Source organism: Methanopyrus sp. SNP6 (assembly GCF_002201895.1).
GTDB lineage: Archaea > JAADCQ01 > Methanopyri > Methanopyrales > Methanopyraceae > Methanopyrus.
Map to the genome: position 1 here is coordinate 977,527 of NZ_CP019436.1, position 57,671 is coordinate 1,035,197.

Below are 57,671 nucleotides of genomic sequence, written 5' to 3' on the forward strand. Positions count from 1 at the left end.
GATGGCATTCGGGTCCTCTTCGAGTATCCTCTTGAGATCACGCTTCGCTTTCTCCGTGGCTACACGCGCTTCCTCACCCGGTTGCAGTATTAGTCTTCCCAGCTCGATCGGCCGATTCGAGACGTTCCGCACGACCTTTTGGAACTCCTCCACCCGCAATCCGAGCAGGTCGTCCACTATTCCCAGCACCATCATGGGGAGCGCTGAAGCTATAGGAGGGAGCGCCTGGATGGAAGCTAGGAGGGGACCGGACGCCGTCCCCAGTAAGATACCTAAACCTCCCATGATGGGCGTGCCGGACTTATGCGCGTGTTCCGTTACGATCGGGCGGTCTACTACGCTAGCTTCTCGCATGTACCTTCGGAGTAATCCAACCGTTACTGCCGAGGTTACTACGGAAAGTGTGAATGTCTCGATGATCATCGTCCGATCCCCACGGTCACAAGTACTCCTCGATCTCCCTAAGCCTCCGCCGATACTCGCGCTCGGCCCGCTTCACGTCCGCTCTTGCAGCCTTGAGCGCTAAGCGGAGCCTCGTGAAGGCTCCTTTAAAAGAGTCCCCCCTCACGGTGACACGACCACCTACGTCGAATCGTCCGTAGTACTCGTAGAACACGTGGTACACTCCGCCGTCGAACATCTCACGCAGTGTATCTTTGTCCGTAGGGCGCCAAACGGGGCACTCGATGGCACACCATAGTTTCTTTACCTTCGGCGGTCTCCATCGGTCGGTCGCCATATCGACTAGCTCACGGAGCGGCCATATTCCCGTGCATCCGGACGTCATATATCTGGTGCCGCTGGGTCTCGGGTTGAACTCGAGGAACCAGAACTCGTTTTCCCGGACTATCACGTCGAAGTCCACGCTGCCTTCTAATCCCAGGCGTTTCACTACCCTTACCGCGCACCTCTTTATCCTGCGCTCTACGGACGAGTCGATCGGGGCCGGGCTCATCCGCATGCGATCGATTGGATGACGACGGTCCGTCGTGGATCCTTTGAACACCGGGACCAGCGGTACTACCTCACCGTCCCAAGATAGAACTTCGATCGAAACTTCTGCACCCTCGATGAACTCCTCCACCAGCTTACATCCCGCTACTCTCGGCTTTTGCGTCTCGTGGACCGTAACTCCGAGGCCTGCTTGCGACCGTGGATCTTTCACGACTACCGGCGGACCGATCGATGGCCTCTCGTTCTCGACTACTTCCCATTCAGGCGTCGGTACGTTCAGCTCTTCGAAGACGCGTTTCGCCTTCACTTTATCGATCCCGATCTCAACGCCCTCGCGGTCAGACGCTGTAACACGGATACCTTCGTCTTCCAATTCTTCTTTCATCCCCCCCACTTCCGGCAGCGGATCGTCCACACCGATGAGTGGCACTACACCGTCTACGCGCCGCTCGCGGGCGATTCTCGTCGGGTGTTCCATACCGCGCGGCACGAAGTGCACTTCATCCGCCAGCTCCCAGTTCTTGCTCCTCGGGTTCGACTCGGTGAGTATGCGGTACACTCCCGTAGAGCCGGCGTACTCCGCCACGTCTCGAAAGAGTCTCACGCCGACGAAGAGTACCTTCACTTTTCGCCCCCCAGCACTCGCTCGACTTCTTCCGAGATCTCCTCTCGATACTTCAGTGGAGCCTCTCCGAACAACACCACAACTTCGCAGTCCGAGCGGAGCGCCTCCTTGAGACCGTCCAACACCTGCTCTCGAGAGGCGCCGAGTGTGCCCTTCTTCTCGAACGGCTTGGTGGCGCTCTCCGCTACGATCACATTGTCGGTGTCTATGCGGTCCGTGACTTCGTACGCCGCGTACGACGCCACAATTACTAGATCGGCGAGGTCCGCGGCTCTTCTGAGGATCTCTTCGTCTCCTTCCGGTCCCAGCTCCGAAGCTACGGCGATTACCGCGCAGACGTGCTGCTCCCGGTAAGCCTCCTTCACGCATCTCAACGTCGCGTCCACGCCGGCGGGATTATGTCCGTAGTCCAATATCACGACTCGCTCATCATTGTCCCAAAGTACTTCCAACCTACCCTCGACTCCTTCGAAGGACTGTAGTGCCTCTATCACATCCTCCACATCAAGTCCCAAGAACTCGGAGCAGACGGCTATCGCCGCGAGGGCGTTGTAAGCGTTGTGGAGCCCCATTACGGGTAGTCGAACCTCGTACTCCCCGTCGGGACAGATCAGTCGGAACCCGGACAGGTCAACGTCCGTAGCTAGGTAGTCCGGTTCGGGAGATCGCAGGCCACACTTTCGGCATTTGAACGGACCAACCCAGGGGAGGATCTCATGGACTTCAACGTGTCCGCCGCACCAGCACTCTTTTTCCGAGGTACCGAACGGTTCCGCGTCCAACCCGTAGTATACAATATCACCGTTGAAATCCGCCACCTCGGGAGCACCAACTACCAGTGGGTCTTGAGCGTTCAGCACGGCTAGCTCGACGGTGTCCGGTTCCAACAGTTCTACTTCACATCTGGCGTACGTCAGGAAATCGCCCGCTTCGTTCAGATGGTCTGGAGTGATGTTGGTAACGCAGACGCACTCCACTTGGGATAACTCCGCGGCTTCCAGGATCTCCCCTCTCCTCCCGAAAGTCGCTATCTCTAAGACGCTGACGTCTCCTGGGAGACGCGCCTGAAGTGGGGGGAGTAATCCGACGTTCCCTTGCATACCAGGCAGACCGTGGTGCGGGACCTCGAGCCCGAGCTGCTCGCACACGTGCCTGATCATCTCCACAGTAGTGGTCTTCCCGTTGGTACCACCGACTCCTACCACCGGTCGTGTGGGCGGTAATATGCTGAGAAGCTCCTTCACTTCCACGATCTCGCAGCCGTGATCCTCGGCAAGTCGATACGGCTTAGCGTCGCGTGATAGGCTCGGAGGAGGTACCACGACTTCGGCCCGCTCGAAGACTTCTGGCGGATGATCACCCAACACGAGCTCCACATTGCTGTATTCTAGAAGCATCTCGGCGAATTCGCACTCATCCCGAAGATCCGACGCGATCACATCGTATCCGCGCTCCGCGAGGACTCGGGCCGCTAGATTGCATACGGGCCCACAGACCCCGATCACGAGAACGGTCGACCAGGGAAGCTCGGCCAACCGCGCACCCCACCGAGGGGCTGGGGACGCGGTGAGTTGAACCTGTCGGGGATCACGGTCGCGCTCCCGGTATCGTTCGACCGTACTCGGCTAGTATCGACCTCATGAGCTTTTTAACGTCGTGAAGAAGTCGCTCGGCTTCCTTCCCGTCGCCGGTCGCTAACCGTACGAACGCTTCGATATCGATGTTTTCCAATCTGTCGTCGATTTTCCCGTACTCCGACATTACGAAGTACAGTTGCGCGAACCTCTCCCTCCGCTCGACCCTGTTAAGGGTTCCGTGTACCAGCGACTTCAGGGCTTGACGTGCGTACATGAGTAGCCGGTATGTGAGGTCTCGGACGATTTCGTCTTCATCTCTAGGTCCGTCCGGGATACCGTTTGGGAACGCTGCTTTCTCTTCCAACCCCAGGATCTCCAGCACACGTTCCGGGTCCTTCTCTGGAGTTTCCGTCTCCCGGAGGTACGCTAGGGCTTCCTTAGGTGTCGCCACACCTTCCAGCATGATAGTACATGCGCGACCAGTCAGGGGATTGTACCCGACCTCCTCTATGAACCTGTGCACGCCGTACGGACGGATCGGACACGTGTACTCGGGGTTGAACCAGCTCAAACCGCTCACGATATCGCGGATGTCCTCCCATGTCCACCGACGGAGTGCCGGGTACCGGACCACGGTGATCCCCGGAGGGTAGGGATGGGTCGTACGCCTCCCGAATTTCCCGCGGAGCTCGTGACCGGTGAGGACAGTTGCGTATCCTAGTTCACGGGCGCGAAGGCACGCGGCGGTCAGGACGCTTCTACCACACTTCGTACATATAGGGTGTCCTTCCTTCAGAGCTCGCGCGAACCATTCTCGAAGTCGTAGCTTGACCACCTCGTGATCCACTCCGACGTGTTCCGCAGCTCTTCGGGCGTTCTCTAAACACGTCTTATCGGTAAACTCGTGGACTACTGTTATGGCTGCCTTAACGTTCCACCTGTCGGCGGCGTCTATCAGCGTTGCCACACTGTCCTTGCCGCCGGAAAGTGCTATGCTGGAGGGGTGGCTAGTCATGTGCGTATACGGCCCTAACTCCACCGCTGGAGACTTCTTCGAGTCGGACGAAGTACAGCCGTTCGAACTGGACGGTGTTGCCGGCCTGTTCGCGCTCAACGTTAATTTCTGCGTATCCCCTCTCGACGCTACCGTCCGGGCGTACGACTTCGCACCGTACTGCCTGGTCGGGCGGTACCCAGTGGACGATTTGAGCACCTGCCTCTCTCGCGGTCCGGTAATCATCGCTGTGATACCTACCTCGCAGCCATCCGTCTCCGACTTCCTCAATCTCGACGTTGATTGCGTTCATCAGCCGAACTACGTCTCCTTCCCACAGATCTTCTGCGTCTTCACTATCCAACAGTGCTCGGGCCACGCCGTTCTCAGGATGTAGAATTAACACCCTTTCCCCTTCATCCCGATCTGGGTGTAGAGGCAGTTGGGCCAGGACCGACTCCTTCATCCCTTCGATCCGTAGTTCGACCGGGTCACGAACGAAGAAGTACCGGTGAGACTCAGGGTCGATCATCTTACGGTTCCGAGCGTAGAGATGTTCCCAGCTGAACGTCGCGTCCACGTCGGTTAAGCCGATCTCGAGGATGGTCTTACGTATTGCTTCCGGCCTGATACCTCGACGTCGGAGGGCGCGTAAGGTAGCCACTCGGACGTCATCCCACCCGGTGTACTTCCCTGAATCGATCCCACGACGGATCTCGGAGGTGCTTAGCACAGCACCTTCAACCTTCAGAATCCCGTAGTGAACGTATTCCGGAGTCTCCCACCCCAGGTGCTCGAATACGTACTTCTGACGTCGTGTGTTGGATTCGTGATCCTTCCCGCGAAGTACATGCGTGATGTTCATGATATGATCGTCCACAGCGACGGCGAAGTTCATCGTCGGCCACACGAGGTAACGAGAACCTGTCATCGGGTGCTCTTTTTCGACGATCCTGAACGCTACCCACTCCCTCACCGCAGGATCCGGGTGATCAACTTCAGTTTTAACCCGTACGACGGCTTCTCCTTCCGAGAAAGCACCGTCTAACATTTCTTCCCAGAGCTCAAGGTTTTCCCTCCTATCCCGAGAGCGGCACGGGCAAGCTTGTCCCGCGTCGCGGAGCCTCCGAAACTCGTCTGGATCACAGGTACAAACGTACGCCCCTCCCCGCTCTAGTAGATCCTCGCAGACCATGTAATACAGTTCTATTCTGTTAGATTGAATGTACCGTTCGTCGATGTTAACTCCGAGCCAATCCAGATCCTCCTCGATCATGTCGTAGGCTTCAGGATCCACGCGACGCGGGTCGGTGTCTTCAATCCGGAGGACTAACGTACCGTCGTACCTTCTAGCGTACTCGTCGTTAAGCACTGCGGCACGGGCGTGACCCATGTGGAGTGGACCTGAAGGATTCGGCGCGAACCGGAGGCGGACGTTCCCCGGTTCAGCTCCGGGAAGAGGTTTGAGTCCTTCCTTGCCCCGGACTTCGTCTTCGCGCGGTCCTCCGAGTTCTTCCAGCTCGCGTCTGATTTCTTCCTCGGACATTCGGTTGATTTCGCGGATCACTTCTTTGACGGTCTTCAGGACATCTTTCGCCCTAGGACGTAGCTCTTCGTGCTCTTTCATGATCTTCTTCATCACCGCGTTTGGATTCGCCTTTCCACCGTACCGGGCCGCGTTTTCCAGAGCGTACCTACGGACGAGATCTCGAAGTTCCCTCTCCTCCACGGTTCATTCTCCCCGAAGATAACCAGTGAGGGGGGTGTCCCCCGTCCTCCGGCCCCGGGATCATCGACAGGCGACGGCCTTCTCCCCCCGGGGGACCCAGACGGGAGTCATCTTTTGTGAAGTCTGGCCCCCGAGCACCGCCGACTCATTAGCTCCTTAATTACGTTCTCCCCGTGACGGAGAGTCGCGGTACCGGGCTCGATCCAGACCCGAAATTTCTATATAGGTCCTTGAGGGTGACTCGGTTCGGGACGGGCCGGCAGCTCAGTCTGGCTAGAGCGCGGGACTTTTAATCCCGTGGTCCCGGGTTCAAATCCCGGCCGGCCCACCAAACGATTCAATTGTTATAAAAACCATAACATTTGAACAGAGATCGGCAATGCTCCGTGGTGAATTTCATGCCATGGGGGTACAATCGTCACGATTTCCATAACAACTGGATTGGGGGGAGGAGTCACATTACATCCGCTCCAGCGTCGGGATTCCGAGCAGATTCATCAGATTCTCCGCCACGATCGTGAATGCCTCTACGAGCTTCAGTCGCGCCTTCCGGATCTCGTCTTCTTCGACGTGTAGCACGGGAACCTCCTCGTAGAACGTGTGAAACGCCTTCGCTAGATCGTACGCGTACTCGGCGAGGATGTCCGGACGCCGCTTGCGCACGCACTGGACTACGTGTCGTGGGAACTTTGACATCTTGAGGATCAACTCGAACGAGTGATCGTCGTCCAAGTACGCTGCATCGAAGCGGTTCACCTCCTCGTCTGCCTTTCGGAGGATCGACTTGGCCCTCGCGTAAGCGTACTGGATAAACGGTCCACCACGACGGAAGTCGAGGGCTTCATCCCAGTCGAACTCGATCGGTTTGTTGGGACTCACTCTGGCGATAGCGAAGCGTACGGCCCCTATGGCGATTTCCTCCGCGATCTTCTCTCGCTCCTCGTCGCTAAGTTCCTCCGCCACACCTGCTGCCTTCATCTTCTCGAGTGCGCGCTCCTTGGCCTCCTCCAGGAACTCGTCGAGCGTCACGTATCTACCCTTTCTAGTAGACATCGATCCTTCCGGCAGACGAATGAACTCGTAAAACACCACGTCGATACGGTCGGGGTTTTCCTCGAGCATGTCCAGTACGGCCCGTAGCTGTTCGACTGCTAACTTGTGATCCGCTCCTAACACGTCCACCACGAACGTGGCTCGTCCGAGCTTCCAGAGGTGGTAGGCGATGTCACGGGTGGTGTACAGTGTAGTGCCATCGCTGCGCGTGAGTACGAGCTCCTTGTCAATTCCGTAGTCTTCCAGGTCGACTACCACGGCTCCATCCTCGCGCTCCTCCGCGACTCCCATATCCAGCAGCTTCTCCACGATCTCCAGTGCATCACGTGCGAACTCGCTTTCGTACACGAATCGGTCATGTGCTACCCGGAGGCGCTCCAGCGTTTGGATGTGCCCTCTCAGACACTCCTCTACTACGGTCTGGAACGCGTCGGCGATGCGCTCCGCCCGAGATTCTTCTTCCACCAGGTAACGTTCATACGATCTCAGGAACCTCTCAACTACTTCCTCCAGTTCGGGATCTTCCTCGATCTCACGTGCGGCTTCGGTGTACAGTTTACCGAAGAACTCATCGGGTTTTTCGCTCTCAGGTACTTCGGGTCGCCCTTCCTTTATGTACTTCCACGCGAGCATCGCGATCTGCTTACCCATATCGTTCACGTAATACTGCACTTCCACTCCGTAGTTCGTGAAGACCATGCACCTCGCTAGGATGTCCCCGATGACGGCGTTTCTACCGTGTCCAATGTGCAAAGGACCGTTGGGGTTCGCGCTAGTGTGCTCCAAGATTACGGGGCGACCCATACCGAGGTCGAGTGATCCGTATTCTTCTCCGTAGTAGAATATTGACCTGAGCGTCAGCGCCGCGTACTGGGACCTGTCGAACTTCAAATTGATGAAGCCTGGGCCTTCCACCCATGCCTTCTCCACGAACACCACGTCGTCTAGGTCAGACTCCTCGACGATCGTTTCGGCCAGCTCTCTGGGATTCTCGTCAAGCTCTTTGGCTAGGGAGAGTGCCACCGGAGTGGCCAGATCGGCATCCTCGACGGGTGGGGCTTCGTCAATAGGGACTTCTATCAGCTCGTCTACTTCGTACACGGACGAGATCGCGTCCCGGATCGACGTTCTTATGGTGCGAATTGTAACCGAAAACGGGTCACGAGGTGTGGTTTCCTCGGCCAACGTGGGGCGAACCCCTTCACTTGGGTCGGAACCTGAGCAGGGCTCCGAGTCCCCTGAACGCGTTATAAAACTGAGCGCCCTCTTCGGTCTCGGTTGAGATGATCTCGACGTTGGATCCCATCTGTTCGGCCAGTTCCACGTAGTAATCTACTATATCTCTGATTTCTTCCACGTTGAGCTCTGCTTCCCCACACTTCGGACACTCTTCCACGTATTTCTTCGTCTCGCCTTTCTCCTTCACCGTAACGATGTTCTTGTGCCCGCACTCCGGACATCGTAGGGTTGCCTTGTACCCCTCGAGACCCTCGGAAACCAGCAGTACCTCTACGGCGCCCATTTTGAGGAGTTCGTCAACTTCCTCTCCATACGCCGCGAGCTCACCGTTCACAGCCTCATCCATGAATTTTCGCACGAGGCGCTTCTCCCGGACTAGCTCGGCCTCCTTAAGCGCTTCTTCTGCTTTGTTCAGGGCCTCCCGGAGCCCGGACTCGTCAGTGTTGCCGACGTCCACTACGGTGAGTACCTTTTCCTTCAGGTCCTTGGGGAGGTAGTCACCGTCCAGGAACTCCTCCTTCGTGGGACCCGGACCTCCGACGATGATCCCCTTCAGATCTTTCACGTCTTCGAAAGCCTCGCGGGCGGCTTCTCCCACCTTCTGGTAAAACTCGTGGGCGGCGTGCTCGATCAGCCGGTCGAACCTACGCTGAGATTGACCTCCGGCCTTGTGCTTGCCAGGTACGTCGGACGTTAGCCTCTTCACGGGTTCGATTCTCTTACCCTTCACGAGACCTATTGTGGCTTCCCGGCGATCCATTACCAGAATTCCGTAGACGTCCTTCTCTTCGAGGTATTCCTTGAGGGGTTCCAGGTAGAATTTCGAGTCACACCAGTAGATGAACCGGTCCACGGGCTCGGGCGGTTCGATCAGCTCAGCGACCATCTTCTCTTTGGTACCATCCTGGACGACACCAGCGAGAACTACGAGTCCGTTTTCCGGGGTTTCTCCGACCATCTTGAGACGCTGCATCACGACCTCGATAGCTGATTGGACGTTCTTTCGGGTGCGCTTGCTCTTGATGTTGCTGGCTTGGGAGTACTCCTCCCGCATCTGAGCGATGACGTCGCTCAGACGTTTCTCCGGTGGAATGTAAATCGTGATGAGTTCGGTGCCTTGTCCGCGCAGGTTTTCCAGTTTCTCTATCATCTTCCTGAACCTATATCTTTCGACCGTGGACGATTCGGCCAGCGTGAACACCCCCAGGGGTGAGATAGCATGTATTCGGTCGTAGCGCTGGGGGGCTCGGTTGTAAACGTGGATAAACCTGAACGCATCAAGGAAACCGCCGAAATCTTGCGAAATGGGCTCAATTCCGGACTGAAGATATGCGTCGTCGTCGGTGGTGGGCCAACCGCTCGTCGGTACATAAACGTAGCGCGAAATCTCGGGACACCGGAAACTCTACTTGACGAGATGGGTATCGCCGTTACCCGGCTGAACGCGATGCTTCTAGGGGCAGCGTTGGGTCTGCACGATCTGCACGTGCCTGAGACCCCAGCAGAAGCCGCGAGAGTAGTCCAGCAAAACGGTGTGGCAGTCTGCGGTGGTACACATCCCGGTCATACAACCGACGCCGTAGCGGCCATGATCGCGGAGCTGCTCGAGAGTCCTCTCGTCATCGTCACTAACGTTGACGGAGTGTACGATAAAGACCCCAGCGAACCAGATGCACGCAAGCTTCGGGAGCTGAAGCCTGAGGAGCTGGAAGAACTGGCAGTTCGCGCTGAGCTTAAGGCTGGTGGAAGCTTCGTGGTGGATCCCCTCGCCGCCAAGATGATAAGAAGGGGTCAAATCGTCACGCACGTGGTCTCGTGGGAGGACTTCCGGTCCCGCGGGTTGGAGAACGTGGTTCGAGGTTGTCATAACGGGACGATAATCGAGGGGTGAAGGGTTTTGGCGGAGCACGTACCTCCACATTCCCACTGTATCGTTTGTGGTGCTGCAATCCCTGAAGGGGAGCGATTTTGCAGCGAGAAGTGCCGAAGGGAATACGAACGTAGGAGAAAGAGGGCGGCGACGATTCAGTGGGTGATTGCAGGAATTCTCATAGCTCTAGGTGTGGTCCTGATGCTTAGGGGTGTGTGAGCGGAGTGAAGTCAACCCAGCTCCGCGAACGCCGATCAACACGTCACCGGGTGTTGGGAGCTCGAGGACGGGACAGAACACATCGCTGCCACCCGCGATTGTCCCTCCGTATTCCACCCAAGTAAAGAACTCGTATCCCGGCTCCGGAGTTTCGTACTCGAACTTTTCTGGGATGGACTTATCGGTCCGGATTACCTCTAGTGGTTCGATATCTTCCGGGAGACCAGACCGATATCTCAGCGTCCTAGGCGGCCGGCCGATGGGATTCGCCCCAATCCGCACTTCCTGTGGTACGATATTCGGTTCATATTTTTCGAGAACGGTGTTGATGACGGGTACGAACTTTTCCTCTAGGAGCAGAGTGTCGATCATCTCGCATGCTACCACATCGGCGTTCACGTCCACCTCCTGCGCGTCTCCTATCACTACCTCCCATTCCACGTCGCGTGGGACGTGTTTCCTGAGGTTCTTCTCGAGAAGTCTGGCTCGTTTGGGGTTCTTCTCCACGGCGATAACGCGCTCGGCGCCAGCGTGGGCTGCGACCACCGATAATGGTCCTGTACCAGCTCCAAGGTCCGCGAAGGTGTCCTCTACGACTTCCACCACCATCGAGGTGAAGACAGAAACGCGTCTTACGTCACGGAGCAGGTCGAGCTGGTAGGAATCTACCAACAGCTCGAACTCGCCTACCGGAGTTCTTATGGTTTTAATCATTCATTACTCACCGCGGCCTCAGCTTCTTCAGGGCTTTCTTCTTTCTCTTCTGCTTCCCTCTCCTTGCGCGGTTTAAGCTTAATTACATAATCTGCCGCATTTTGTAGTGCTGTACTAAATCCTGGATCTGCTCCTATTACAATGGTGACTTTACCCTGTTCTTTTGCTTTTGCTATAATCGGAAGAAAGTCAGTATCACGCGTCATTAGTGCGATTGCGTCGACGTTATCGCTGTAGATAAGTTCCATTGCCTCGACCGCTAAGTACACATCAACGTCTCCCGGAATCACTCTAGGAACAAAACCCTGATTGGCCACAGCTTCAATAAGTTTGTCCGAAGCGTATTGGTCTAGGAACGCCAATCCTACTCTAATATTACCCAATTCTTCGACTAATTCTCTGACCTCTTTCAAACTGACATCGAACTCCTTACGGAGCATATTCGGCCCGTCAATCAGCATTGCAATGTCAAGATTGCCCCGTTTAGCTTTTCTCTTGATTACACCACTCATATAATCTTTGACCGTATCGAGCAACCCATCACCACCTCCAGTCGGTTAACGTGTTGAGTTCTCGGGTTCATAGACTCTCAATTTGCACTCTCCACCGGGAGAGAAGTGGTAGGGGAACTCTTCCACTACGGCCGCATCTACTACCCCCTGTCGCGTCAGCACGGCTGCAAGGTGGGGACACGACTGAGAGTAAAGCATTACAGGTCCTTTATGAGAAGCTAGGAACCTGCGCAGCGAACCGTTGGATAGCACCATTCCCGTAGAGAGCAGTACGGATTCACAGAACTTTATATTCCTCTCGACCCTGAGACGTGGGTCCTCGTCAACGATCTGAATGAGTATTCCGCGATCCAGTAGTTCTCGCGCTATGTGGGTGGAATATCCCACCAGAATCACCTCGTCACCGAGCTTTTCGGCGGTGTCGGCGATGATCTTCGCTCGGAGGGTGACAGCTCTGTCGTAGTCCTTGGGCAGGTTGATCTCCTCCTCAGGCTCTACGTTCTCCGCGCTCGCCACCGCATCGAGGGCTGCACTTCGGACCTGAGGCTCCTGAAACCTGCGCCACACTTCCTTCAGACTTAGCCCAAGTATCTCCCGGAGTCGGAGGCATTTCTCAGGGTGAAGTGACGCTCCTTCCAACCCTCTTTCCGTTTTGATTAGCGTAACGATATCGTCGTGGACGCGATCTCCACCGGGTGGTCTCCTGTATCCTTCCAGAGCGAGTGCCGCCGCTATTCGATCGTTCTTACCCTCCGCTATCAGCTCCCTTATTACCCTCGAATAGAGCTTCCAGCGCCTCTTCATCGCACTCACCCGATCCTGACCTGCTTCCGACATGTACTTCGACGCGACCGTAGTCCCGAAGGGCTCTCTTAACTGGAACTTCCGGGTCACCTTCACCTCGGACGTCCACTAGGATCACGTACTCCACGGCTCGGAAGGTCCCGATGATGTCGGATCCTCGGGTTGCTCGCACCGACAATACGTCGAACCCGGCACGTCTCAGAGCTTCGGATACCTCTTCCTCGAGCTTTCGCTCAGAAACTGGTTTGTGAGAAAGGAGGTGCACGTCGACCATCAGCTCGCTCAAGCCCGCTCGACCTCCAGTCCCATCCCAAGTAGTTCCTGTAGAACCTCCTCGACGTACCGCGCGTACCTGCCCCGCTGTCCCATGAACGGTCCGAAGTCCTTCTGGTCGATCCACACCTTCAGGTTCGGTCCTGCTATGTCCACGTCTACGATACGCTCTCCTATCCACGGTACCGGGTGGATATCCGCTATGAAGTCGACGAAGTCTAGGGTAAGGTGCGTCACGACGATCCTCATGTTCGTCTCCGCCTCTATCCTATCGATACGCTCACCTCCCGTCCCTACGACGCGACCTACGTGGCCTTCCTTGGTGACGATCACCGCCTGCGGAACGTTCTCGGTCTTGATCTCGAGGTCCTCCGCGATCGGTTCCACGTAGAGTACAGTCAGCACGTCGGCGTCCGGTGCCTCGACTTGGACCACGTCCATGATCTCCCGTTCCACGTCGTTCATCTCCCTGTTACGGACTCTGATCTCCAGCTGTAGGTGCACACCCCGCTCAGCACCGGGACGCACGATATCCCTCGTCCCCAGGTCCACGACTTCAGCCTTGGGTTCCTCGGCCAAGACCTCACGCATCACGGTGGCTCCGCACCGGTCGATGTCGATGTCCTTCTGGAGCACCGGATCACCTGTAATCAGGAGCCGTGAGTTGTGACCCATTCTCGCCAACACCTCACCCGCGTTCTCTGGCATCATGTTCTGGACTTCATCCAGTAGTATCACGGCGTCGTCGAACGTGCGTCCACGGACGAAGTGCGTATCCACAATCATGATCTTGCCCTCGTCCACTAACTGCTGGAGCTCGTCCCGCCCGGTGAACCGCGAAAGCACGTCCATGACCGGGGTAACTACCATCTCTTCGAACTTCTCGGGCAAGTCCGCGGAGCTCATCTCTTGCTTGGTGGCCACGTCGACGAGCGGACGAGTCACTATGAACCGGTCGTATTCACCCTCCATCACGGCCTGCACGCCATACGCCGCACAGAACAGGGTCTTACCGGTGCCCGTGGGGCCGAACACGGCCACTATCTCATTCTCCTCGTTTAGCAGCGCTTCGACTAGTCGCTCCTGTCCTTCGGTCTGCGGCTCTACACTCATCAATTCCTCCATTCCTTTCCCCCCTACCGTCCGAATCTTCTTTCACGCTTCTGGAATTCACGGATCGCGCGCAGCAGGTCAATCTTCCGAAACTCAGGCCAATAGACGTCCACAAAGTACAGCTCGGAGTACGCGGAGTACCAGAGCAGGAAGTTGCTAAGCCTTTCCTCACCACTGGTTCTTATGATCAGCTCCGGATCCGGAAGATCTCCCACGTATACGTACTTTCTGAACGTTCCTTCATCGATCTCATCGGGTTCGAGCCGGCCGACTTTCACGTCGTGCGCTATCTCGCGGACCGCGTCGACGATCTCCTGCCTACCACCGTAGGCTACGGCGACGTTCAGGAACTTGTCCTTGTACTCCTTAGTGGCGCGTTCTGCCTTTTTGATCGCTCTGCGGACACGGGTAGGGAGAAGATGGAGCCTCCCGACGGCACGGACGGCGACCTTTCGTCGATGGATCCGCTCGCTCTCCGCGAGTGCCTTAAACCGCTCTTCCATGAGGTCGAAGAGCCGCTTGAGCTCTTCCTTCGGTCGGTTCAGGTTCTCGGTAGACAGCGCATAAACGGTAACAGCCTTAACACCTAAGTCGAGGCACCACTCCAACACGTCCTCGAGCTTGTCGGCTCCGTACCGATGACCTTCCCACGGTTCCAACCCAAGCTCTCGGGCGAACCTTCTGTTTCCGTCCATAATGATGCCTACATGCTCGGGAATTCTGCCTTCCTTCACTTTCTCCTCAAGTATTCTCTCGTACATCTTATATACCGGCTTAAGCGAGACGCGAACGGCCTGCCGCAGCACGCGGCGAGGGTTCACCCTGGTGACACGTTCCAAAACTTCGGGTAACCTTCCTCACCCCCTCTAAGGGGGATTCACGATGATCGGGATCTTGTCGGACACCCACGACAACCTGAAGGCCATCGAACGGCTTGCTAGAGAGCTGAACGAGGCGAACGTTGAGGTCGTACTCCATGCGGGTGACTACGTGGCTCCCTTCACCCTCCCTGTGCTCGCGAAGGTTGAGTGTGACGAGTTTATAGGGGTTTTTGGAAACAACGACGGCGAGCGTGACTATTTACGCGAGAAGGCGGAGGAAGTGGGGTTCGAGCTGGTCGGTGAGGTCTTCACGGGTGAGATCTTGGGTTTCCGAGTGGCCATGGTCCACGGCACCGAAGAGGCCGTAGTCGAGGCCCTCGCCCACTGTGGTGAGTACGACCTGGTAGTTTACGGCCACACTCACGAACCGGATGAGCGCGTGATCGGAGACACGCTCGTGGTCAATCCCGGGGAGGTGTGTGGGTACGTCACCGGGCGTCGAACGGCCGCGCTGCTCGACCCCGATGAAAAGAAGGTAGAGTTCGTCGAGTTCTGACCCGACATGCCCGATGAAGATCACGGCCTTCACCTGAGACGTGACGAGATCCACCCGAGCTGAGGGGATACTCCTATCCTCCGAAAGGCGGAACTCGATGACCCGCGACTCGCGCACGTACTCCGTGAGCGCGTAGCCGACTACCCCTCGCTGCTAGCCGCCCTCCGAACACCGGTTCGGCGCTACACGCTCCGGGTTAACACTCTGAAAGCGGATCCGGAGGATGTCGTTGAATCCCTAGCCTCTGATCTTCCCGATCGAGAGGTTAGAAAGTCCCCTTACTCCGAGTACGCAGTCGAGGTTGAGGTGAAAGGACCGTACCCCGTAGAGAGGAACCACCACGTCGTGATCGCTGACAAATTCGCGGCTGAGAGCGTCTACATGGGGGCGGATCTCTACGCTCCTGGGGTGGTGCAAGCGGATCCCGACATCCGTAGAGGTGACCGCGTGACTGTGATCTCGGAACGCGGGCACCCGGTCGCATCCGGTGAGGCAGTACTCCAGGGACGTGAGATGGAAAAACGGGACCGAGGTACTGCCGTTCGCGTCGATCGCTCCACCTTCAGTGCCCCAAAAATCCGGAAGACCGAAGCATACCGACGTGGTTGGGTGTATTCCCAAGGTCTGCCCTCCATCTTGGCCGTAGAGGCCCTGTCTCCGGAGCCTGGCGAAACCGTGGTCGACCTCTGTGCGGCTCCGGGTGGGAAGTGTTCTCACGTGGCTCAGATTACTGGCCCGGGGTCCAAGATAATAGCTATCGACCGCTCCGCACCACGACTTGAACGGATGAAAGCTCAACTCCGTCGCCTGGGTATCGACTGGGTCGAGACCGTACACGGAGACGCCAGGAAGGTCGTCAGGAGGCTGCGGGGAACGGCAGACGTTGTCCTCGTCGACCCGCCTTGCACCGCTTTGGGTGTCAGGCCGAAACTCTGGGTCGAGGCGACCTACGAGGAGGCACTCGGGCTACCGTCTTACCAGTATTCGCTACTCAGAGCCGGATACGAGGTCCTTAAGGAGGGTGGAAGACTCCTGTACTCCACGTGCACTCTCACGACCACCGAAAACGAACTCGTGGTCGAACGCGCGATACGGGAGCTAAACCTTGAGCCCGAGACGCCGGTGCTTCGACCAGCCAGACGCTCAGGTCATGGCGCTGTCTTCCTACCCCATCGTGCGGATGTTCCTGGATTCTTCTACGCAGTACTCATTAAGGAAGGAGGGAGTCGACGTCGTGTCCGACGGTGTCATGAAGCGACGGGTAATACCGGCGATGGCGGCGGGTGTAGCCGTTGTCCTCATCATGATCTTGTCGTTCGATCCTCGTAAGATCCTCACCGTAATCGCGAGAACGGAGCCGCGGCTGTTCGCGCTCGCCGCCTGTATCCAGCTAGTTGACCTACTGCTGTGGGCGCTGCGATGGCACCTAGTGTTAGTAAGAGTCGGGGTAAAGGCACCGTTCCGCCTAGTCTTCACGGTCAATAATGTCTCGATGCTCGTGAACAACATCACCCCGAGCGCCAGGAGCGGCGGCGAGCCACTCCGTGTGTACCTGCTGGCTCGTATGGCCAGGTATCGGGCGCGTGATATCGCCTCCTCTGTCGTCATCGATAGAGTTCTAGATTACTTTCCCCTGACTTTACTACTACTGCTGAGTGCCTTCCTAATCGCGGGAAGCGGAGGAAGAGATGGAATTTTCGTCATCCTACTCGGTGGTGTGTCTTTCCTTACAGCCGCCTTGACACTGTCGCTTCGGCTCTTAGCGAGTGAGCGATACGTGCATAGGGTCGCTCGAGGGGTTCTCCAGCTCCTGTCCCGTGTATCTCGTCGCGTACGTGCACGTCGCCGGTGGGAGGAGCTTGATGAGTGGGTGGAAAGGTTCGTGAAGCAGCTTCGAGAACTCCTCCAGGATCGTCGCACGCTGATTCAAGGTACTCTGGTATCGGCTGCAGTGTGGGGTTGTGAGATCCTCAGGACATACGTCGTGTTTTTATCGTTGGGACGCGAGGTGCCTCTACCAGTTATCGTGGTATCGTTCACGGTCTCGATGTTCGCTGGTATCCTACCGTTACTTCCCGGTGGACTTGGGCTGGTAGAGATATCAACTGCTTCGGTTTACAGGCTGTGGGGGATCGACCCGGGAACCAGCGCTGCGGCTGCACTACTAGACAGGCTGATCTCGTATTGGATGGTGAACGCGATCGGCGTGATCAGTCTTTTACGTATTTCACGGCGAGAAAGGTAAGGAGGTGTGATGTCCTTGCCATACGAGCTCGGAAAAGTCGAGACAATTATAAAGCCGGACGACGGCGGAGTGATCTCAGCAGATATAAAAGTGTTGGCCACAGTAAGCTTGCATCGTGGTCCTACGATCATCGCGGAAGTCGATCCCAGGATAGCTGGAGAGATAGAGGAAGACGACCATGTCATCGTCGACTTACCCTTGATACCTTCTCCGAATGAGTCCAGACCACAACCCAAAATAGTGAAGATTATTAAGGATGAGAAGCTCGTGAACCGCGTGAAGGCGGAAATCGAGAAGGAACCCGAGACTATGGTTCCACCCGTAATTCCCGGGCAGCCGACAACACCTCCACCCGAGGATATGTTCGGCTGATAGCAGCTTGGGGAGGCAGATGATTGATTTTTAAAAAGAGAAAAGGTGGCAAGCGTGAACCGTCCGAGATAGACCTTAAGCTTAAACCCCCGGAGGAAGGTGAGGGAGCTCCGAAGCTCAAGCTCCCCAAGCCGGAGGGGAAGCCCGTCGAGTCGAAAGGTGCTGAGACTGCCCCCAAATTAAAGCTTAAACCCCCGAAACCTAGTGAAGAAGAGGAGGAAAAGGAGAAAGAAGAGAGCTCACCGGCTGAAGTTAAACCACCTAAGCCACCGGAAGAGCGTGCTGCTCCCTCGAATTTGGAAGCTGAATTAGAGCGGCTGAAAGCCGAGAATGAAAAGCTTAGAGAGGAATTAGATGAATGGCGTAACAAAGCCAAGAGTGCGATGGGAGAAAGGGACAGATTAAGGTCTGAAATTAAAAGACTTAAGGAGGAACTTGAGAAGCAAGAGAAGGAACTTGATAAGTACATCAAAATTTCGAAGCAACTGAAAGAAAAGTTAGAAAAAGCCAAAAGAGAATCGGAAGAACTCAAAGAAAAAACGGAAGAGTATCGTGAACGGTACGAGAAGATTGCTAGGAAATACAAGGAGCTTAAGTCGAAGCTAGAGGATCTCTCGGACCAAAATCGTCGTCTCGCAGAGAATCTAAAGAAACTTAAAGAGAAGTACAATGAAGTTAAGGAGGAGAGAGATAGGTTAAAGGAAGAAACGAAAGAAGTGGAGAAGTTCCGGGACCAACTAACTAAACTCCAGAGTAAACTTGAGGAGGTTAAAAGCGAGAGAGACGACTTCGCCAATGAAATTGAAGCCCTAAGGAGTGAGAACGAGAAACTTAAGAAGAAAATAGATGAACTGAAGTCCAATTTGAGCAATCTCCAGAAAAAGCTCAAAGATAGGGAGAAGAAGTTGGAAAAGGCTCGCCAGCATATTGGAAAGCTCAGGGAGGAAATTAAGAGAAGAGACGAGGAGATAAGGAAGCTTAGGAAGGTACAAAATAAGTTGAAAGATGAAATTAAGAGGTACGAGGAAGGGAAGCGACTTCTCGTTCCATCCGAGACCGAAATGGCAATAGCAAAGGTGAAGGGTAGTATTGTAATAGGAAAGAATTCAATGGTTAAGGCACTTCAAGAGGATGAGCCTATAGTAGTTAAGGAAGAAATTAGTGTCAAAGATGACTCGCGAATTTATGGGACGGTTGTGGCTAAAAACATTTCAATCGGGAATAATGTGAAGATTTATGGGAATGTAATTTGTGAAAACAAGTTGGAAATCGGAGAAGGCTCTACTGTGAAAGGTAATGTAATTTCTATTAATTCACTGAAGACGGGTGCGGACGTGATAATAGAAGGGAGTATGATCAGTGGAGACGATATCTCGCTCGCTAACAACGTTGAGGTCAAGGAGGTTCTGATCACGCCGAGGTCGGTCAAGGCCAGTCAAGGCCTCAGCGTTGCGGCGGTGCTGTGTAACGATTTCGAATCGACCGGTTCCATAGAGGCGGATTACGTTCTAGCGGATGAGAGGGTCAAGCTGGGTGACGACAGCTTCGTCAAGACAGTAGTCGTCCGAGAGGGGCCAGTGGAGCAAGGGGTGAACTCATGCGTCTACTACGGCTCGTTGTCCATCAAGAGTCGGAGTCCGAAGCTCTACATAAACACCGAACCGTTCGACGATCCAGTCGCTAACAGGGTGTTCCGCAAGACGATTTCCAACGTGGAGCGCCTCGGACCGTTTCATCTATCGAAGTCAGAGAAAGACGCTAAGTTCGTGTTGAACAGGGTCACAAAGATGGACATCGCGGAGATCGTGAAGGAACTACGAGAATCTCTGAAGGTCTAGGTCTAACCTAGTAGTCCCATCTCATGTCCCACGTACCAGTGTAGCGACGACCCTCGGACCGTACGGACAAACCCTTTTCCTCTCACTTCCCATCTGTCGTTGGTTTTCCGAACTTCGCACAGGACCCTCCCAGTAGGTATAGGACGGACTGTGATTCTATTGTCTTCATGTAGGTAACAAACGTAGTACGTCTCACCTTGTCCTGACCATATTTCGCTACCGTTCAGTTCCAGTTTGAGTCGCTTGCCAACCACCAGAGTGTAAACGTCGAGACGGTCTACGATACCGTCGTCGATAACCAGACTACGCTCGGGAACGCGCAGGTCGCTGATGTGAGCTCCCGCACCTATTACGGACCATCTCCCTATTTCACAACGCGAGAGGTATGCGTTCATTCCTACGAAACACCGTTCCTCGATTTTGCACCCGTGAATCTCTGCTCCATCTCCGACGAAAGTCACTGGGCCGAGTTCCGAGCGTTCGATTTCACAGTGTGAAGACACGGAAACCCGTTTGTGTAACACTGAGCGACGGGCCGAAGAGAAGTTCGAGATCATGACTCCTCCGTGGACGGTGACATGCTCCAGCTCTACGAACGCTGCCACTCGAGCGTTGCCGCGTATTCTGGATTCCCTCACGGACACGAGGTGTGGGTGTTTGAAGGCAGGGCACAACCAGGCTTCCGAAGGGTCTCGTACCTTGAACCACCTGTTGGTGGGCGACTTCTTCGGATCGACTACGACGGCTAGATCTAGGTAGAAAGGCTTTCCGACTCGGTTTTCTAGGAGTTCACGGGCCCGCTTGCCGATCTCTCGGATGGTGCCGCCCTCACGACCGATGATGATAGCTTTCAGCGATTCCTTATGGACTACGAGTTCTGCTCGGGCGTAGACGAGTTCAGGACGTCCGCGGCCGGGCCGGATCTCCTTCACCTTGATTCCTACTTCACGTGGGAGTGACCCGTGGAGTACTTCGCGTAAGGCCGAGCGTAGGGCTCTCTCGACGGCGCGTTCATTCGGTAGGTGCGATGTAGTACTCGTAGTTCGGTCGTCTTTGGGTTCGGATTGCGGGCTGCTCACAGACGTACACCACCAGACAGTCCTGAGGTGCCTCGACGTACCGGACGTTTCCACTGCGAGTCGTCACGGCGGCCAGTGGATCACCTTTCCTGAGCCGGTCTCCTACGTCGGCTATCGGTGTAACTACGTAACCTTCAACCGGTATCTGGTACACCCGGTCCCCGGGCTTCAAGAAGACTAGTGATCGACGATCTACTGGTTCTACGACGACGTGTCGGGTGACCTCGGCTTCCGGTACGTTGAAGACGGACCTGGCCTCCTCATACACCACCCGCTCGTAGAATATCGGCTCGTCTAACTCTTTGGCGACCTTCTCCGCTAGCTCACGCGAGCGTATGATCACCTCGAATTCTGGGTCCGTGAGCAAGATCTTGCTACTCTCCGGAACTTCGTCGGTCTCCACGTATATCCTAGGAAGTGCCAACTTCAGAACTCCCTCTCTACAACGAAATCCGCCAACTTTTCTAGGAACTCTCGATGCTCATTCTCGGGGAGCTCGTGCAGCGCAGCTTTAGCGCGATCGGCATACTCTCTGGCCCGCTTTTTAGCGTAATCTATCGCGCCGATCTCTTCTAATATCTGAATAACTTCACGAACGTCCTCGCGTGAAGCATCCTCATTCCCGAGGACCGAAAGTATGCGTTCCCGCTGCTCCTCATCGGCGAGCTCCAGGCCCTTGATTACGATCAGCGTCTTCTTCCCCTCGACGATATCGCTACCCACTGGTTTACCGAGTTCGGACTCGTCTCCGATCAGGTCGAGGACGTCGTCCTGTATCTGGAACGCGATCCCTAAGTTCTCCCCGTACTCCCGAAGCGCTCCCAATTGCTCGAGGTTCGCCCCGGCTTTAATCCCGCCCACAACACACGATGTCCGGATGAGTGCTGCCGTCTTCTTCCGGATCATTTCGAGGAACTCTTCCTCGGTGACTTCGGTCCTGTTCTCGAACCCGATGTCCATGGCTTGACCCTCGCAGATCTCAGTGCAAGCGCGGGCGAGTTCTTTAACTGCCTCTACATTTCCACCTTCCGCCGCTACTTCGAAGGCTTTGGAGAACAAGGTGTCTCCCGCCAGGATAGCTACCGGTACTCCCCACTTCACGTGTACCGACGGGACTCCGCGTCGTTCCTTGTCTTCGTCCATGATATCGTCGTGAATTAGCGTGAACGTATGAATCAGCTCGACCGCGACTGCTTCAGGGAGTACATCCTTTTCCGATCCACCTAACATGAGACACGATTTGATGGCGAGGAGGGGTCGAATTCGCTTACCTCCCGCTTCGATTAGATGCCAACACGCATCGTAGAGGTCCTCTGGTCCTCCTCTGGGCAGTACCTCCTCAATCTTGGCGTCGACGAGCTCGCGTGCGCGGTTTAACTCTTCCAGTATCTCACTCCGCATGGAATCGTCCCCTTATAACGGCAGACTTAATTTCGTGCCGTCGAACATTATGAATACATCTCGGTTCACCTCATAGCCCTCTTGAGTGGCCAGTTCGGCGTACGCGGCCAGCATATCCGGGTCACCGTGTGCCGGGACGATGAACTCCGGATGGAGCATCCTGAGCATTAGGCGGTGATCTTCACGACCCGCGTGCCCCGACACGTGCACATCCTTGAACATTTTCACGCCCTTCAGTCTGAGCTTGGTATCTAACACGTAGCGGTTAGCTCGATTTATAGGGGACGGAATCGTTGATGACGAAAACACAACGCTATCTTCTTCGGTCAGTCGGTACGGAAGCTCGCCGTCAACGATCCGCGGTAGCACGGCGCCCGGCTCTCCTTGATGTCCCGTGACGATCAGTAGGTAGTCCTCCTTCTCCTTGTTCGCCCGTTCGAGTCCCCGTCGAATAGTCTCGGGGCGATCGTAAATCCTGGCACCCGCGGGGAGGTTCAAAAGGCCGAGCTCCTCGGCGATCCTTCCGTATTTACCCATGGATCTTCCGGCGAGGATCACCTTTCTGCCTAACCTATCCGCAGTGTCTGCGATCGCCTGTATCCGTTCTATGTGTGACGAGAATGTTGTGACGATAATACCCTCACTCTCCTCGTCGGCAAATCTGAGCACGTCGTTCACCATTTCCCTAGCCACAGATTCGGAAGGTGTCTTAATTTCTTCAGCGACTCTCAAACTCTCAGTAATGAGTAGTAACACACCTTCTTTGCCCAATTGTTTGAGCCTTTTATAATCCGGTTTGTACCCTATTATTTGATTATCGTCGAACTTAAAATCACACGCGTATACTATTGTTCCGTAAGGTGTATGTAGCACTGGTAGAACACAGCACGGTATACTATGGCTTATTGGGATAAATTCAAGTCGGAGTTTCGAGGTAATCTGCACTTCATCTCCCGGCTCGACTGTGTACAAGTTAATCATAATGTCTTCGGATTCATCAGCGTACCTTATCTCATTCCTGAGGTCGGCTTTCACGAGTTCTATTGTGAACTCGGTCCCGAATACCGGACACTTGTACTTAAAGAGAAGTTTGGGTACCGCCCCAATGTGATCTAGGTGAGCGTGGGACAGGACCGCGGCAACCGTTTTGGAACGGTGTGGACGTAAGATCGAGTCATTCGGTATCGCTTTCACTTTGCGGAGTTCCCTAGTTGAGGCTTTCTGGAAATCTTTTTCGAAAACTAGCGACTTGTCCAGGGACATACCGCAGTCGAAGATCACTATCTCCTCGTCCACGCGGACCGCGGTCATGTTTCGTCCACCGGCCTCGCCGTATCCCCCTACTGCGAACACCTCGACGGTCAACGGTTCCACCCCGTTCGGCGATCACCGGTGCAGACGAGATCGAGTGGGACTCCCCGGCACTCCAACCATTCACGTAGCTTCCCGTACACTACTATGGGGACACTGCTCATTTCCTCCACGGATGAACACCCCGTCATCAACATCGCAATCTTGACCTCGCGAGCGATCGACTTTAGGAAGCGGACGCAGCCTCTGACGCCCTCAGCCAGCACTTTACGGAGCACTGGTAAGGCCATTCCAGCGCAGTCCGCACCTAGAGCCAAAACCTTCGCGACATCCATCCCCGTGCGCACGCCTCCGGTTCCAATTACCACGAGATCGTTACCGACGACGCTCCTGACCTCGAGTACTGAAGCTGCAGTGGGGACTCCCCAATCGGAAAACGCGTATCCTAGTGGTGTCTCACCGTGAGCTTTCGACCGGACGGCTTCGACCATTGCCCAGTTAGTTCCACCAGCTCCACCGACGTCGATACCCTCCACGATATTTCGAACCAACTTGGCGTCTTCGGCTGACACGCCGGCTCCGGTCTCCTTCAAGATCACCGGCACATCCACCGTTTCGCAGACTTCGGCGAGTACGTCCACGAATCCGGCAGCGTCCGCCTCACCTTCCAACTGAACCGCTTCCTGCAGCACGTTCACGTGAACGGCCAGCGCATCCGCGTCCACCATATCGACGACTTCGAGTGCAATGTCCGGACCGTTCTCGCGCAGCTGTGGGAGCCCGATATTGGCCAGTACCAGGCCGTCGGGATACTCCTCCCGTACCACTTCAAACGTCCACCGCACTTCTGGATCCTCTACGCCGGCTCGCTGGCTTCCAACTCCTATACCTATCTCAAGCTCGCGGGCTACTCGGGCGAGTTTCCGGTTGATCTCGCCGGTTTTAGGATGTCCTCCCGTCATCCCGGCGATTATCATTGGAAAAGAGAGCCGCTTCCCGAAGAGTTTGATTTCCATGTCTACGTCGTCGAAATCTAGCTCCGGGAGTGCCCGATGTACTATCTTCACGCAGTCGAACAGCGGGCTTTCCTCCGATTCGACGTCCTCCCAAACGCACGCCAGCACGTGTTCCCACTTCCGTTCTCTCGTTCCTTCAGCGCGTGATCCTCGTACCAACGTGTCCACCCCTAAGGAATCTGTCGACGTTTTCCGGGTCTCGAGCATCGAACAGGTACACTTCCACGCCGCGCTCCGCTATGCGTGCGGCCCTTCGCAGTTTCTCCGCGATGCCCCCCGTCACATCCACGCCGGCAGAACCTTCCAGCTGCCGTGCCAAATCTCGCGCTTCATCCGGGGAGAGCTCCCTTAAGGGCTCCCCCTCCTCCGGTGTTCTCGGGTAAACCCCGTCGACGCTCATTCCGAAACCGACCCGATCCGGACCCAGCCGAGACACTAGCTCGGCGATTTCGTCGCCCGACATGATCCTGAACCCGTCCCCGCCGTGGTCTGGGACGACGTCACCGTAGAGTAGGGGAACACAACCACGCTCCAGCAGGTCCACTAACACGTTGAGCGAGTACAGCACCGTTGCGGGGGTCACCGGGTACACGCGCACCCCCGAGTCCACCGCCGCCTTCTCAACGATGGAGAGTAGCTCGTGCATCGCCCGTCGAACTTCCGAAACACCCTTTTGTAGGTCGGTTACCCTCGACGCCGCGTAGTGCCCGAACGACCCTCCACCGTGAATGAGTACTAGGTCTCCCTTCCAGTCGGAGATGACTTTCATGAGCCTCCGAATACGGTCTTCCCTGGCCGTTTTCGGTTTCGATTTGTCGGTGATCACACTTCCTCCGAGCTTCAGAACCGTGAGCACAGGAGCCCCCGACGTGACCTCGACCCGCCCGTAAAACGGCCTTCGGGGGCGATGAGGACACCCGAGGCCCAGGGGAGCGATGACCGGAGCGGTGGGCGGCCGAGCTTGTAGGGGGTGGATTCCATGAAGCCGGTCACACTGATTAGGCCCTCGGGTGAGGTGACGGCTAAGAGCGCGCCCGTCCGAAAGACGTTGCTGGGCGAAATGGCGCGACGGTTAGAGCGGAGGCTCGGTGAGGTAGTTCGGGTACGTGGGATGAGGTTGATAGTCCCAGGCCATCATCCGAACGCCGCTTCGGAGTTCGGTGTCGAAGGTGCGTTACCTGGATACGAGGTAAGACCTAAACCGGCTACAATACTCAAAGCCACGCGACGCGTGTTACGGGAGTGTCCAGAGGAGATCAGGGTGGACGTCCGGTCACACCATGACGGCGTTTCGGAGTATGCGCTGTTCGAGTCCGTGAGGGAGATCGTCAAGTCTACCGGCCGTAAGACTAGCAAGCGTGGATCCCGACTGCTGGTAGAGGTTTATCCCGATGTCGCTTACGTCTGCGGGCCCGAGAAAGCTGGTCCCGGTGGTCTTCCCGTGGGTACGCAGGGAAGTGCGCTGTGCTTACTTTCTGGTGGCTTCGACAGTCCCGTAGCCACGTGGATGGTTATGCGCAGGGGACTCGAGTGCAAAGGGTTACACTTTTTGGTCACGGAGTCGGAGCTTGAGGCGGCCCGTGAGAACGAGCGAGTCCTCCGACGCTGGTGTCCGGACTTCGATCTCCTAGTGGACGAGTCGCACCGTGAGTTCCTGGAGACCGCCGAGGAGCGACTGACCGGACGACTCAAACGGTACCTATGTGTTGTATGCAAGATGAGGATGCTCGAGCGTGCCTCTCAGTGGGCCGATCGGCTCGGGTGTGATTGCATTGTCACCGGTGACTCATTGGGTCAAGTTGCGAGTCAAACTGTGTGGAACCTCGAGCTGGAGGAATCTCAAGTGGATGGTACTGTACTACGTCCGTTGATCGGTCTGAACAAACCTGAGATCATTCAATACGGGCGCAAGATAGGAGTTCCTGAACGCGATCCGGGACGGTGTCCGTTCGTTCCGAAAAGACCCATCGTCAAACCCAGGAAACAGGAGGCGTTGCGCGCGTATCGGGAGGTCGTTGATGGATGATTATTAATTCCGGTCGGTAGAAAGGTGCTCTAACGTCTGAGAATTTGGGGGGGGGAATCCGTGAGCTTTGAGAGAGAAAGTCTCGTCCAACCCTCAAGAGCTCAGATCCGAGGTATTGGCTAGACATAAAGTGTCTGACTTCGTTCGTCACGGTGCCATTGCTGTGAAACCCGATGAACCACTGTGGAACGCGCTGAAGGCTATGGTCACTCACGGCATTCACGGTGTGGCGGTGATGGAGGGTTCCAAGATAGTTGGAGTGTTCGAGGAGAACGATCTAATCCGTGCCCTCCGTGCGCTCGAGGAGGACGCTCTCTCGGCCGAAGTCAAGCGGTTCATGAAACCTGCCGTGGTAGTGAAGTCGAGCGATACTCTCCGAAACGCCATGGTTGAAATGCTGAGGGGTAACACGACCCGGGCATTCGTGCGTTCTTCCGGTCTCCTGAGGAGCGGTGTGTACGGTGTGATCTCTGTCTCTGATATCGTGAGAGTACTTACGGGGGATTATAGGGGATTTAGGGTTCCCGGCAACACGGATCGACCGGTTTCGCCTCCGAAATTCGGTGACATATTCGGGGACGTAGGAAGTGTAGCCGTCAAGCAAGTGGTCCGAGATTCTCCTTTGACCTTGGACGCTTCCAGCTCCGTTGCCGATGTCGCGAAGTGTATGAGTGAGAAGGGTCGACACTACGTGGTCCTCCTGGAGAGGGAAGTCCCGATCGGTCGTGTCGGTGACAAGGACGTGATGGGTGCAGTTTTCGACGCGATTCTAGACCGGAAGAATTTACATGACCTAATGGCTAAAAGTTATCTGCAAGAAATGGTGGTAGTTCCTCCCGAGACATATCTACATGAGGCCCTTTGGGAAGTTATCGACAAAATGTCGGACAGAATATACGTGGCGGATGGTAAGAAGTTAATCGGGGTCGTGCCGTTGATGAATGCCATCTACACATTGGCGAAAATAGCCAGCGAGTGATAAAGTATACAGTCGCTGCGGTGATCATCGGGGGTGGAACTTTTGGTCGACCTGGACTGCTGCGTAGTGTGTGGTGATAGTCCGGAAAATACCGTTGATGAAGTCATCGAAAGGCTTGGTGACCGTGCTGATTTCGGGATCGTATTTTTTCACGACATAGATCCTGAAGATGTTGTCTCCGAGCTCAGTTATGGGGTTGAGCGCTTCGTCGGCTGTGTGGCCGGAGAGGGCCACTATCCCGGATCGGTTAGGGGACATAAAATCAGCTTACTGGCGTTGAAGACGGAATGGATGGCCAAATTCGGTACTGGCGGATCGGCGCGTCAAAGCCCTGGCGAGGCCTCTCGCGGTGCACTGGAGGAGGCTTTCGAGGACTTGGACTTCGATCCCTACGACGTCTCCTACACAGCGCTTAATTTCAAGGATCCAAGACGAATCGTCGCGTATAGGCCGGTTATCGGTATAACGTTCATTGATGGGGCCACGTTCCACAACCTCGGTGGTACGGGTCTCGAAGTGCTCTCCAGCTTCCGATTCGGGAGTGGTCCCGCGGCCTTAAGTATAAGCACCTTCGGGGCACTGTCAAGCGATCCTGAGTTCGAGAGTGCTCCCGTAGTGTGCGATAAAGGGGTGTTCGAAAAGGGTGCTGTTTACGCTACTATTTTCACCTTTTTGAAGGTGGGTTGGTCGTTCGCGTCCTCGCTGAAACCCGTAATGAAGCTCGGAACGGTAACGAAAAGTAGGGAAAACGTGATCGTTGAGATCGACGGGCGTCCCGCCGGCGAGGTCTATATCGAGAAGCTCGAAGAAGTGACCGACTACGTCAAGGCCTGCCCGGATGAGTACGTCTACAAGAAGCTTCCACCACTCGGCGTGGTTCGTGTGCTCCCTCCCGTTGGGTACAGGATCGTCCCACGCACCCCACTAGAGGTTACCGACGACTACATCCGAACGGCGGGTTACGTCGTAGAGGGCGAGCAGCTGCTGCTTCTCGGCTTCGATGATAAGCCGAACGCCCCCGTTAATGCCTACCAAGGATCCTTGAGCTCAGGTGAGGAGCCGCTAGCGTCCATTCTGGTCACGTGCGCGGGACGCAAGCCGCTCAAGGAAGAGATACCCGACAAGCACTGCGTTGGTATGTATTCCTTCGGAGAGATCACTCCGATCACCGGGTATAACGAATTCCACAACCACGTATCTGCATGCCTTACGATCTTCAGAGAACCGGTGTTCGACTGACCCGTCGACAAAGGTGATAACTTACCGGTTACGGGAGCGGTCCGGGGCGTCCGCTTGAGAGACGTTATCCGGGGAAGAACCTGGGTCTTCGGGGACGACATCGACACCGACCAGATCATCCCGGGTCGATACCTCACTACCCAAAACCCTGGGGAGCTGGCCAAGCACGTGATGGAGGGGGCCGATCCGAAGTTCCCTAAGAAGGTCCGTGAGGGCGACGTGATCGTGGCCGGGAAGAACTTCGGCTGCGGTTCCTCCCGTGAGCACGCGCCGATCGCGCTCAAAGCTGCCGGAATCGCCTGCGTGGTCGCGAGGTCCTTCGCCCGTATCTTCTACCGGAACGCGATCAACTTGGGGCTACCTCTAGTGGTCTGTCCGGGCGTGGACGATGCGTTCGAGGATGGGCATGAGATCGAGGTGAACCTCCGAAAGGGGTACGTCAAGAACCTCAACACCGGTGAGGAGCTGGAGGCGAAACCGCTCCCGGACTTCATGATGAGGATACTCGAGTCCGGCGGCTTGGTTGAATTGATCAAGCGGGAAGGGCCACGGGCTTTCGAGGGGTGATCTCCGTGGCGTACAAGATCGCTGTGATCCCGGGAGACGGCATCGGACCGGAAGTCATCGAGGCAGCCCTCCACGTGATCGAACCGCTGATCGACGCGGAGTTCGTCGAGGGTGAGGCCGGCGACGAATGCACCGAGAAGCACGGCGATCCGCTGCCGGAAGATACCTTAGAGCTCTGCCGCGAAGCCGATGCGGTCCTATTCGGAGCTGCTGGTGAGACAGCGGCCGACGTGATCGTCCGACTGAGACAGGAGCTCGACTTGTACGCGAACATTAGACCGGTACGTGGGTTCCCGGGACTCCGTGAGCTCACCGGTAAGCCGTACGTGCGGGACGACGTGGACTTCGTGATAGTGCGCGAGAACACCGAGGGGCTGTACTCGGGAATCGAGGGGAGATTTCGAGACACCGCGTACACCTTGAGGATCATCACGGAAGAGGGAACGCGGCGTATCGCCGAAGTCGCCTGCGATTTGGCGGAGGAGCGCGGCTCGAATGTCGTTACGTGCGTGCACAAGGCGAACGTCATGCGCGAGACGTGTGGGATCTTCCGCGAAGTATGCAAGGAAGTGGTCGAATCCCGTGGATTGGAGTTCGAGGAGTACTATGTGGACGCTGCGGCTATGTTCATGATCACTGAGCCGGAGCGCTTCAACGTCATCGTGACGTCGAACATGTTCGGTGATATCCTCTCTGACGAGGCGGCGGCACTAGTTGGTGGGTTGGGATTGGCACCCAGCGGGAACGTCGGCGACCGCTACGGGCTGTTCGAACCTGTGCATGGATCGGCGCCGGACATCGCTGGTAAAGGAATTGCGAACCCGTTCGCGACGATACTTTCAGCGGCCATGATGCTAGAATGGTTGGGTGAAGATGAAGCTGCAGAAGCCGTGAGAGAGGCCGTGGGTGAGGCGATCCGAGAGGGTGTCGTCACGCCGGATTTGGGAGGTGATAAAAAGACGATGGAGGTGGCGGAGTTCGTCAGGGAAGCGGCTCTCAACCTGGTCCAGTAGTAGGTCCAGTGGAGGACGACCCAACGGTTGATTCTCCCTTCCCTGTACCACTCTCCTCGCCGGATCGGGCCCCTACGTCCTTAACTTTCGTCTTGGCGGCGATCTCCGACGGTGACAGTGGGTGAGGTTTACGGTTTTTGAGCTCCGGTGGCAGTACTACCTTAGACATCTTCTTCTGTTCCTCGATCTCTTGTTTGATAGGCGAGATACTGACGAACCCCGCGGCCATACCGATGACGAATCCCAGAATCGCGGAAACCTTCAGGACAGTCTCGGTCTTCAAGTCCGTCAACCCCGGAGGGAAACGTCATGATGTCGATCAAAATGACGATCGGAGCCACCGGAGCCGCCGAGGCGGCTTCGCACGGGGACGTGATCGTGGTAGTGGATGTCGTGAACACTTCTTCTGCGGCTGAGGTCGCCTTACGCGAAGGAGCTGTCGCCATAATAGGAGCGGCTCCCGATAGTGCTTATCGGGTCCTCTCGGGTGAGCACGCGGCTAAATACCCCTTCGCGGAGACACCTGAAGGCGTTGATCCGATAGAGCGAGGCCGGGAAGCTGGCAAGATAGCCGTGGAAGAGGGATGCGATGTAGTACTCGTGGTAGATGGTGGCGAAGATAACGCGAGTTTGGCTAGGAAAGGCGTTGAGGACGTCGGGGCGGAAATCCGGGAGGTCGTGCCTAACGCAGGTCCTAGGATTAAGGACGTGGTGGATCCGGCGGGTAAGGTCTTCCTGTTCGCTACGGCTACGGGCGGGACACTCTACGACGTCGCTAAGACCCACGGAGCTCCTGCGGTAACGTTCGGAACAGTCGTGCGTCGCTCTTTCACCAGGGCGTGTGTGGAAAGGGCACTGAGGTTAGCCGGCAGGTACGGGACAGGCATCACGATAGTTGTCTCGTCGATCTTCGCCCCGGAAGACTTAGACGCCGGCGCGAGGATTTTCGAGGAGGCCTGTAAGGCCATCACGGAAAGCATCTGTGAAGAACGGTTCGAGGATGTCGTTTCGAGACTGTAGGGGAGACTCCGATTGGGACGGTACGTGGACAGGTACCCGGACGAGAACGGGTATTTCGGTGAGTACGGAGGGCGTTTCGTGCCGGAGACACTCATGCCCGCGCTGGAGGAACTAGAGGATGCGTTCAAAGAAGCGCGTGAAGACCCAGAGTTCTGGGAAGAACTCGACGAACTGTGGCGGAAATACGCAGGGCGCCCGACTCCACTGTACTACGCACGGAACCTGTCGCGGAAACTCGGCGTCAAGGTGTACCTCAAGCGCGAAGACTTGGTCCACGGTGGGGCACACAAGCTGAACAACACCTTAGGCCAGGCCCTACTCGCCGACCGTATGGGTAAGAACCGCATCATCGCGGAGACCGGTGCCGGACAACACGGGCTCGCCACCGCCATGGCCGGGGCCGCGCTGGGCAAGAAAGTCGAGATCTACATGGGGGCCATCGACGTAGAGCGCCAGAAACACAACGTCTTCAGGATAGAGCTGATGGGGGCCAAAGTCCACCCCGTGAAAGCCGGAACGCAGACACTCAAGGACGCGATCAACGAAGCGCTGCGCGACTGGATAACGAACCTCGAGACTACTCATTACCTCTTGGGTTCCGTCGTCGGACCGCACCCTTACCCGTGGATTGTCCGCGAGTTTCAGCGGGTAATCGGCAGGGAGACGAGGGATCAGATCATGGAGTTAGAGGGAGGTCTTCCAGACGCGATCGTGGCGTGTACGGGTGGAGGCAGTAACTCCATCGGGATATTCTACGACTTCCTGGACGATGAGGAAGTAGCGCTCTACGCCGTCGAGGCCGGTGGCAAGGGATTGGACACTGACGAGCATTCGGCCTCGCTGTGCGCCGGGGAAGTTGGAGTTCTCCACGGCTGTCTGACCAAGGTCCTCCAGGACGAGCACGGCCAGATCCGACCGACACACAGCGTCGCACCTGGACTCGACTATCCTGGAGTGGGTCCGGAGCTTGCGTTTCTAGTGGACGAAGGTAGAGTCACCGCCGACGCCGTGACGGACGAGGAAGCGCTGCGTGGTTTCGTCATACTGAACGAAACCGAAGGGATACTCCCGGCGCTCGAATCCGCACACGCTATCTATTACGTGAAAAAGCTAGTAGAGAAAGGTGAATTAGACCGTGGGGACGTTGTCGTCGTGAACCTGTCGGGGAGGGGCGACAAGGATGTAAGGATAGCGGCGAAGGAACTGGGGGTGGAGATCTAACTATCCCTATCCCTTCGGCGTTATACGGAACTCACAGACGTCGTCGCCCACCAGCTGGCACTTCGTCTCCTCGATTTCCATGCTCTTACCGTATTTAAGCTCCGCTAGTTTTCGGAATAAGGCCTGCTCCAGCTCGCAGGCTGGCTCGGTAAACTCCATTTCCTCTTTAACCTCGGGGTTCTCCTCGTAGAACTCCACCGTAACCGTCGTCTCTACGGTGATGACTATTTCTTCTGGGTCCTCCTTATCGCCCGCAAAGTCAACTTTTATCCCCTCCATGCCCATATCCTCGAGCAACTCCAGCATCTCTTCAAGAGAGTCCGCACGCTCGTAGACGATTTCCGCGAGGAACTCTCCCTTCTCTCCCGCTCCCTCTTCCAAGTCTTTTATCAACTCATCCAAGGGGGAAGACCCCGACTTGAAGTATTTCAAGAGGCTATCCGATCGGGAGCGCGCGATATTCGAGGCTGGAATCACGCTAGGCGCTATATATCATCAGTTCTGCGGCACGCCTGTATCACCTGGCACCGCGGAGGAGGTGGCTAAGTGTATCGAACATGCTGCCCTACTTCAACCCTGTGTAATCGATGCTCGGGTGGAGGTAGACGTATCGTCTGAGGACACTGACAACTACGGTGGGTACACGGAGGTTTCAGGCCGGAACCTACGAGTTACGATTGTAACTAGGTGCGGGGAGTGGGAAGCCGTAGGGAAGCTCGAGTTTATCGAGGAGCTTAATTATCCCCTCATGTGGGTCGAGAAGGTCCGGCGGGTGGAACAGTGACCGTTATCGGGATAGCCGCCGACTTCGACCCGCCCCACCTGGGACACGCTTACCTGTTAGACCGTGCTCGAGACTTCGGCGACGAAGTCGTGGTGTTCCTCAACGCTGATTACACCGCGCACCATACCCCACCTCTTCTACCGTACCGTTTACGCCGCGAAGTAGTGTTAGAGCTCGGCGCAGACGAGGTGATACCGGTCCGAGGGTACCACCAGCGATTTCCACTTGCCTACACGGTCCCCGTGCGAGTCAGGCTCATGGCGGAAGAGGGCGTGGATATCATCCTCGACGCTGGACCGTCGCGGGACCTCGATCGGCTCCGTGAGCACGTCGAGAGGGTGTTGGAGGTAGGTGACCTCTTCTCCATCCCTCCAAACGTTCCGGACCGTAATGTGGTACGATGGTTGGCAGCAGTCGAGTACGTGAACCGAGAGTTGGGAACGGACGTCGAACTACTCCTTGTTCCGGAGCTCGAAGAGTATTCCGGTCGCAAGATAAGAGCCGCGCTCCGGCGTTCCGGTTATTCACCCGATTCGCTTGGAAAAGTTAGGCGTTATCTGCCCAGAGAGACGTTCAAAAAACTTGAACGATACCTCAGGGAACGAACACCACCAATAGCCCAGCGGAAGGAGCTTCTCGACGTCTTGAACCGCGCGCCGAGCTACGAGCTCTGTAGTATCGCACACCTCAATACCATCGCCGTTCGGGAGATCCTCAGAGGGCGTCCTTTCAGGTCGGAGCGTCAAATTTGGGGAGCACTCCGCAGGGCTGACTACGGTTCGGTGCTCACGCGACTCGCGTTGGCGAACACCGAATGTCGCGTAACCTCGGGCGAGATCGCTCGGATCGCCCTAAGCTGGTGTGTCGAGCGTCTTGTCCCGGAAAACCAATCTCCCGACTCGATGTACCGGCGCGATTGGTTCGTGGCAGCTCTTTCCAGCCGCGGAATTAAGGCCCGAGATGCGGATCAGCTGTACAGGCGAGCGAACTCCTACGGGGAGGCTCGTCGATTGGCTCGTAGACGTTACGGCGTCGATCCCGGAGTCCCGAGGTTTGAGACCTTCATAGGTGAAGCTAGGGTTTCTGACGGAGAATACAGTCCGGCTATATCATCTAACGGCCGGTTAGGAGTCGTCGAGGGCGGGTTTCAGGAACTGCGCGCGACGGCATTTGGGGCCACGTTGCTCAGGTACGTCTTGGACGACCCCTTCGTGGACGCCGTGATTCGGGTGGAAGACGAGGAGGCCAGACTGATCGTTTTCCCGGGGGATCTGTCGTGAGGAGGATTTGGTTCTACTTGAGCTCGAAGAATAAGTACAGCCTGGCGCATGTGCTCGGGGCTGTGGAGACCTGTGCTCCCGAGCTAATCCCGTACATCGAGGTCTCCAGGAACCCGAATCCTAAGCCCGGGGACGTCGTGGTGTTCTCGTTCAACACGTTCATGGCACCCGAAGTCTTCGAGATGGTGGAACGTTTCCATGATGACGTGGTAAAACTGGCGGGCGGTCCACACCCATCGGCCCGACCGGACCAGTGTCTCGATCACGGGTTCGACATCGTCCTGATCGGGGAGGGGGAGAAGGTAGTCCCGGAGATACTCCGTGAACTCGTTCGCGGTAAGGAACCTGAGGAACGCCCCGGCGTTTACCTAGGCGAGGGGAAACCCCAACCAGCCCCGCGGGTGGGGGATCTGGACAGTTTTCCGCCGTACTCCGAGGGTTTTCGCATATTCTGTCCCCTCGAAATCACCCGAGGATGCCCTTGGGGTTGTGCCTTCTGTCAGGTCACCAGACTCTTCGGGTCGAAGCCACGACATCGATCCGTTGAGGATGTGGTCCGTTGGGTCAGGAGGGGAGTCGAGCGGTACGGTCACACCTTCGTTCGCTTCGTCGCTCCGGATGCCCTGGCCTACGGGTCACCCGACGGTGTCCGGCTGAAGCCGGATCGGATTGAGCGTCTCCTGCGATCACTCCGATCGGTTGAGGGTCTAGAAAAGGTGTTTTTCGGTAGCTTTCCGTCGGAGCTCAGACCCGACTCCATCGCCAAAGAGGATGCCATTGAACTGATAGCTCACTACGCGGACAACGAGCGTGTTAACATCGGGGCTCAGTCTGGGAGTGAGCGAGTACTCAAGAGGATCAAGCGAGGGCATACTGTGGAGGACGTCGAAGTGGCCGTAGAGAAGGCGCTTGAAGTCGGTCTAAAACCTGTGGTCGACTTCATCTTCGGGTTACCCGGGGAGACGGAGGAGGACCAGTTAGCGTCAGTAGAACTCGCACGGTGGGTGATTAAGCGAGGTGGTGAAGTCAGACTCCACTACTTCATGCCACTGCCCAAAACACCGCTGGAGAAGGAGGAACCAGCACCGCTCTCGTCCAAGATCCGCCGGATACTCGGACGGTGGACCCAAGAGGGTAAGGCGGAAGGCGCGTGGGGACACCAGATGAGGCTCTCTAGGATAGCGATGAAAGTCGTGGGAGAGTAGTGAGAATTTGATGTTCTCGTGCTAATCCCGGCCGCATGGCGTCGGACGGGCGGGCAACCCGGTACTGGACCTCGCGCTCGTCGCCATCCCGACCAGGCTCACTGCTCGTCTCGGACTCGACACTGTCGATGGATGACGATGCTAGATCAGGATCGGCACCACTCGACGAGCGACTCGAACAACCGTAAACCGTCATCGGAGTTAAGGAGACTGTGAGCCGCGCGCTCCGGGTGAGGCATCATTCCGATGACGTTCCCATCATCGTTCACAACTCCTGCAATACAACCGACGGAGCCGTTGGGGTTGTACTCCTCTGAGACATCTCCGTCTGGTCCGCAGAACCTGAACACCACGTTATCCTCGATCTCCTCCGGGTTCTCGTAGTAGTACCGACCCTCCGCATGGGCGATCGGGACTCGGATGACTTCGCCCTCTTCGTACTTGGTCGTGAACGGGGTGTTAGTACGTTCCACGCGTAAGTAGACCCAATCGCAGATGAACCTGTTCCCGACGTTGACCGTGAGAGTACCCGGGATGAGCTCCGCTTCGGCTAGTATCTGCATTCCGTTGCACACTCCCAGCACTGGGAGCCCTTCCTCTACACACTCTCGGATCTCCTCTAGAATCGGGGATAGCGCGGCGATGGCACCCGCTCGGATGTAATCCCCGTAGGTGAATCCACCCGGAATGATCACAGCGTCGAAGGACTCTAACCCACCATCTTCGTGCCAGACGAACTCCGGATCTCCACTAGCGAGCTTCACCGCCCATGCCATCTCGAGATCGCAGTTCGTGCCGGGAAACCTAATGATGGCCACGCGGACCAAACTCAGGCCCCCGATGATGATCTACCCCGGGACCGAGGTGGTGGGGAGTCCCAAGTACACCGAGGGGCTCACTCGACGGTTTCGATCTCGTAGTCTTCGACGACCGGATTCGCGAGTAGCCTTCGACACATCTCATCGGCGATCTCTATTGCCTTTTTTTCGTCGTCGATGTCTAGCTCGATCCTGTAGATCTTGGCTGTTCGAACGTCTTCCACCTCCTCGTATCCCAGTCGGTGTAGCGCCCTTTTCACGGTCTCACCTTCTGGATCCAATGCCTTCGGTTTCAAGCTCACGCGAACCTCAACGGTTACCAACCGTGTCACCCCGGTAGCATGGCCAGCTTCTCCTCATCGCCCCGCAAGATCCTCTCGGCGGCTTCCCTATAGCCAGCCAGGACATCTCCTTCGTCCTTTCTGAAGATGTCCTTATCCAGGCTCTCCTCGGTCTCCGCGTCCCAGAACCGGCACGTGTCGGGGCTGATCTCGTCCCCCACTATGACTTCTCCGTCCGAGTTCACTCCGAACTCGAGCTTGAAATCCACAAGGATGATGTCGCGATCCTCCAGGAACTTGGAGAGTACTTCGTTCACCTGCAGAGTCATCTCCCGCATGCGTTCTACTTCTTCTTCCGTAGCTAAACCCAGCGCTCGGATGTGGTCCATATTCACCATTGGATCTCCGTATTCGTCGCTCTTGTAGTCGAATTCGATGATCGGTGGATCCAGCTTCTCACCCTCCTCGAACGGTAGTCGCTCCACTAGACTGCCCGTCGCTATGTTGCGACATATGACCTCTAAGTTAAACATGTCTAAGCGCTCCACCACCATGCGACGCTCGTCGACGAGTTCCACGTAGTGGGTTGGTATTCCAGCGTCTTCGAGTACTTCGAACAATCGCGCTGAGATCAGGCAGTTGTAAACACCTTTACCCGCGATAGTGTCCGTTTTCTCCATGTTAAACGCCGTAATATCGTCTCGAAACTCCATCACGAGCAGATCTCCCTCTTTCGGATGTTCGTAGAGGCTTTTCGCCTTGCCTTCGTAGACGAGTCTACCACGCTCCATGGTCGCACCCACCTCCTTAGCCTACTTAACTTGATAAAACGCTATAAACCCAGAGGCGTCGATTACGGAACGGTAAGCTAACTGCGACCACGAAGGTGGGGAAGCCGGTATGAAGCGCGAAGCTATAGAGGTCGGTGTAGCCTACGGGAAGGATCCGTACACGGTCGTGGAAGACGCAATGGATCAGCTGACGGGTTCCCCCAACTTCGGGTTGGTGTTCTTCTCACCCAGGCATGTCGATGAGATCGAAAGTGCTATTAGTAATGTCTCGGCAGAGTGTAGGATTATAGGGTGCTCGACGGCCGGTGAGCTCACACCGGATGGGTACACCTCGGGTACAGTCACCGTGACGTTAATTCACAGTCCGTACCTATCCGTGGAAACGAATCGCGTTACCTTCGAGCGTGAAGACCCGGAGCACGCTAAGGAGATCGGACGAAACCTCGTACTCGGAGCTATGGAGAAACTACGTGATCCCGGTCCCTGCCTCGACATCAACTTCAACACCATGCTCAGGAGCCTCAGGGAAGGGAAGCCTGTCAAAGTTCTTCCTTATTTCATGATCGAGCTAGTTGAAGGCTTAGTTCCAGCCATCGATTATTATATGGATGGCATCAACGAGGTGGCTCAGAAGTACAAGTTCTTGGAAGTGTACGGTGGGGCGGCCGGCGATGATTTACGTCTCGAGCGTACGTACGTGCTAGAAGGACGTACATTGTGTCCCGAAGGGTCCGCTGTGATAGCGTTCGGATCTACAGCTCTCAAGATCGGCGGGGCCCTAGAATGTGGATTCGAGCCGGTGTATGAGGATAAGTTCCCGATCACCAAAGCCGTACCCGAGGAGCGTCGGATCGTGGAGTTCGACGGCGAACCCGCCGCTGAATATTACTCCGAAGTGGTGGGGGAGGACGTCGAGAGACTCGATGACTCCGTGTTCATGTGGAACCCGCTCGGATGGGAGATTTTCGGCCGGGAGATAATCGTGCGCGAGCCGGCGTTCGTTGAAGACGACGGGTCGATGGTGTTCCACTCAAGACCACCGGCGGCTGGAACTATAATCCGACTTGAACCGACCAAGGAGAACATGCGTGAAACTGCGCGACGCGTCACGGAGCGGGCTATGAATAGAGCGGACATCCGAGGACCCGAAGAGATAGCGCTGGTGTTGGTGTTCGACTGTGCTCATCGAGATTGTGACGAACAGCACGACGCAATCCGGGAGGTAGTGGGCGACGACGTACCGGTCGTCGGATTCAAGACTTACGGAGAGCACGGACAACTCGAGACGGGTCCCGCCGGTCATTTTAACCAAACCATCGAGGTCGTCGTGATCGGTAGAACCCCGGTTTCTCGCTGACTCCTACCCCCGTCGTTCCCATCGTTTCGAGTGAGATAACGAAGGGGGTCTCCGAGATCCGAGTAGGGCTCGTGATCCACGGTCCCACGGTTATCGACACGGGATGGACAGAGCGTATCCTTCACTCCCTGGAAAGGCTAGGTGAGGTCCGTGCTAAGCTCGGAGGTACCACCGGTTACGTGGCGCTCTTAGATGCGAGGCTAGACTCCGTAGTGGAGTTCGATCGGAAGCTACCGAGCGAGTGCTTGTCCGATCTGAACGAGTGGGCCGACGTTCTAGTCCTCACGAACCACGGCAAAAGTCGGGAAAGCGGTCTCGCTTTCGCGGAACAGGTACTCTCCAGGGCCGAAGGCGTCGACTCGCTAGTACAGGTAGAGCGCCCGGGCGAGCCCGACGGTGGTATTGTCCTATGGAACCCTGACGACGTGGAGCGGAAGGTGGCTGAGCACCTCCAGAAGGATTTGGGGCTGGAGATCACCGAGGTTAGGACGGTTCGGACCGATAAAGGTGGCGAGACTGGAAGATCCCGTAGGATCGCCTGTGTCGAGCCAGGTGATCTCATTCTAGTGAACGGAATCACCGTAGGCGTCGCCGAGTCTCGGAACGTGGAGCTGGTGTTCGATGATAGTGGGTACTTGGTGGAGATCCGTGGCGGTAGGATCAAGCCGGAAGGCGTAGAGCGCCTCGGCCAGGTGGATCCCGAGCGCGTGGTAGTGAAAACGGACCGCAGACTTAGGAGGACTGAGCCGAAGCGTAGGAGGGTGAAGAATGGACCCGCAAGGATCCGCCGGATTCTACTCATCGACCACGACGCGGAGCGTAAGGTCGAGGATATGCGTCGATCGGATGCTGTCGTCTCCGTCGGTGACGATACGACTTGCGTGTGTGCGGAGCTAGGTGATCGGCTGGGAGTCTGGGTGATAGGGATCGTCGATCTCGACCCGGACGGGTGGGTTCGTGACGATACGCGCGAATCCCTGCGCGGCTCCGAGAACCTAATGGCTCTACTTGTGTGTGAGCGGGACGACGATGCCGGGGAATTGGTTCGAGAACGATTCTTTCGCGGCCGAGAGGTGAAGGTGCTCGATCCCCCCGTGACAGCTGGGGATCTCGTCGAAGAGGTGAAAGAGTGCGTAAAAGAGGTTCTCAAGTGCGTGTACCACAAGGCGAAAGAGACCTCAGCGTGAGCTGGGTTCCTCACCACTCGGACCCGCGACTTCTCGTCATCGGTGGGGGTTCGGCCTTGAACCTCCGGGAACTCGCCCGCGAGCTTCGGTCCTTCGAGGGTGTTACCCGGAAGTATCCCGTGAAGACCGTGGTGGAAGGTCTTTTAGAGCCGCTCGATGTGACATTCGAGGGAGAGGTTATCGCGGACGTGGGCGAGGACGCCGCGGCGGTAAAGGTAGGAGACGATATACTACTGATCGCAGCAGATGGCATCTGGGGTAAACTAATCGATCGGGACCCATGGTGGGCAGGGTACTGTGCGGTCCTAGTGAACGTGAACGACGTGCTGGCGATGGGTGGCCGGCCAGTCGGCCTCGTTAACGTGATTTCGACGTCCGACGTCGACGTGTGTCGTGAAATCCTCGAAGGAATGCGTGAGGGCGCGTGGAAGTTTTCCACACCGGTCCTCGGAGGACACACACATCCGGACACTCCTTACACCGCAGTAGATGCGGCGATAGTGGGGATCACCAACGAAGAGCATCTCGTGCTCAGTTCTACTGCTGAGGAGGGTGACTTGATAGTCTTCGTCATCGATCTCAACGGTCGGCCCTATCCGGAGTATCCTCTTAATTGGGATACGACAACGATGAAGGATCCTGACTACCTCAGGAGGCAAATGGAAGCTGTAGCCGAAGCTTCTAGGCTCGTAAAAGCTGGTAAAGATGTGAGTAACCCGGGCCTCGTCGGAACTCTCGCCATGATGCTCGAAGCCAGTGGTTGTCTCGGTGCTGAGGTGTGGTTAGACAACATCCCAAAACCTGAAAACGTAGACATGGCCACGTGGTTGAAAATGTATCCCGGAATGGGTTTCGTGTACGCGGTGGACAGTGATCGTGATGTCCGTGCGATCAAGCATGTGTTGTCAGATGCCGGGCTGGAAGTGTCGGTGATTGGCGAGGTGACGGAGGACGGTGTTGTCAAGGTGACCGAAGGTGACGAAAGTGCTCGAGTGTTCGACTTTCGAGAGGACAGAATCCTAGGGGTGTCTCCGCGTTGAGGGTATACGTCGACGGGGAACCGGTTGATGTACCCGAGGAGGCGACTGTTCGCGATGCGCTCGAGGTAGCGGGGGTCAGTGTGCCCGAAGACGTCACGATCGCCGTCTTCAAAGGTGAACAGAAGGTCGAGCGCGAGACCGATAGGATTCGGATCATGCTCGAGACAGGCGACGAAGAACTTCCGATAACGGTGGCCGTCGAAGACGAGCGAATGAGCGAGGTTTGTGAGGAATTGCTTGGAATCTCCGTCTCTTGGACGACTCGTGACGAGGTTGGATTGGGTCCGGTGGACATTTCCGATCTCGAGTTCCACACGCGTCGGGGTGTCGAAGTTCCTCCGTATACGACGATCCTGATCCTACCCACCAACGATCCCTCCGAAGCCTACTTCCTGATCACCAAACGCCGGATGGCCGTCGAGTACATCTGTACCGACATTCAGGGCCGTATAACGGCTGGTCGGGAGCTGGTCGATGAGCTCTGTGGTGGGGAGCGCGTGACACACGTGGAGCCCGTTGTTGAGCGCGTCACCGAACGTGTCGTCTCAAAAGTCACTCTTGACGACGGACTCGAGGCCGGTGACCGGATTATTACCAGGGTGGAGATAGAACTCGAGGAAAACGCACCGGTCAGTGCCGAGCACCTGCTCAACACGCTGGAGATGGAAGAAGGTCGGTTTCGGATTAAGTTCAGAACGGATACGTTCACATCGATCGAGCCACGTCGGTTCTACGATTTGCCCGAGGAGAACGTCGACATGCGTGAACGCGGCGTCGTAACCGTACGCAATCGAGGTGTCGACGAAGGCGTCATATACGTGTACCGACGTGACCGGACTCCCGTCGAGAGCCACAACGTCGTAGGTAGGGTTCGCCGTGGAATGGAGCTCCTCGACGTGGTGACCGAGGGCGATCGAGTCCTAGTGGAAACCGATCCTCCCCGAGTGAACTTCGTCGGGCTGACCGTTGATGAGGCCAGGAAGCTGGCGGAAGAGTTCGACGTTGAGCTCGAAGTGAACGGTGATGGCGACGTGGTGGTCGATCAGGAGCCTAGGGAGACTCTGAACGTACTCAAGGAGAGGAAAGCCCGGGTCGAAGTGGCCCCTGAGGACGAAGTTATCGAAATAGAGCTCTACGAGGACAACGCTCCCCGCTCCGTCGAGTACTTCAGGCGCGTCGCGAAGATGTTGGATAGACCGGTAGGTCGTCTCAAAGTTCATTTCGCCTACGCAGACTTGGGAATGATCGTGTTCGAAGGGGACGAAAAGCTCGGAAAGAAGCTTCCACCCGAGAACAATCCGAAGGATCGAGTTGAGGCCGGCGTCCTTGGGGTCACGAACCAGGCTAAACCTCACTCGGGTCTCATTGGAGTTCGGCTCGAGGACAGCGAGGAATACGGTCCTACGGGCGAGACCTTCGAAGGTACGAACGTCATCGGCCGTGTTGTGGAAGGACTCGACCGCCTCCGCGAGATGGACCAGTCCGACATGGGTCATACCGTCTACGTCCGGGAGGTGAGGGGCGAACGATGAGGATCCTGGTTATCTCCCCAGAGTATTACACCTACGGAGCCATGGTAGTCGCTGGAGTTTGTGAGGAACGCGGTCATAGTACTATACTTCGACGTTCACCCAATCCTGGGATCCTCAAACGGGCGGACGTGCTGATACTATCCCTCCACAGTACCCTACACCTCCTCGATGAGAATATCCTGGAGATAGCCCGCCAGGCCCACGAGTTCGGTAAACCCCTGATCGTCGGTGGGCCAGTTTCTCAAGTTCCGGAGCTCGTTCTAAAGAGGTTTCCCAACGCGATCGTGGCTAAAGGTGAGGCGGAGACGGGGCTCCCTCCGCTCCTTCAGACCTTGGAGGACGGGGGAGACCTCGAAGACGTTGAGGGAATCGCGCTCCTGAGGAACGGTGAAATCGTCGACACTGGCTGGCCACCGCCCGCCGATCTAGATGGACCTAGCCCACTCAAGGTTCCGCGCGACCTCGGTCGGCAAGACATTCGCGGAGCGAACGTGTACATAGAGACGCATCGTGGCTGCCCAGGTGCGTGTACCTTCTGTCAGGTTCCAGAGTTTTTCGGACGCCGTGTCCGTTGGAAACCCATAGAGGCGGTCCTCGAGGAAGTTAGGAAGCTTACGCGAGGTGGTGCCCGCCGCTTCGCGATCTCCGGGGGAACCGTCACGACTTACGGCGACGACGAGGAAGATTTCATCGAGCTCCTCAAACGCCTCGCGGACCTCCTCGGTCGAGAGAACGTTTCCGCCCCCGACGTTCGCGCCGATCTCCTGAACGAGCGCCTTCTCGAGGCTATCCGCGATTACACGATCGGTTGGATCTTCCTCGGAATCGAGAGCGGTAGTGATAGGATCCTCCGTGCCATGCGTAAAGGCATCACCGTTGATGAAGTTCGCGAGTCCGTTGAACTGGCCCGGACAGTCGGTGTTCGTGTCGCCGGTTCGTTCATCGTCGGTTATCCTGGCGAGACCGAGGACGATCTTGAAGCCACCGAGGAGCTACTCGCCGAGCTGAACCTCGACGACGTGTTCATCAACCTCGCCGAGCCTATCCCAGGCACCGAACTCGGCCGCCTCGTTACCGAGCTTCCCGAGGACAAGATTCCCCTCCTCCGGCCGGGCGAGCAGCTCGAGACCGAAGCCGGCGACCGCGCCCTCCAGCTTCAGCTCACCGCCTTCACGACCCTTAGTCGCCCAGTCCCCCTCACGGACGGTGTGTTCCACGAGGCCCTCTACAACATTCGAGAGGATGAGCGTAAGGTTCTCCGAATAATCCGGTTCCTTCGCGGTGTTCAGGGGTGTACAGGATGAAGATCGCGATCCTCGGTGGTACCGGCTCCATGGGCCGTCTTATCGCACGTGAGCTCCGTGACGATGGTCACGAGGTGGTTATCACCGGCTCTAACCCACACACCGCCGAACGCGTCGCCCGCGAGCTCGACGTCGAAGCAGCCCCGACCAACGTCGATGCCGCCAAAGACGCCGACGTTGTGGTAATTTCCGTCCCCATCTCCGTAACTGAAGATGTCATCCGTGAAGTCGCACCACACGTTCCCGAGGGTTCCCTCCTCACCGACGTGACCTCCGTCAAGGTTCGTCCCGTTCGCGCCATGCTCGAGCACGCTCCCGAGGGTGTGTACGTCCTCGGAACTCATCCCCTCTTCGGCCCTACGGTCCCCAGTCTCCGCGGTCAGACCGTCATCCTTACGCCCACGGAGCGTAGTGGTCCTTGGATCCGCCGCGTTCGTCGCTATCTCGAGCGGAAAGGCGCTCGAGTCGTTGAGACCACTCCGGAGGAACACGATCGCACTATGGCCGTCGTTCAGTGCCTTACCCATGCTGTCCTCCTCGCCGCAGGCGCCGCCATAGGCCGCCTCCTTCCGAGTCTCGAGCTCGACATCGAGGAGGTCGCCAGTCCCGTGTATCGCCTACTCATGGATGTCGTGGGCCGTATCGCAGGGCAGGACCCACGTCTTTACGCCGAGATTCAGGCCTTCAATCCCTATGGTGATGAAGCCCGTGAAGAGCTCCTCCGCGCCCTCAGACGCTTCCACGAGCTCGCCCACGACCATAACACCCTCACCGAGTACATAGCAGAGAGCCGGGAGAGACTCGCACGAGAACTCGATCTCGAAGCCTGTCAGCGTCGTACCGACAAGCTCCTGTCGTACCTGTCCGACGAATTCAGAATCCTCCAAGACGGGATCGAGGCCATCCTCCTCGACGTGTACACGAACGAGGCTCTCGAGAGCGAGGTTACGGGTGATCAGGATACGATCCGCTTAGATAATCGTGAACTACCACGAGACCGTTACAAGATCCTCCCTAGGAACCCCAAAGAACTCGCACATTTCGACGGTAAGGTCACCGTCCTAGAAGTGCGCACAGGTGTGGACCCTGAGGACGTCGCAGCCGTAGTGGACGCTCTCGGCCGCAACCTGCGAGCGCTGTGGGCCGAGCGTCGGGGCGAACGTGTACGAGTCGAGGTCGAGTACGCCAGCGAGGAGTCACTCGAGGGGTTACTCCGGAGACTACGTGCCCTGGGGCTTGAAGTGCGTGTTACTCGGTGATCCTCTCGGGTACGTTTCGGATATTGGGACAATTCCACGGGGCTTAGCCAGCCTTTAAAGGAGCTCTTTAAAGGAATTCAGTGGGAGAGGGCCTGCCGGATCGCCTCGGTGAACGGTCGAAGCCCGTGCTTGCGGATCGTGTCGGCCAACCGCTCTTTCTGCGGTTCCTCCGCCAGTTCCCGATACTTCTCGATCACGGCGCGGGCTATCGCGGGTACGCTATCGGGGTCGGCGAAAACGTCCAATCTGGCTCCTTCGACGGGTTCCCGTCCTCCCTTGCCTCCGATCCAGACGATGACGCCCTCCTTTTCAGCGTACCTTGCCTCCTCCGGACAGACTTTGATGCACTTACCGCAGTAGACACAACGCTTGTAATCAGTGTCCGCCACAGCCGCCTGTCCTCCGACGGCGATGATCCGGATCGCGTCGACCTTACAGGAATCCACGCATTGTCCGCATCCGGTGCACTTCTCCGGGTCTACTCCGGGTCTCACGGCGCCGGCGAAACCGAGGTCGTGGTGCTGAGGTCGAACGCAGCTGTTCGTGCACCCGGATAATGCTATTTTGAACTTGTACGGGGTGGGTTCTTCCGCGAGCTCTTCCTCCAGATTCTTGGCGAGCTCTTCGGTGTTCAGGATACCAGAGGAACAGTTACCCTCCCCCGGGCACGCCATGATGGTTCGGACGAGCGGGCCTTCGGACCCCGTACCCAGTCCAGCCTCTCGGAGTCGTTCCACGACTTCTGGTATCCCCGTAGTGGGGATACCGTGGATCTCGAGCTGCTGTCGGTCGGTGAACTTGGCCCTGTAACCTTTCTCTAGTAGCCCAGAGATCGTCCGGAAGACGTCGGGGTCATCGACCCAGCCGCCGGGGCCGACCTTTAGTCGGACCGCTAAGGTACCGTCCGCACGGGTGATAACGCCTCCGTAATCTCCTACCCAAAACGGTGGGACTTTCCGTCCCTCTTCCAGCCGGCTTTTCGCTTCCTTCATGGACCAGTCACACTTGAGTTTCGCGAGCCTTCGCACTTCCGACCCGTCGATCGCATCTCGGAGCCGTAGGTATCCCGACTCGACGGCACCTTTAACGAGCTCTTCACCGACCTCGCTGCGGATTAGGAGAGTAGTGACTCCTTCGGGGCTTCCTACGGAACCAGCGGAGACGTCGGCCAGTCTGGCGGTGAAGTCGTTACAGATACGGCAGCCTTCGGGGACGGCGTCCTCGAATTCCTTCACATCATATTCCCTTGTCTCATCGCCCGATAACTCGACGCGGAGCTTACCTGAAGTGACCTCGAACCGCTTGACCTCCTCAATGTCGACACCTTTCTCCCTTAAGAGCTTCACGAGGTGTCCGTACTCGAAGTTCTTGGTACAGAACAGTCCGATAGTAGCGACGACTTCGGGGAGCTTCTCGGCTGGACTTCCGTCGATGTTGCGCAGGGCCCGTGCGCCTTTGGCCACGACCTCGAAGTGTCGAATCTTGGCGAGTCCGTTTACTTGGCAAGGAAGGCCTACCGCGAGTACGCGCTCGATACCGCGATCCGCGGCTTCAGCCAAGGCTTCGACGAGTCCAACGCGCGTGTACTTGGACCCGGCTAGGTCCTTCACCTTTTCGGGATCCTCTATGACGGTAACGCATGGCTTCCAAGCGGAGCCGGCGGTCACTCCGACGATGGCGTCGGCAAGACCTTCCTCGAGGGCGTATCGGGCTAGTGCCGTAACGGCGCCTCCATCTTGACCGAGCTCTCGGAGGTTGGGATCAACGGCGACCGCTCCCACCGCACGCCGATAACCGCCCGTGAGAGGTTCGTAGTCGCGGCCGGCGATACGTAGACCGAGGTGGTAAGCCGCTGTATCGACACGTGGACATACGGCGTGGCAATTACCCGTTCCCTTTCGGGCGCACTCCTCGGTGAGTCGTGGGCCCTCATCCGTTAGCTCGATTATTCCACCCGGGCAGATCGCGACACAAGTGCCACAGAAGGCGCAGGCGCCTGGTTCGACGACTTCGTCGGCCAGTTTCCACTCGAATTTTGCCAAGTAGTGCCCCCCGTGCTCTGATGTGACAGCATTCCGCACATCCACGTGAGGCCGGATCTATATATACATTCCGACTAGGCTTGAGCTGGTGGGGGGTTATCGAATGCTCGCGGACGTGCCCGTCGTCACTGTCCGAAGTCTTAACGTCACGGTTCGTGACGTACTTAAATGCGTGCTAGGACTGCGTGACGTCGAGGTGGACACGTACTTCGCGCTGCTCGAGCACGGCGAAGCTACGGTGTACGACCTCGCGGAGGAACTCGATCGCGACCGTACGACGGTCCAAAAAGCACTGAAAAGCCTGGTATATGCGGGTCTGGTCACGCGTCGCAAGGAAACCCGGCCGCGCGGTGGGTTCGTGTACGTATACGAGGCGGTACCTTTTGAGGAAGCGAGGAAAATAGTCCTTAGGGCGCTTGACGAATGGTACGAGGCGGTAAAGGATGCCTTGGAGCGTGCGGATGTTCCGAGGTCCGACCCGGAGTGATTCAATCCCCTGACGGCACTTACGTGGTGAGGCTGGCACTTCCGCCGGGATTTATCAAAACCGAGATACTGAGAACTGTGGCGGAGCTCGCGGAACGGTACGCGAGCGGTGAAGTGCATATCACGGTGCGACAGGGTCTGGAGATCCCTGAAGTACCGCCGTCGAAGTTAGACGATCTCCTGCGTAATCTCAGGAAGCTCGGCTTGGAACCCGGATCAACAGGTCCTCGCGTTCGTCAAGTGACCTGCTGTCCGGGCATCAGGACGTGCGCCAACGCACTCATGGATCCCGTACCATTGGCTCAGAAGTTGCATGAAGAGTTCGTGGACGTGTGGGTGCCGGCCAAGGTCAAGATCGCCGTCTCGGGTTGCCTTCGTGGCTGCACGCGGCCGAGTGAGAACGATCTGGGCCTGGTAGCGGTAAGTGAGGACGAGTGGGAACTCCTGGTCGGAGGTTATAGAGTCACCAGACTACCGGAACGGGATGTCATCGACGCCGTCGAGTCGACGCTCGAATGGTATTCCTCGGAGGCCCCACCAGGGATGAGGTTACGCCGGTTCGTTACGGATCGTGTTTCGGAACTTCGCGACGTGCTCGAGAGATTATGAGCCATAGGAACTGCCCGTACACCGGAAGCTTGAGGCCTACGTAGGCCCCTATCGATGCAGCGAGAAGCAACGAGACGATCCAAACGGGCCTGCGTCGATGCTGTGTAGGTCTACCGAGCCCTTCGGAGTACTCGACGTGGACCGTGGGTTCACCGTCCCTCGCATAGAAGGCGAGTATGACCCCGGCGACCTCTAGGGAATGTTCTGTAGTCCTCACCACCCCGACTCCGGTCGGCGAATAACCTGGCTCCTTTATTAGCGTGCCCTCCCTCACGACCTCCAGCCTCGTTCCTTCAACCCTCACCTCGGCGGCACGCAACTCGGACCCTCCGTACACGATCAGGTATCGATCAATACCGTACGAGACGATCGCGGGCAGAACGTCGGTAACGTCAGCGACCTTCACGTCCGATGCTACCTTCCACGTCGTCCCTCTAACCAATAGCGCTGCGTGTATACCATCGGTGCCAACGTACGCTAGAACGTTGTCCAAGAGAACGGGTCTTGTCCCCGGGACGGTGATCGGAGCACCGTCGATCGTCGGGTGGGCGGGATCGGGTAAGTTAACAGCTACGACTTCGGTTCCCACCGGAGTCTCGTACGCCACGAGGAGATACGTGGTCACAGGACGTCCGGCTACCGAAACGGAGAACCTCTCGACGGGGCCCGGGGTGAACAACTCGAGCTCCACGGGCTGACCTTGCTCGTCCGTGATCCATCTCCAAACGCCGTCGACGTTTCCGAACACCCTCACTCGCAGCTTCCCATCGCACCGGTATACGAGCACGAAGGTGGAATCGTCCACCCGGACCGGCACAGCCGCGTCGCCTTGGACACTCAGTCCAGTCCACAGTACGGCGCAAACGTTGTCCTTGTACTCGACGAGATCGACGTCGATTCTGGGCCCTTCCGGTGTCATGAGCGGTACGGTCAACACGAACGTTGCCAGATCACGTTCCCCACGCCACGGAGCCGTAGCCGGATAGCCGGCTACGGGTGCCCTGATCCAAGTCTTGACTAGTACCCTACCGTCGGCTTTCGCCACCGCTATGCCGAGTCCCTCTCTGGATTTCCAAGCTACCAACGCGTGATCCGACTGGAGGGCGAGGGCCGGTGGACTGGGCGCGGTCTCGGGACCCGGGACGTCCGCAGGGCCCAGCTCCTCCGCCTGAGAAGAACCAGCGAGCAGCAGTAACGTGAACAGTATCGGAAGCATCCTAGGCCCCTGTGGTGAGTGGTCATGGTGATGAATAAATTTCGAAAGGGGCTGAAAGGTTGGGACTTGAGCCGAGGACGGTAGTTCTCAGACTAGGACACCGGCGCGAGCGGGACAAGCGGATCACGACGCACGTATGTTTGACGGCTCGGGCGTTCGGAGCTGCCAGTGTGCTGATCTCGGGTGACCATGATGAATCGGTGATCGAGTCCGTCGAGAACGTCGTCGATCGATGGGGCGGCCCCTTCACCGTGCAGTGGGTAAAGAATTGGAGACGTGTGATCAAAGATTGGAAACACTCTGGAGGATCCGTGGTCCACCTCACGATGTACGGTTTGCACGTAGACGACGTGATCGAAGAGTTGCGAGAGGAGAACGAACTGCTCGTGATCGTGGGTGCCGGTAAGGTTCCTGCCGAAGTCTTCGAGCTTTCGGATTACAACGTCGCCATAGGACATCAACCCCACTCCGAGGTGGCCGCGCTCGCAGTCTTTCTCGACCGGCTCTACGGGGGCAAGGAACTTCATCGGGAGTTCGAGCGGGCTAGGTTGAGGGTCATACCCTCGGAGAAAGGGAAGAAGGTGGAACGACTATGACGGTAGAGATCGCTGTGATATCGGACGTTCACTCGAACCTCGAAGCGCTGAAGCGGGTGCTGCGGGAAGTACGGTCGGCCGACATGTTGGTGTGCTGCGGCGATATCGTGGGCTACGGTCCCCGACCTGTAGAGTGCGTGGACATCGTCCGCGAGCGGTGTGACCGGTGCGTGATGGGTAACCACGACTACGGCGTCGTCACCGGAGATGTCGCCTACTTCAACGTCGCCGCTCGGATAGCCGTGGAGTGGACTCGGCGCCAGCTAGACGAGGATAGGCGGGATTTTCTGGCAAAGTTGCCGAAGACCGAGCGGTTCGAGGTGGAAGGGGTTTCGATCTTCCTGGTACACGGGAGTCCCAGGGATCCGATCTGGGAGTACGTGTTTCCTCACACTCCCAGACGACTGCTGGAGAAACTGGTCGATAAGGCCGGTACAGACGTACTCATCACGGGTCACACACACGTACCCATGTGCGACGATGTTAATGGTTCTTACGTCCTCAACCCCGGTAGCGTAGGCCAGCCCAGGGATGGTGATCCTCGGGCGGCGTTCGGTATCCTCGAAGTCTCGGACGGCAGAGTAGTCTCTTGGGACGTACACAGGGTGGCTTACAACGTCGATCGGGCCGCCCGCGAGATCGAAGAACGTGGTCTGCCGGAGGAGCTGGGAGCGCGGCTGTACCGTGGAGTTTAGACATTTCGGAGTAGTTTTAACCCATACTCGAGCGCTTCTAGGTTTCGTTCCGCGATGGATCGCCTGGGCCAGCTCTCCGGGCGCTCACACCAGGATCGCTGTGTCCGGTACACCCACTCCACACGATCTGGGGACGCGTATTCCTCACGACAGAGCGTGTAGAGGACCTCGACGGCGGGCTTAGTGAACACGATTCCATACCCTCGTGCGGTCAGCTCCGCGAGGACCAATTCTACGCGCTCCGGTGGTACCTCCTGGTAGGGCCGGTGAGCCTTCTCGCCGTCGTCTATGAACGCGGGTTCCTTGCCGAGTAGTTCCGAGACTATGTGTGCTCCCAACCCTCGTGTCACCAGCGTAGGTACGTCGCCTGATCCCATCTCCGCGGTCGGACCGAAGAAGCGTACGCTGAGCCACTCGGATCTCAACAGTCTGTGCAGTTCCGGGTGAACTTTGGCGTACACTACCCGGTCTACCTCCTCTTTGTCCGCTTCGACTCCGTACAAGTCTTCCAGTGGTTTTAGGTTCGCGTCCACAAGAATGTCACGGCCTTTTTCCCAGTGTTCCACCGCTAGAGCCGTTTCGATAACGTCGACGCTTTCATCACGAAAAGCTACTAGTTCGACTATCGCCCCATCGTCTTGACGTGCCACGAAAGCGGTCACGATAGGATATCGTAGGTACGGTCCGACAGAGTCGACAACGAGCCGGCGGCCAGGTTCCGACATCCGAACGCGATGGACGCCCCCTTCCTGAAGCGCCCGTCGCATCATCTCGTGTGGATCCAAAGTGCCGACCCCGTTCGGTCGGACCGTGGCCCCCTCCTCACGAGCTCGGAGCCGGGGTGGTAAGCTCGTCATCCCGACACTGGCCCGTGTTCCGGGAAAGTGTATCCGGCCCGTCGGACGGCCGTTCATCCGCTGCGAGACGGCCGGTCACGGCCGCCGGGCGTAATTGTGCCGGACCGCAGCACGCCCGCCCTCATCTGTTCTTAGGCGGGACCGTCTCCTCGAGGGTAACTCCTCCACATAATAATTGTCCCTTTAGACCCCCTCAGAAGGATGGTGGATGTCGGAGGAGCGACACTAGGAGGAACACGATGAACGGCACCTTCAGATAACCGAGGTAGCTGCCTAAGGATGGGTATCCCGGATCCAAGTCCGCGGTCGCATCTATCAGCTTCAAGATGACGGCATAGAGTTTCCAGGGCATGCCGAGCCACGGGATCGTTAATGACCACTCGAGCGTGTCGAGTAACGCGAACAACCACTTCTGATATTCTGGACCTAACAACGAGAGGTTCCATCCGACCCCGATACCCGGGACGAAGAACGGCTCTCGCAACTTCACGGTCAGGCCCAGCAGGCCGCCTAGCACGGCTTTGCTCAAATCGTCTAACAGAGCTATCGGCGCCATCTCGAGCGTGAGTACGAACTCGGATTCGACGGTTTCTAGCGCGTAGCGCGGACACTGAGCGGCCGTGATCAGCACCGAGAGTGTTACGAGCCCGAGCTCGATGAGATACCGGTCCACCGGGTACCGATCCCGTATCAAGGCTTCCCACGCGATCTTACCGTCAGTCAGCGCACCGTGGATCTCGACCGGTATCAGGTTGAGGAGGTTATTCCAAGCGGAGTCGAACGCTCCTTGGGGATCCAGCGGACTCAGCGCGGCCGATATCAGGGCACCGACCACGGGGCCCGCCATGGTGACCTCCGCGTCTTCTCGCGAGACGTTATCGAAAAATTTCACCGGATTCTCAACGTAGAGCAGCAGAACCTCCTTGTACCGCTTCCTGAGCTCCTCCTCTGGGGTACCCGGATCGTAAGGCCCTATGGTGACGAATCCTATTGGGAATTCTACATGGATGTCTACGCACTTCCCGTTCCTGCAGTGAAAAAGTATCTTCGGTGGAAACAGGTCGATCTGAACCCCGTCAATGCCTCCGCAGTACTCCGCCTCCACCAAAGCATGACCCAACTCATGTGCCAGCGTTCCCGTCAGATACACCGAACCCGTGAGGCCCGCGTACCCTGGAACCGCCACGATCGGTAGAACGAACGCGACGATCATAATCCGTTGCAAAGGGGGTTCCCCTTGCGTCTAATCACGTTGACCACGGACTTCGGACTCGGTTCTCCGTATCCTGCCCAGGTTAAAGCTGTGATTCTCAGAATCGCGGCCCCAAGCGTCGAGATAGTCGACGTAACCCACGAAGTCCCGGCACAGGACGTGGTGGCCGGTTCCTACGTGATGTCGGTCTCATGTCCGTGGTTCCCGCCTGGATCCGTCCACGTGGGTGTGGTGGATCCCGGGGTGGGGACCGAGCGTAGGGCTGTTCTACTGGAGACGGAGCGTGGGGACTTCTTGGTGGGACCGGACAATGGCCTCCTGATACCTCTCGCCGAAGAACTCGGTGGAATCGCCCAGGCCTTTCGTATCCTCGAGGACGAGGTCTCGGACTGGGAAGTCTCCGCTACCTTCCACGGACGCGACGTATTCGCTCCAGCCGCTGCGCGAGTGGCGTCAGGTGAGAGTCCTGAGAAGTTCTGCGAACCCTTAGATCCCGAGGAACTAGTCGAGCCACCGATCGCCGAACCTGAAGTGGACGACGGCCACGTGCGTGCCCGGGTGTGGTTTGTGGATGACTTCGGGAACATCATCACGAACGTCCGGTACGAAGAAGTGGACCTGCCCGAGACCGTGACGGTCCGCGTCTCCGGGGAATCCTTCGATGCTAGGCACGTCCACACGTACGGGGAGGCGGACTCCGGTGATCTGATCGTCCTACGGTCTTCTTCCGGCCACCTTGAAATCGCGGTCGTAGAGGGAAGCGCTGCCGAACTGCTCGGCGTCTCGACGGCCGACCGGCTCGAGATCCTCTACTGACCGTGCGGAAGGACCACGCGGTCCCCAGGTGAGGTTAACCCAGTCTCACCTCTGTTATGGACTCTGGCTCAGCCGCCCATGGATTTTTGAGAACCTTCGGGACGTACTCGGCGACGTCTTCCGCCGTGAGTCCCTGGGATAACTTCCGCTCCGCCAAACATCCGGCGCTCCCAACTACGAATGCTCCGATGCACGCAGCTTCGAACCCTTCCCTACACTGTGCTGCGACTCCGGCGATGACCCCGGCGAGTACGTCACCCGTGCCTCCTACAGTCATTGCCGGGGTTCCCGTGACGTTCCACCTGATCTCGCCGTCGGGGGACCCGATGACGTCAACCCTACCCTTCAGAAGGATAGTGCATCCGAGTTCCTCCGAAACCCGCCGGACGACTTCCGAACGATCCTCGAGAGATCTCCCCAGTTCCTTTCCGAACTCCCTCCTGAACTCTCCCGCATGTGGAGTCAGAACGAACTTGTCATCCACGTTCACCTCAGAAATCCCTCGTAGTCCGTCGGCGTCGACGACAATCACCCCGTCAAAGGACTCCGCCAGCTCTTTCAGTATCCCGACGGAGTCCGCGTCCGCGCCGAGTCCGGGCCCGACTAATACGGTATCCACGTCCTCGAGGTCAGCTTCCTCCAAGTGCTCAGGCACGAGCCGCTCCGCGGAGACCGTTCTGTAGATGACGTTCGGGTCGTTTTTGGGTACCGTGTCGACGGTTAGCAGGAAGACAAGGTCCGCACCGGCCCTGAGCGCGCCTCGTGCGGCCAGCTGTGGCGCTCCAATGTACTTCCGCGAGCCGCCTATGATCAGTACGCGGCCGTGGTGGCCCTTATGCGACCAGGGATCGCGCCGTAGGATATCCGAGGCGATGAGGTCGCCCGGGCCGCAGATCTGCTCGGCTATCTTGGGGATCCCCGCGTTCACCCTCCGGAGGAACACGTCCCGTAGCTTCCGAACGCCGCGTTTATGCCGATGTATCGACACTACCAGGTCCGCTTCGACGGCGACGTCTGGTGCCTCTCCGCTATCGGGATCGAGCCCTGTAGGGACGTCGATGGAGACTACTCGCGCCCCCGCACGAGAGGCCTCGTTGATCCGAAGGACTGCCGATCTCACAGGTTCGCGAAGCCGTCCCCGGATCCCGAACCCGAGGAGCGCGTCTACGACCACGTCCCGCTCGAAATCGACACTCTCCAGATCTTCCGAATCTCGGACCTCCTTGACGGGAATCCCCGCGCGGTCCAGCCTCCTGAGGTTCAATTTGGCCGCCTCGTTTTTGACGGTTTCACACCGTCCCACGAGGAGCACCTCGACGTCCACTCCCTCGGAGTCCAGGTGGCGGGCGGTGACGAACCCGTCCCCACCGTTTCCACCTGTACCACAGACGACCAAGACGTCGTTCGGGGAGTACTCCTCGATCACTACCCTAGCCACGCCAGCTCCGGCATTCTCCATCATGAAATCCTCTTCGAAACCCAACCACCGCGAGTTTAGCTCGATCCTCCTCATCTCCCTCGAGGTGATGAACACGGATCCCGCCCCCGAGTGTGCGGAGAACGGGAACGTGAGTGTACTCGTTCCACCGGAAGCGTCAACTGGGGGAAAACACGGATTAGGGACCGTATGGTTTTCGCGGTGGGGGAAAATCGGCCGTGGAGGTTCACGAGCTTACGATTCTAGGCGGTACCGATAAAGATGGTCGGCCCGAGCCTGTCCGGGAACTCACCCTAGAACGTGGAACGATAGTCGCGGTCGTAGGTCCCACAGGCTCAGGTAAATCCGCGCTACTACGTGACGTCGAAATCCTAGCGCAGGGTGACACAGAGACAAGTCGCAGAATCCTGCTCGACGGTGAGGAACCGTCTGATGATCTCCGGTTCGATCCGGAGCACCGTCTTGTTGCCCACGTGACCCAAACCATGGGATTCCTCGCCGACTGTACCGTCCGCGAGTTCGTCGAGATACACGCTGAGAGTCGTGGCGTCGACGTCGACCCGGAGGAGGTTGTCGATGTTGCCAACCGCTTCACGGGCGAACCGATAGATCCGGACATGAAGATGACCGAACTCAGCGGTGGTCAGTCTCGCTCGCTCATGATAGCTGATGTGGCTCTGATTAGCGACTCGCCCATCATCCTCATCGACGAAATCGAGAACGCGGGAATCCGCAAACACGAGGCTCTCGATGAGCTTACGGCGCGAGATAAGATCGTCCTCTTGGTCACTCACGACCCCGTCGTGTCCTTACGATCCGATTTCCGGATCGTCATGCGAAACGGAGCTATGACCAAGATAGTGGAGACGACGCAGCGAGAACGGGAAGTTGCCGAGCTCCTCGAGCGAGTGGATACATGGCTCCTCGATCTCCGAAACCGCGTCCGCTGTGGCGAGCGACTGGACGATGTCGAACTACCCCTGGGGGCCGAGACGTGAAGCTGGTAATAGTCTCGGGTACGCCCGGATCCGGTAAGACCGCCGTCATTCTCAACGCACTGGAACGACTACTCGACCAGTACAATCCCGCCGTCGTCAAAGTCGACTGCCTCCGCACCGACGATCACGAGGTGTACCGTGAGCGCTTAGGGATCCCTGCTACCGACGCCTTATCTAAGGACATGTGTCCCGACCACTTCGCGGCCTATAACCTCGAACACATGGTTCGATGGGCCGAGGAACACGGTGCAGACCTGCTCGTCGTGGAAACCGCGGGTCTCTGTCTTCGCTGCGCACCCTACGTCGATGCCTGCCTCGGAGTCTGCGTCGCCGACGTCACCTTAGGCCCGAACTCCCCGGCCAAGGTCGGTCCCTTCCTGCAGACTGCCGACGTCGTCTGCGTCAATAAGGGTGACCTTGTCTCTCAGGCCGAACGCGAGGTCTACGTTCGGAAGGTGGCTGAGGTGAATCCAGATTGTCGAGTCATCGAGACCAACGGACTCACCGGAGCCGGGTGTGAACTACTCGCGCGACTGATCGAAGAGGAAGCCCCCGAGCTGCCCAACACCCTAGACGAAGTCAGACTCCGTGAGAAGGCTCCACTCGCCGTCTGCACGCTCTGCGTGGGCGAGACACGGGTTGCCGAGCGCTACCATCGTGGGGTGCTCAGGCGCATTGACGGATTCACGGAGTACCGAGGCGAGTAAGCTCGTCGAACTGCTTCCTGGGTTCCACTGTGGGGCCTGCGGGTACGACCGATGCGATGACTTCGCGGAGGCACTGGTCCGTGGGGAGGCCAGTCTCGACGACTGCCCCTACCTTCAAACCGAGCGGTTCGCCGAGGAGAGCCGACGGCTCGGGAAACTCTTGGAGGAGATCGGAGAAGTCGAAGGAACACGCCCCAGCATCACCGGGGTCCTAGACGGCTATGAGGCCGACTTAGTGCTTTCACCCCTTCCGGACGAGCCAGCCTGTCGTGAGATCCTCCATCCTTTCTGGTCTGAAGCCGATATCGAGGAAGGTGACGTCATCCGATACAGGCCATGGGGTTGTCCTATCACGCATTTCGCACGCGTTCTCGACGCGGAGAAGAGCCTCCTGACGGTCCATATTGTAGGACCTAAGCACCGACTCGGCGAAACGGACTTCGAGTATAAAGACGTCGGCCTGTGTCTCGTAGTCGGGTTCGAAGGGATCGTATCGGAGGGTAGGGTGCCTAACGTCGGGGAGACGGTCCGGTTCGTTCCGGAGCACTGCATGATGCAGAAAGTCCACTCTGGGGTGGTTATCGAAGCGGTAGGTGACCGGTTGCGCATAGAGTGCATCGATCTGAAGGTTTGGGCTCCTCTGAAGTAGCCTCGGCTCAACGACGGGTCACGTGGTCCGTTCCGGTTATCCCTCGCTTAAGAAGAAACGCGATAGTTTCAGCTATGGCAGAGCCCCTTGGGGATGAGGAGCGAGGAACCCTGCAGAACGATCGGGTGAAG

60 protein-coding genes and 1 tRNA gene (1 of these 61 running past the window's edge) are annotated in these 57,671 nt (G+C 57.3%); 32 read left to right on the forward strand and 29 right to left on the reverse strand.

Annotated elements, in window-relative coordinates:
- The 5 genes in view from BW921_RS05460 to BW921_RS05480 are tightly spaced (at most 52 nt apart) and all read right to left on the reverse strand, a layout consistent with a single transcriptional unit that may run on beyond the window.
- Positions 1 to 423 carry the 5' end (the start) of a phospho-N-acetylmuramoyl-pentapeptide-transferase gene (locus BW921_RS05460; protein WP_148688894.1) on the reverse strand. 648 nt of this gene lie to the left of the window's left edge, so 423 of the gene's 1,071 nt are visible here — the first part of the coding sequence; its start codon is at positions 421 to 423; the stop codon falls past the left edge of the window.
- A 16-nt stretch (positions 424 to 439) separates the two neighbouring features.
- Positions 440 to 1,579, reverse strand: coding sequence for an acetyl-CoA carboxylase biotin carboxylase subunit family protein (locus tag BW921_RS05465; protein ID WP_148688895.1), 1,140 nt, complete (start codon positions 1,577 to 1,579; stop codon positions 440 to 442).
- Positions 1,576 to 3,114, reverse strand: coding sequence for a Mur ligase family protein (locus BW921_RS05470; RefSeq protein WP_148688896.1), 1,539 nt, complete (start codon positions 3,112 to 3,114; stop codon positions 1,576 to 1,578). Before BW921_RS05470 ends, BW921_RS05465 begins: the two co-directional genes overlap by 4 nt.
- A 52-nt stretch (positions 3,115 to 3,166) precedes the next feature.
- Positions 3,167 to 4,171, reverse strand: a complete 1,005-nt coding sequence (locus BW921_RS05475) for a 7-cyano-7-deazaguanine synthase (protein WP_210400440.1) — start codon at positions 4,169 to 4,171, stop codon at positions 3,167 to 3,169.
- Positions 4,164 to 5,879, reverse strand: a complete 1,716-nt coding sequence (locus tag BW921_RS05480; protein WP_148688898.1) for a glutamate--tRNA ligase — start codon at positions 5,877 to 5,879, stop codon at positions 4,164 to 4,166. The genes BW921_RS05475 and BW921_RS05480 overlap by 8 nt, the downstream gene beginning before the upstream one ends.
- 253 nt (positions 5,880 to 6,132) lie before the next feature.
- Here BW921_RS05480 and BW921_RS05485 point away from each other — a divergent pair.
- Positions 6,133 to 6,210: transfer RNA gene (locus BW921_RS05485), tRNA-Lys, on the forward strand.
- A 128-nt stretch (positions 6,211 to 6,338) separates the two neighbouring features.
- On the opposite strand, the gene argS is transcribed toward BW921_RS05485, so the two are convergent.
- A complete protein-coding gene (gene argS, locus BW921_RS05490) occupies positions 6,339 to 8,117 on the reverse strand; it encodes an arginine--tRNA ligase (protein ID WP_168168780.1) in 1,779 nt (592 codons plus the stop codon).
- A gap of 16 nt (positions 8,118 to 8,133) precedes the next feature.
- Positions 8,134 to 9,363, reverse strand: a complete 1,230-nt coding sequence (gene prf1 / locus BW921_RS05495; RefSeq protein WP_148689321.1) for a peptide chain release factor aRF-1 — start codon at positions 9,361 to 9,363, stop codon at positions 8,134 to 8,136.
- A 27-nt stretch (positions 9,364 to 9,390) separates the two neighbouring features.
- Between prf1 and pyrH the strand changes: the two genes are divergently transcribed.
- Together pyrH and BW921_RS05505 are read left to right on the forward strand one after the other, a co-directional pair.
- Entirely contained in the window at positions 9,391 to 10,062 is a 672-nt protein-coding gene (gene pyrH / locus BW921_RS05500) for a UMP kinase (protein WP_088335899.1), read from the forward strand.
- A 6-nt stretch (positions 10,063 to 10,068) separates the two neighbouring features.
- Complete coding sequence (locus BW921_RS05505; RefSeq protein ID WP_088335900.1) at positions 10,069 to 10,260, forward strand: DUF2116 family Zn-ribbon domain-containing protein; 192 nt, start codon at positions 10,069 to 10,071, stop codon at positions 10,258 to 10,260.
- On the opposite strand, the gene BW921_RS05510 is transcribed toward BW921_RS05505, so the two are convergent.
- The 6 genes from BW921_RS05510 to uppS are packed head-to-tail and all read right to left on the reverse strand — an operon-like array spanning position 10,228 to position 14,437.
- A complete protein-coding gene (locus tag BW921_RS05510) occupies positions 10,228 to 10,974 on the reverse strand; it encodes an RsmD family RNA methyltransferase (RefSeq protein ID WP_148688900.1) in 747 nt (248 codons plus the stop codon). The two genes, BW921_RS05505 and BW921_RS05510, sit on opposite strands and share 33 nt — an antisense overlap.
- On the reverse strand, positions 10,971 to 11,510 hold the full coding sequence (locus BW921_RS05515; RefSeq protein WP_148688901.1) for a TIGR00288 family NYN domain-containing protein: 540 nt from the start codon (positions 11,508 to 11,510) through the stop codon (positions 10,971 to 10,973). Before BW921_RS05515 ends, BW921_RS05510 begins: the two co-directional genes overlap by 4 nt.
- A 21-nt stretch (positions 11,511 to 11,531) precedes the next feature.
- Positions 11,532 to 12,290, reverse strand: coding sequence for a hypothetical protein (locus BW921_RS05520; RefSeq protein WP_148688902.1), 759 nt, complete (start codon positions 12,288 to 12,290; stop codon positions 11,532 to 11,534).
- On the reverse strand, positions 12,232 to 12,576 hold the full coding sequence (locus BW921_RS05525; protein ID WP_148688903.1) for a hypothetical protein: 345 nt from the start codon (positions 12,574 to 12,576) through the stop codon (positions 12,232 to 12,234). Before BW921_RS05525 ends, BW921_RS05520 begins: the two co-directional genes overlap by 59 nt.
- Positions 12,573 to 13,688, reverse strand: a complete 1,116-nt coding sequence (locus BW921_RS05530; protein ID WP_148688904.1) for a PhoH family protein — start codon at positions 13,686 to 13,688, stop codon at positions 12,573 to 12,575. The genes BW921_RS05525 and BW921_RS05530 overlap by 4 nt, the downstream gene beginning before the upstream one ends.
- A gap of 11 nt (positions 13,689 to 13,699) precedes the next feature.
- Entirely contained in the window at positions 13,700 to 14,437 is a 738-nt protein-coding gene (gene uppS / locus BW921_RS05535; protein WP_088336500.1) for a polyprenyl diphosphate synthase, read from the reverse strand.
- A gap of 121 nt (positions 14,438 to 14,558) precedes the next feature.
- On the opposite strand from uppS, the gene BW921_RS05540 reads away from it, so the two are divergent.
- The 5 genes from BW921_RS05540 to BW921_RS05560 all read left to right on the forward strand — a co-directional run bounded on the left by BW921_RS05540 (position 14,559) and on the right by BW921_RS05560 (position 19,508).
- Positions 14,559 to 15,053 carry a metallophosphoesterase gene (locus tag BW921_RS05540; protein ID WP_148688905.1) on the forward strand — a complete coding sequence of 165 codons (495 nt, stop codon included), beginning with the start codon at positions 14,559 to 14,561 and terminating at the stop codon, positions 15,051 to 15,053.
- A gap of 306 nt (positions 15,054 to 15,359) precedes the next feature.
- Positions 15,360 to 16,382, forward strand: a complete 1,023-nt coding sequence (locus BW921_RS05545; protein ID WP_148688906.1) for an RsmB/NOP family class I SAM-dependent RNA methyltransferase — start codon at positions 15,360 to 15,362, stop codon at positions 16,380 to 16,382.
- On the forward strand, positions 16,327 to 17,298 hold the full coding sequence (locus tag BW921_RS05550; RefSeq protein WP_168168781.1) for a flippase-like domain-containing protein: 972 nt from the start codon (positions 16,327 to 16,329) through the stop codon (positions 17,296 to 17,298). The genes BW921_RS05545 and BW921_RS05550 overlap by 56 nt, the downstream gene beginning before the upstream one ends.
- A gap of 15 nt (positions 17,299 to 17,313) precedes the next feature.
- A complete protein-coding gene (locus BW921_RS05555) occupies positions 17,314 to 17,670 on the forward strand; it encodes a hypothetical protein (protein WP_088335909.1) in 357 nt (118 codons plus the stop codon).
- Between the two features lie 23 nt (positions 17,671 to 17,693).
- Positions 17,694 to 19,508 (forward strand): hypothetical protein, encoded by a 1,815-nt coding sequence (locus BW921_RS05560; RefSeq protein ID WP_148688908.1) that lies wholly within the window; start codon positions 17,694 to 17,696, stop codon positions 19,506 to 19,508.
- 2 nt (positions 19,509 to 19,510) lie between these two features.
- On the opposite strand, the gene BW921_RS05565 is transcribed toward BW921_RS05560, so the two are convergent.
- From BW921_RS05565 to BW921_RS05590, 6 genes are read right to left on the reverse strand one after another with little or no spacing between them, the layout of a single operon-like run.
- Positions 19,511 to 20,587 (reverse strand): KH domain-containing protein, encoded by a 1,077-nt coding sequence (locus BW921_RS05565; RefSeq protein ID WP_168168782.1) that lies wholly within the window; start codon positions 20,585 to 20,587, stop codon positions 19,511 to 19,513.
- The gene (locus BW921_RS05570; protein ID WP_168168783.1) at positions 20,520 to 21,011 is read right to left on the reverse strand and encodes a DUF2118 family protein; all 492 of its coding nucleotides are present in this window, start codon (positions 21,009 to 21,011) and stop codon (positions 20,520 to 20,522) included. The genes BW921_RS05565 and BW921_RS05570 overlap by 68 nt, the downstream gene beginning before the upstream one ends.
- 2 nt (positions 21,012 to 21,013) lie before the next feature.
- Positions 21,014 to 21,988 carry a polyprenyl synthetase family protein gene (locus BW921_RS05575; protein ID WP_148688911.1) on the reverse strand — a complete coding sequence of 325 codons (975 nt, stop codon included), beginning with the start codon at positions 21,986 to 21,988 and terminating at the stop codon, positions 21,014 to 21,016.
- Positions 21,989 to 22,000: 12 nt separating this feature from the next.
- Positions 22,001 to 23,362, reverse strand: a complete 1,362-nt coding sequence (locus tag BW921_RS05580) for an RNase J family beta-CASP ribonuclease (protein WP_148688912.1) — start codon at positions 23,360 to 23,362, stop codon at positions 22,001 to 22,003.
- Positions 23,350 to 24,474, reverse strand: coding sequence for a type 2 isopentenyl-diphosphate Delta-isomerase (fni, locus tag BW921_RS05585; RefSeq protein ID WP_210400442.1), 1,125 nt, complete (start codon positions 24,472 to 24,474; stop codon positions 23,350 to 23,352). Before fni ends, BW921_RS05580 begins: the two co-directional genes overlap by 13 nt.
- Positions 24,452 to 25,171, reverse strand: a complete 720-nt coding sequence (locus tag BW921_RS05590; RefSeq protein ID WP_168168784.1) for an isopentenyl phosphate kinase — start codon at positions 25,169 to 25,171, stop codon at positions 24,452 to 24,454. The genes fni and BW921_RS05590 overlap by 23 nt, the downstream gene beginning before the upstream one ends.
- Positions 25,172 to 25,294: 123 nt before the next feature.
- Here BW921_RS05590 and BW921_RS05595 point away from each other — a divergent pair, with 123 nt between their 5' ends.
- The 5 genes from BW921_RS05595 (at position 25,295) to BW921_RS05615 (ending at position 30,139) form a co-directional block, all read left to right on the forward strand.
- Entirely contained in the window at positions 25,295 to 26,341 is a 1,047-nt protein-coding gene (locus BW921_RS05595; RefSeq protein WP_148688915.1) for a tRNA sulfurtransferase, read from the forward strand.
- A gap of 67 nt (positions 26,342 to 26,408) precedes the next feature.
- Complete coding sequence (locus tag BW921_RS05600; protein ID WP_148688916.1) at positions 26,409 to 27,320, forward strand: CBS domain-containing protein; 912 nt, start codon at positions 26,409 to 26,411, stop codon at positions 27,318 to 27,320.
- 42 nt (positions 27,321 to 27,362) lie between these two features.
- On the forward strand, positions 27,363 to 28,559 hold the full coding sequence (locus tag BW921_RS05605) for an FIST signal transduction protein (protein ID WP_168168785.1): 1,197 nt from the start codon (positions 27,363 to 27,365) through the stop codon (positions 28,557 to 28,559).
- A gap of 54 nt (positions 28,560 to 28,613) precedes the next feature.
- Positions 28,614 to 29,126, forward strand: a complete 513-nt coding sequence (locus tag BW921_RS05610) for a 3-isopropylmalate dehydratase small subunit (protein WP_148688918.1) — start codon at positions 28,614 to 28,616, stop codon at positions 29,124 to 29,126.
- Between the two features lie 5 nt (positions 29,127 to 29,131).
- Positions 29,132 to 30,139: an isocitrate/isopropylmalate dehydrogenase family protein gene (locus BW921_RS05615; protein ID WP_148688919.1), complete on the forward strand. Its 1,008-nt coding sequence runs from the start codon at positions 29,132 to 29,134 to the stop codon at positions 30,137 to 30,139.
- Here BW921_RS05615 and BW921_RS05620 read toward each other — a convergent pair.
- Positions 30,123 to 30,422, reverse strand: a complete 300-nt coding sequence (locus BW921_RS05620) for a hypothetical protein (RefSeq protein WP_088335922.1) — start codon at positions 30,420 to 30,422, stop codon at positions 30,123 to 30,125. The two genes, BW921_RS05615 and BW921_RS05620, sit on opposite strands and share 17 nt — an antisense overlap.
- Positions 30,423 to 30,448: 26 nt before the next feature.
- On the opposite strand from BW921_RS05620, the gene BW921_RS05625 reads away from it, so the two are divergent.
- Together BW921_RS05625 and trpB are read left to right on the forward strand one after the other, a co-directional pair.
- Entirely contained in the window at positions 30,449 to 31,159 is a 711-nt protein-coding gene (locus BW921_RS05625) for a hypothetical protein (RefSeq protein WP_148688920.1), read from the forward strand.
- A gap of 12 nt (positions 31,160 to 31,171) precedes the next feature.
- A complete protein-coding gene (trpB, locus tag BW921_RS05630) occupies positions 31,172 to 32,380 on the forward strand; it encodes a tryptophan synthase subunit beta (protein WP_088335924.1) in 1,209 nt (402 codons plus the stop codon).
- A 6-nt stretch (positions 32,381 to 32,386) separates the two neighbouring features.
- On the opposite strand, the gene BW921_RS05635 is transcribed toward trpB, so the two are convergent.
- Positions 32,387 to 32,782, reverse strand: coding sequence for a V4R domain-containing protein (locus BW921_RS05635; RefSeq protein WP_148688921.1), 396 nt, complete (start codon positions 32,780 to 32,782; stop codon positions 32,387 to 32,389).
- Between the two features lie 16 nt (positions 32,783 to 32,798).
- On the opposite strand from BW921_RS05635, the gene BW921_RS05640 reads away from it, so the two are divergent.
- The 3 genes from BW921_RS05640 to BW921_RS05650 are packed head-to-tail and all read left to right on the forward strand — an operon-like array spanning position 32,799 to position 35,649.
- Positions 32,799 to 33,164, forward strand: coding sequence for a dihydroneopterin aldolase family protein (locus BW921_RS05640; protein WP_168168786.1), 366 nt, complete (start codon positions 32,799 to 32,801; stop codon positions 33,162 to 33,164).
- Positions 33,161 to 34,444, forward strand: a complete 1,284-nt coding sequence (locus BW921_RS05645; RefSeq protein WP_168168787.1) for an adenylyltransferase/cytidyltransferase family protein — start codon at positions 33,161 to 33,163, stop codon at positions 34,442 to 34,444. The genes BW921_RS05640 and BW921_RS05645 overlap by 4 nt, the downstream gene beginning before the upstream one ends.
- Entirely contained in the window at positions 34,441 to 35,649 is a 1,209-nt protein-coding gene (locus BW921_RS05650) for a TIGR04013 family B12-binding domain/radical SAM domain-containing protein (RefSeq protein WP_168168788.1), read from the forward strand. Before BW921_RS05645 ends, BW921_RS05650 begins: the two co-directional genes overlap by 4 nt.
- Positions 35,650 to 35,795: 146 nt before the next feature.
- Here BW921_RS05650 and purQ read toward each other — a convergent pair whose 3' ends face one another.
- From purQ to purC, 3 genes are all read right to left on the reverse strand, one after another.
- Complete coding sequence (gene purQ, locus BW921_RS05655) at positions 35,796 to 36,476, reverse strand: phosphoribosylformylglycinamidine synthase I (RefSeq protein WP_148688925.1); 681 nt, start codon at positions 36,474 to 36,476, stop codon at positions 35,796 to 35,798.
- Between the two features lie 68 nt (positions 36,477 to 36,544).
- Positions 36,545 to 36,799, reverse strand: coding sequence for a phosphoribosylformylglycinamidine synthase subunit PurS (gene purS, locus BW921_RS05660; protein WP_088335930.1), 255 nt, complete (start codon positions 36,797 to 36,799; stop codon positions 36,545 to 36,547).
- Positions 36,796 to 37,539 (reverse strand): phosphoribosylaminoimidazolesuccinocarboxamide synthase, encoded by a 744-nt coding sequence (gene purC / locus BW921_RS05665; RefSeq protein WP_148688926.1) that lies wholly within the window; start codon positions 37,537 to 37,539, stop codon positions 36,796 to 36,798. The genes purS and purC overlap by 4 nt, the downstream gene beginning before the upstream one ends.
- A 109-nt stretch (positions 37,540 to 37,648) precedes the next feature.
- On the opposite strand from purC, the gene BW921_RS05670 reads away from it, so the two are divergent.
- From BW921_RS05670 to BW921_RS05695, 6 genes are all read left to right on the forward strand, one after another.
- A complete protein-coding gene (locus BW921_RS05670; protein ID WP_148688927.1) occupies positions 37,649 to 38,896 on the forward strand; it encodes an FIST signal transduction protein in 1,248 nt (415 codons plus the stop codon).
- Between the two features lie 71 nt (positions 38,897 to 38,967).
- Positions 38,968 to 40,083: a DUF2117 domain-containing protein gene (locus BW921_RS05675; protein ID WP_168168790.1), complete on the forward strand. Its 1,116-nt coding sequence runs from the start codon at positions 38,968 to 38,970 to the stop codon at positions 40,081 to 40,083.
- 56 nt (positions 40,084 to 40,139) lie between these two features.
- Positions 40,140 to 41,123: a methanogenesis marker 2 protein gene (locus tag BW921_RS05680; RefSeq protein ID WP_168168791.1), complete on the forward strand. Its 984-nt coding sequence runs from the start codon at positions 40,140 to 40,142 to the stop codon at positions 41,121 to 41,123.
- Positions 41,120 to 42,655, forward strand: coding sequence for a methanogenesis marker 3 protein (locus BW921_RS05685; RefSeq protein ID WP_148688930.1), 1,536 nt, complete (start codon positions 41,120 to 41,122; stop codon positions 42,653 to 42,655). Before BW921_RS05680 ends, BW921_RS05685 begins: the two co-directional genes overlap by 4 nt.
- On the forward strand, positions 42,652 to 43,959 hold the full coding sequence (locus tag BW921_RS05690) for a methyl-coenzyme M reductase glutamine C-methyltransferase (protein ID WP_148688931.1): 1,308 nt from the start codon (positions 42,652 to 42,654) through the stop codon (positions 43,957 to 43,959). Before BW921_RS05685 ends, BW921_RS05690 begins: the two co-directional genes overlap by 4 nt.
- A complete protein-coding gene (locus BW921_RS05695) occupies positions 43,956 to 45,218 on the forward strand; it encodes a prephenate dehydrogenase (protein ID WP_168168792.1) in 1,263 nt (420 codons plus the stop codon). Before BW921_RS05690 ends, BW921_RS05695 begins: the two co-directional genes overlap by 4 nt.
- A 77-nt stretch (positions 45,219 to 45,295) precedes the next feature.
- On the opposite strand, the gene BW921_RS05700 is transcribed toward BW921_RS05695, so the two are convergent.
- Entirely contained in the window at positions 45,296 to 47,260 is a 1,965-nt protein-coding gene (locus tag BW921_RS05700; protein ID WP_148688933.1) for a Coenzyme F420 hydrogenase/dehydrogenase, beta subunit C-terminal domain, read from the reverse strand.
- 103 nt (positions 47,261 to 47,363) lie between these two features.
- On the opposite strand from BW921_RS05700, the gene BW921_RS05705 reads away from it, so the two are divergent.
- Both BW921_RS05705 and BW921_RS05710 read left to right on the forward strand, forming a co-directional pair.
- On the forward strand, positions 47,364 to 47,747 hold the full coding sequence (locus BW921_RS05705; RefSeq protein WP_088335939.1) for a helix-turn-helix domain-containing protein: 384 nt from the start codon (positions 47,364 to 47,366) through the stop codon (positions 47,745 to 47,747).
- Positions 47,684 to 48,355, forward strand: a complete 672-nt coding sequence (locus BW921_RS05710) for a hypothetical protein (protein ID WP_148688934.1) — start codon at positions 47,684 to 47,686, stop codon at positions 48,353 to 48,355. The genes BW921_RS05705 and BW921_RS05710 overlap by 64 nt, the downstream gene beginning before the upstream one ends.
- On the opposite strand, the gene BW921_RS05715 is transcribed toward BW921_RS05710, so the two are convergent.
- The gene (locus BW921_RS05715; RefSeq protein ID WP_148688935.1) at positions 48,309 to 49,571 is read right to left on the reverse strand and encodes a hypothetical protein; all 1,263 of its coding nucleotides are present in this window, start codon (positions 49,569 to 49,571) and stop codon (positions 48,309 to 48,311) included. The genes BW921_RS05710 and BW921_RS05715 overlap by 47 nt on opposite strands.
- A 59-nt stretch (positions 49,572 to 49,630) precedes the next feature.
- Between BW921_RS05715 and BW921_RS05720 the strand changes: the two genes are divergently transcribed.
- Both BW921_RS05720 and BW921_RS05725 read left to right on the forward strand, forming a co-directional pair.
- Positions 49,631 to 50,167: a tRNA (cytidine(56)-2'-O)-methyltransferase gene (locus BW921_RS05720; RefSeq protein ID WP_148688936.1), complete on the forward strand. Its 537-nt coding sequence runs from the start codon at positions 49,631 to 49,633 to the stop codon at positions 50,165 to 50,167.
- Entirely contained in the window at positions 50,164 to 50,862 is a 699-nt protein-coding gene (locus tag BW921_RS05725; RefSeq protein WP_148688937.1) for a metallophosphoesterase, read from the forward strand. Before BW921_RS05720 ends, BW921_RS05725 begins: the two co-directional genes overlap by 4 nt.
- On the opposite strand, the gene BW921_RS05730 is transcribed toward BW921_RS05725, so the two are convergent.
- Positions 50,859 to 51,647 (reverse strand): hypothetical protein, encoded by a 789-nt coding sequence (locus BW921_RS05730; RefSeq protein ID WP_148688938.1) that lies wholly within the window; start codon positions 51,645 to 51,647, stop codon positions 50,859 to 50,861. The two genes, BW921_RS05725 and BW921_RS05730, sit on opposite strands and share 4 nt — an antisense overlap.
- Positions 51,648 to 51,912: 265 nt before the next feature.
- The gene (locus BW921_RS05735) at positions 51,913 to 52,944 is read right to left on the reverse strand and encodes a hypothetical protein (RefSeq protein WP_148688939.1); all 1,032 of its coding nucleotides are present in this window, start codon (positions 52,942 to 52,944) and stop codon (positions 51,913 to 51,915) included.
- 12 nt (positions 52,945 to 52,956) lie between these two features.
- On the opposite strand from BW921_RS05735, the gene BW921_RS05740 reads away from it, so the two are divergent.
- Positions 52,957 to 53,748, forward strand: coding sequence for an S-adenosyl-l-methionine hydroxide adenosyltransferase family protein (locus tag BW921_RS05740; protein WP_168168793.1), 792 nt, complete (start codon positions 52,957 to 52,959; stop codon positions 53,746 to 53,748).
- Between the two features lie 34 nt (positions 53,749 to 53,782).
- On the opposite strand, the gene BW921_RS05745 is transcribed toward BW921_RS05740, so the two are convergent.
- The gene (locus BW921_RS05745) at positions 53,783 to 55,282 is read right to left on the reverse strand and encodes an NAD(P)H-hydrate dehydratase (protein ID WP_148688941.1); all 1,500 of its coding nucleotides are present in this window, start codon (positions 55,280 to 55,282) and stop codon (positions 53,783 to 53,785) included.
- A 122-nt stretch (positions 55,283 to 55,404) separates the two neighbouring features.
- Between BW921_RS05745 and BW921_RS05750 the strand changes: the two genes are divergently transcribed.
- The 3 genes from BW921_RS05750 to BW921_RS05760 are packed head-to-tail and all read left to right on the forward strand — an operon-like array spanning position 55,405 to position 57,540.
- A complete protein-coding gene (locus BW921_RS05750; protein ID WP_088336501.1) occupies positions 55,405 to 56,184 on the forward strand; it encodes an ATP-binding cassette domain-containing protein in 780 nt (259 codons plus the stop codon).
- Positions 56,181 to 56,891 carry a GTP-binding protein gene (locus BW921_RS05755; RefSeq protein WP_148688942.1) on the forward strand — a complete coding sequence of 237 codons (711 nt, stop codon included), beginning with the start codon at positions 56,181 to 56,183 and terminating at the stop codon, positions 56,889 to 56,891. The genes BW921_RS05750 and BW921_RS05755 overlap by 4 nt, the downstream gene beginning before the upstream one ends.
- Positions 56,860 to 57,540: a (Fe-S)-binding protein gene (locus BW921_RS05760; RefSeq protein ID WP_148688943.1), complete on the forward strand. Its 681-nt coding sequence runs from the start codon at positions 56,860 to 56,862 to the stop codon at positions 57,538 to 57,540. The genes BW921_RS05755 and BW921_RS05760 overlap by 32 nt, the downstream gene beginning before the upstream one ends.
- The last annotated feature ends 131 nt before the right edge of the window (positions 57,541 to 57,671 follow it).

Excerpts from the sequence above, each read along its gene's own strand:
- BW921_RS05475 (WP_210400440.1), bottom strand. The coding sequence starts at position 4,171 with ATGACTAGCCACCCCTCCAGCATAGCACTTTCCGGCGGCAAGGACAGT.
- pyrH (WP_088335899.1), top strand. The coding sequence starts at position 9,391 with ATGTATTCGGTCGTAGCGCTGGGGGGCTCGGTTGTAAACGTGGATAAA.
- BW921_RS05510 (WP_148688900.1), bottom strand. The coding sequence starts at position 10,974 with ATGATTAAAACCATAAGAACTCCGGTAGGCGAGTTCGAGCTGTTGGTA.
- BW921_RS05520 (WP_148688902.1), bottom strand. The coding sequence starts at position 12,290 with ATGAAGAGGCGCTGGAAGCTCTATTCGAGGGTAATAAGGGAGCTGATA.
- BW921_RS05530 (WP_148688904.1), bottom strand. The coding sequence starts at position 13,688 with ATGGAGGAATTGATGAGTGTAGAGCCGCAGACCGAAGGACAGGAGCGA.
- uppS (WP_088336500.1), bottom strand. The coding sequence starts at position 14,437 with ATGTACGAGAGAATACTTGAGGAGAAAGTGAAGGAAGGCAGAATTCCC.
- BW921_RS05540 (WP_148688905.1), top strand. The coding sequence starts at position 14,559 with ATGATCGGGATCTTGTCGGACACCCACGACAACCTGAAGGCCATCGAA.
- BW921_RS05550 (WP_168168781.1), top strand. The coding sequence starts at position 16,327 with ATGGCGGCGGGTGTAGCCGTTGTCCTCATCATGATCTTGTCGTTCGAT.
- BW921_RS05575 (WP_148688911.1), bottom strand. The coding sequence starts at position 21,988 with ATGCGGAGTGAGATACTGGAAGAGTTAAACCGCGCACGCGAGCTCGTC.
- BW921_RS05595 (WP_148688915.1), top strand. The coding sequence starts at position 25,295 with ATGAAGCCGGTCACACTGATTAGGCCCTCGGGTGAGGTGACGGCTAAG.
- BW921_RS05625 (WP_148688920.1), top strand. The coding sequence starts at position 30,449 with ATGATGTCGATCAAAATGACGATCGGAGCCACCGGAGCCGCCGAGGCG.
- purC (WP_148688926.1), bottom strand. The coding sequence starts at position 37,539 with ATGGAGCGTGGTAGACTCGTCTACGAAGGCAAGGCGAAAAGCCTCTAC.
- BW921_RS05670 (WP_148688927.1), top strand. The coding sequence starts at position 37,649 with ATGAAGCGCGAAGCTATAGAGGTCGGTGTAGCCTACGGGAAGGATCCG.
- BW921_RS05690 (WP_148688931.1), top strand. The coding sequence starts at position 42,652 with ATGAGGATCCTGGTTATCTCCCCAGAGTATTACACCTACGGAGCCATG.
- BW921_RS05695 (WP_168168792.1), top strand. The coding sequence starts at position 43,956 with ATGAAGATCGCGATCCTCGGTGGTACCGGCTCCATGGGCCGTCTTATC.
- BW921_RS05705 (WP_088335939.1), top strand. The coding sequence starts at position 47,364 with ATGCTCGCGGACGTGCCCGTCGTCACTGTCCGAAGTCTTAACGTCACG.
- BW921_RS05710 (WP_148688934.1), top strand. The coding sequence starts at position 47,684 with ATGGTACGAGGCGGTAAAGGATGCCTTGGAGCGTGCGGATGTTCCGAG.
- BW921_RS05715 (WP_148688935.1), bottom strand. The coding sequence starts at position 49,571 with ATGCTTCCGATACTGTTCACGTTACTGCTGCTCGCTGGTTCTTCTCAG.
- BW921_RS05725 (WP_148688937.1), top strand. The coding sequence starts at position 50,164 with ATGACGGTAGAGATCGCTGTGATATCGGACGTTCACTCGAACCTCGAA.